This window comes from Stenotrophomonas sp. Sm10 (assembly GCF_030985515.1).
Taxonomy (GTDB): domain Bacteria; phylum Pseudomonadota; class Gammaproteobacteria; order Xanthomonadales; family Xanthomonadaceae; genus Stenotrophomonas; species Stenotrophomonas hibiscicola.
Genome location: NZ_JAPTFO010000019.1, coordinates 1 through 54,312, shown reverse-complemented (window position 1 = coordinate 54,312; position 54,312 = coordinate 1). Strand labels below are relative to the sequence as shown.

Genomic DNA, 54,312 nt, shown 5'->3' with positions numbered 1-54,312 from the left:
CGCCGCAGACGCACTGGTCCGCCATCGATCAACGTTTCTTGATCAGATCCGCAATCCCCATCCGACATTGAAGATTGCGTTCAAGGCCATCGACACGCTGGACTACACGCCAGGCTTCGACCACTGCGTCGCGATTGCCGGGGACTACCTGGAAGGACTTTGATCCTCCCAGGCGATCGCGCAGAACATCATTCGATGTTCTGCACCTGCTCGCGGATCTGGTCGATCAGCACCTTCAGCTCCACCGCGGCATTGGACGTGCGGCTGTCCACCGACTTCGAGCCCAGCGTGTTGGCTTCGCGGTTGAACTCCTGCAGCAGGAAGTCCAGGCGGCGGCCGACCGGCTCGCGCTGCTTGAGCACACGGCGGATCTCGACGATGTGGCTGCCGAGGCGGTCCAGCTCTTCATCCACGTCCAGCTTCTGCAGCCACAGCACCAGTTCCTGCTCGGCGCGGCCGGGGTCGACCGGGTGCGGCAGGTCGGCCAGGCGTGCGGCCAGCTTGGCGCGCTGGCCGTCGCGAATGGCCGGAATCAGCGTACGGACTTCAGTGGCGATGCGTTCGATGCCGTCCACGCGCTCACTGATGGCCGCCGACAACTTGCCGCCTTCGCGCTCACGGGCCTCGACGAAACCTTCCAGCACCTGGTCCAGCAGCGCCAGTGCCTCGGCCTGGAGAGCGGCGGCATCGGTGGCCTCGCCACGGGTCACGCCCGGCAGCTGCAGCAGGTCGGTGAAGCTGACCTGCAGGTTGGGGAAATCGGAGGTCAGGCGGTGCGCCAGGCGGCCCAGCTGGCCCAGCAGGGCCTCGTCCACCTGCAGGTTGGCCGCCGCTTCCGGCGCGCGCAGGCGCATCACCAGATCCAGCTTGCCACGGCTCAGGCGCGCGGCGATGCGCTCGCGCAGCTGCGGTTCGAGCGCCCGCAGTTCCTCGGGCAGGCGGGTGCCGACCTCCAGGAAACGGTGGTTGACCGAGCGCAGCTCGCAGCCCAACGTGCCCCACGGGGTGACCCGCTCGCCGCCGGCATAGGCGGTCATGCTTCGAATCATGGATTGTGTCCGGTGCGTGCAAAGGGGGAATGGTACCCTAGCGCCCTCACCAGAGCCCCCTTGCCCGCCCCGTGAAGGCCGCGGGCGTGGCGGCGTACTCCCTTGCCATTACGGAACCCGCACCATGTCCGATTCCCGCCCCAGCGGCCGCCAGCCCGACCAGCTCCGCCCGGTCGTCATCCAACGCGGCTTCACCCGCCACGCCGAAGGTTCGGTGCTGGTGTGCTTCGGCGAAACCCGCGTGCTGTGCACCGCCAGCGTCGAGAACCGCGTGCCGGGCTTCCTGCGCGGCAAGGGCGAAGGCTGGGTCACCGCCGAGTACGGCATGCTGCCGCGCGCCACCCATACCCGCAGCGACCGCGAAGCGGCCCGTGGCAAGCAGGGCGGCCGCACGCTGGAGATCCAGCGCCTGATCGGCCGCAGCCTGCGTGCCTGCGTGGACCGCAATGCGCTGGGCGAACGCACCATCACCCTCGACTGCGACGTGCTGCAGGCCGACGGTGGTACCCGCACCGCCGCCATCACCGGCGCCTATGTGGCGCTGGTCGATGCGGTGAACGTGCTGATGAAGCGTGGCGACATCAAGCGCAACCCGGTCCTGGGCGCAGTGGCTGCCGTGTCGGTAGGCGTGTACCGCGGCACCCCGGTGCTGGACCTGGACTACGCCGAAGACAGCGACTGCGACACCGACATGAACGTGGTGATGAACGACGGTGGCGGCTTCATCGAGCTGCAGGGCACCGCCGAAGGCCACGCCTTCCGTCGCGATGAACTGGACGCGCTGCTGGGCTTGGCCGAGAAGGGCGTGGCCGAGCTGCTGGCCGCGCAGCAGGCGGCGCTGTCGGCATGAACCGCCGCATCGCCCTGACCACCCTGGTGGTGGCCGACTATGACGAAGCCATTGCCTGGTACACCGGCAAGCTCGGCTTCGCACTGTTGGAGGACATCGACCAGGGCCACAAGCGCTGGGTGGTGGTCGGCCCGACAGACGGCAGCGCCGCCGCCCTGCTGCTGGCCCGCGCCAGCGACGAGGAACAGCGCAGCCGCATCGGCAACCAGACCGGCGGCCGCGTCGGCTTCTTCCTCAACACCGACGACTTCCGCCGCGACCACGCGGCGATGGTCGCCGCCGGCGTCGAGTTCCTGGAAGCGTCGCGCGAAGAACCCTATGCAACGGTTGCGGTATTCCGCGATCTGTATGGCAACACCTGGGACCTGCTGGAGCCCCGTCAATGAAGAAACTGGTACTGGCCAGCCACAACGCCGGCAAGCTGGTGGAGATGCAGGAGATCCTTGCCGATCTGCCGCTGCAGATCACCTCGGCCGCCGAACTGGGCCTGGGCGATGTGGAAGAGACCGGCCTGACCTTCGTCGAGAACGCGCTGCTGAAGGCACGCGCGGCCTGCGAAGCGACCGGCCTGCCGGCGCTGGCCGATGATTCGGGCCTGATCGTCGATGCCCTCGGCGGTGCGCCGGGCCTGTACAGCGCACGCTATGCCGGCCACCCGACCAATGCTGCGGCCAACAATGCCAAGCTGCTGGACGCGATGGCCGACATTCCCGATGGCCAGCGCAGCGCCCGCTTCTATGCGGTGATCGTGCTGCTGCGCCACGCCACCGACCCGCAGCCGCTGATCTGCGAAGGCCGCTGGGAAGGCCAGATCATCCGCGAACTGCGCGGCACCAATGGTTTCGGCTACAACCCGGTATTCCTGGACACAACCCACGGCCTGACCGCCGCGGAAATGGAGCCGGCACTGAAGAACGCCATCAGCCACCGCGCCATTGCCCTGCAGCAGCTCAAGCAGCAACTGGCGACGCTGTACTGACGCCACCCGATCGACCCTGGGAAGCCGGCCAGCGGCCGGCACTACCGAAGAAGCCCATGCCGCACGCCCACGACCACTGCAACCACCTGCCCGGCGAAGCCTGCTCCGCCGACAACGACAACCCGCCGCGGCTGGTGCCGCCACCGCTGTCGTTGTACGTGCACCTGCCGTGGTGCGTGCGCAAATGCCCGTACTGCGATTTCAATTCGCACCAGGCCAAGGGCGAGCTGCCGTTCGACGCTTATATCGATGCGCTGCTGCGCGACCTCGACCAGGACCTGCCGCTGGTCTGGGGCCGGGTGGTGCACAGCGTGTTCTTCGGTGGCGGCACGCCCAGCCTGTTCCCGCCGGAGGCGATCGACCGCTTCCTGCAGCAGGCCAGCGCGCGCCTGCGCTTTGCCCCCAACGCCGAAATCACCTTGGAAACCAACCCGGGCACCGCCGAGCATGGCCGCTTCGACCGCTACCGCGCGGCCGGCGTCAACCGCCTCAGCTTCGGCATCCAGAGTTTCGACGATGCGATGCTCAAGCGCCTGGGCCGCATCCACGACAGTGGCGAAGCCGAGCGCGCGGTAAAGATGGCGCAGGACGCGGGCTACGACAACTTCAACATCGACCTGATGTATGCGCTGCCGGAACAGACCCTGGCCGGTGCCGAGGCCGACCTGGAACGCGCGTTCGCGCTGCAGCCGGCACACATCTCCCACTACCAGCTGACCCTGGAACCGAACACGGTGTTCTTCGCGCGGCCGCCGCAGGGCATTCCCGACGAAGACAACGCCTGGGACATGCAGGAACACTGCCAGGCATTGCTGGCACAGGCCGGTTTCGGCCAGTACGAGGTCAGCGCCTATGCGCGCCCCGGCCGGCAGAGCGCGCACAACCTGAACTACTGGCGCTTCGGCGACTACCTGGGCATCGGTGCCGGCGCGCACGGCAAGATCAGTTCCGGCGCCGAGGAGCATGTGCTGCGGCGTTGGAAGCTGAAGCACCCGCAGGCCTACCTGGACAGCGCCGGCACGCCCGCCTCGTTCGGCGGCGACGACGTGATCGCGCCGGAGCGCCTGCCGTTCGAATACATGCTCAACCTGCTGCGCCTGCACGAAGGTTTTGGCCTGCGCGATTTCGAGTCGCGCACGGGGCTGCCGCGCAGCGTGCTGGACGCTCCCCTGGCCGAGGCCGTGCAGCGCGGCTGGCTGGACATGACCGATGGCCATGTGCAGCCGACCGAGCTGGGCCGCCGATTCACCAACGATGTGGTGAGCCTGTTCCTGGAGGAGTGATCTTCGCTTGGCAGAGGGTAGTGCCGGCCACTGGCACTCCGGTAAAGACAGCGCTGCCGGCCAGCGGCCGGCAGTACCGCACATCAGGGCCATACCGGGCGGATGCGATTCCCGTTCAGCCTAAAGTAGCGCCGACTGCGGCCGACACGGTAGATTCACAAGATCGATCCGCGGGAATCCGGATACCGCCTGCCGATGTCAGCTGTCTTTTCCCTCACCTCCGCCGACAAAGCCCGGCTCGCCGCCAGCAACCTGCCACCGCGGGTGCGCGAGTTGTTGGGTGCGTTGATCGGCCTCTGCCGACAGACGCTGGCCGCGCCGCTGATCCTGACCGTCGAAGCGTTGGAGCAGACCCTGCTGCACGATGCCGATCGCGCACGCAATCCGCAGCAGCAGGCCGAGCTGATGGCCCAGCGTGATCAGTTGCACGCCTTTTCCGGTCATTTCGCTGACCGCATGCTTGATGCCGTGGCCGATGCGCTGATACGGCTGCGCGAACCCACGGCCCACTTCAGCCCCGGTTCCACGCCACCGCCGCTGCCCGGCATGCTCGGGCTGTCGCTGGTCGATGAACATGAAGTGGACCGCGACCTGCTGCTGACCGAGATGGTGCGGCGGGAGACGCTGCGTTCGACCAACACGCTCAACTTGCTGGGCCAACGCCTGGGCGTACTGGCGGCAGCACCGGCCTTCGAGGCCGACACCCTGCCGCTGGCACCGCAGGCACTGTGCGCCATGCTGCGCCGGATTGCCGAACAGGATTCGCTCACCGTCGACGTTCAGCTGGCGCTGTACCGCAGCTTCGAACGCCAGGTGCTGGAACGCCTGGGCGACATCCTCGACCGTGCCAATGCCCTGTTGGCCCAGCACGGCGTGCTGCCCGGCCTGGTCTACACCCCCTATCTGGCGCGTTCATCAAGCACCCGGCGGATCATCACCCAGTCGGTGGGCGGTGGTCGCGCCACGCAGCCGGCAAAGCGTGCCGCCGCGCCACTGACCGGCTGGAACGGATCGGCACCGGCCGGCTCCTGGTCGAGCCTGGTGCAGGACGCTTTCCAGGATGACAGCACAGCCGGCGCGGCCTCGCCGGGCCTGACCACCTCCACGGGCCGCGCGCTGCATGCGCTGCTGCAGCAGGCACGCCATGCCAGCGCAGCACCTGCGGATCGCGATGCAGTGCCGAGCGCGGCCGTGGATGCGGTTCTCGCACGCCTGCAGGCGCAGTCCAGCGCCGCCACCGGCGTAGCCGACCTGCAGGCGGCCGTGGTGGCGCAACTGCGCAGCGAGCATGGCACGCAGGCCCAGCTGGGCAGCCACGAGCGCGACAGCCTCGACCTGCTGCGCATGCTGATGCAGCAGGTGCAACAGCAGCAGCGTCCCGATCCAGTGCCGGCCGCGCTGCTGGCGCGCCTGCAGGTACCCCTGGCACGCGCCGCCATGGCCGATCCGGGCTTCTTCGTGCGCGACGAACACCCCGCGCGCGAGCTGCTCAACCAGATTGCCGAAGTCGGCGCCCACTGGCTGGGCGACGATGATGTCGACCCGCAGTTGCTGCAGCGCATGGCGCAGAGCGTGCAGGGCCTGCTGGGCCAGGATGCGCGGGCGCCGGAGGCCTTCGCCAGCGCGAACGAGGAAGTGCAGCAGCATCAGCGCGCCGCAGCGCATCGCGCCGAGCTGGCCGAGCGCCGCCATGTGGAAGCCGCCCGCGGCAAGGAGCGGCTGGAACTTGCCCGCCGCCAGGCCACCGCGCAGATCGACCAGTGCTGCGACGCGCAGTCGCCGCCGCGCTTCGTGCAGACCCTGCTGCGCCAGGCCTGGGCCGATGCACTGACCCTCACCCGCCTGCGCCATGGCGACGATTCACCGCAGTGGCAGGAACGACTGCAACAGACCGAGCGCATCGCTGCCATTACCGCCCAGGCCATCGATGCCCCCGGCGGCACCGATACCGCGCTGGCAGCGGACGTGGAGGCGGCCCTGCTGCAGGTCGGCTACCACGCCGAGGAAGCCGCCGCCGTCGCGCGCAGGCTGGCCACGCCCGGTGGCGAGGATGAAAGCACCTCGCGTACCGAGCTCAGCGCACGCCTGAAGGCACGTGCGCGCCTGGGCGAGCACGCTGGTACACCCACCGGCACCTCGCCTGCAACGCCCCGCAGCAGTGCCGAAGAAGCCGCCTACCAGCAACTGTCCACGCTCCCGTTCGGCAGCTGGTTCGACATCGATACCGGTGATGGCACGCTGCGACGCCAGCGCCTGTCCTGGTACAGCCTGCTGACCGGCCACGCCCTGTTCGTCAATCCGCGCGGGCAGAAGATCGCCGATACCGACCTTGATACGCTGGCCCGGCAGATCAGTGCCGGCCGCGCGCAGCTGGTCACCGAAGACAAGGGCCGGCTGGTCGACCGTGCCTGGGAAGCCAGCCTCGGCACGCTGCGCGCACTGGCCACGGGCCGCGCACAGGAGACCCCCGCATGAAGGCCGTACCGCCGCAGGACACCCGCCGCGCGCCGCGCCGCCAGGTCTCGGACCTGGTGCCGGTCACCGACCAGATGCGCGAGTGCGTGGTCGGGCGCCTCGGCAATGTCTCCGAAACCGGCATGCTGATGCTGGCCAGCGTGCCGCTGCGCGAGGATGCGCTGTACCAGCTGCGCTTCCCGTTGCCACTGGGTGATGGCCGCCAGCAGGCCATCGACGTGGGCGTGCATCTGCTATGGAGCGAGCCCGCGCACGTACCAGGGCAGAGCTGGACCGGCTTCCGCTTCCTCACCCTGTCACGCGAGCATCGGCAGCTGCTGCGGCAGTGGGTGGGCGAGGACGGCGACGAGGGACCGGTTTCGACGGCCTGAGTGCCGGTTCCGGCACAGCGGTTTTTCGCGGTATGCGGCAGAATCTAGGACCGTTTTCCGTGTCGAGCCACCGCAATGATCCAGCAAGACCCCGGCGCCCTGTATTCCGACCACCTGGCCGTGCTGTGCCGACGTGCCGAACAGGCGCTGGCCCGCGGCGGCTTCGACCATCTGGTGGTGCCCAGCGGCACCCTGCACTACCAGGTGTTCGACGACCGCGATTACCCGTATGCGGTCAATCCTCAGTTCAAGGCCTGGTTGCCGCTGACCCGCGTGCCCAACAGCTGGATCGTGTTTACTCCGGGCAAGCGCCCGGCCGTGATCTTCCACCAGCCCTTCGACTACTGGCACGTGGTGCCGGACGCCCCCAGCGGCTGGTGGGTGGAGCACTTCGACATCCACATCATCCGCAAGCCGGACGAAGCACTGGCCCTGCTGCCGGCCGACCCGTCACGCTGCGCCATCCTCGGCGAGCCGCAGAGCGCGCTGGGCAACTACGTGCCGAACAACCCGGCGCCGGTGGTGAACTACCTGGAATGGCACCGCGGCAGCAAGACGCCGTATGAAATCGCACTGATGCGCCAGGCCCAGGTGCTGGGCGTGCGCGGCCACCGCGCCGCCGAGGCCGCGTTCCGCAACGGTGCCGACGAATTCAGCATCCACATGGCGTACTGCCAGGCGGTGGGCCAGGATGCCAACGAGCTGCCGTACGGCAACATCGTGGCGTTGAACGAACACGCCGCCGTGCTGCACTACACCGAGCTGGGTCGCAAGGCACCGCAACCGCTGCGCAGCTTCCTGATCGATGCCGGTGCCAGCGCGTACGGCTACGCCAGTGACATCACCCGCACCTACGCCGCCCAGGGCCACGACGAATTCGCCGCGATGATCGCCGCCGTCGACGCCGCCCAGCAGCAGATGTGCGCGGCGGTGCGCCCGGGCTTCGACTACAAGCAGCTGCACGTGGACGCGCATCTTTCGCTGATGGGCGTGCTGAAGGACTTCGGCGTGATCAAGGTCTCGCCGCAGACCGCGCTGGAGACCGGCGTCAGCGCCGCGTTCTTCCCGCACGGCATCGGCCACCTGATCGGCCTGCAGGTGCACGACGTGGCCGGCTTCGCGGCCAGCGACGAAGGCGGCCGCATCGAACGCCCGGCCGGCCACCCGTACCTGCGCCTGACCCGCGTGCTGGAACCGGGCATGGTGGTGACCATCGAACCGGGCCTGTACTTCATCGACATGCTGTTGAACCAAGTGAAGGACGCCGGCCATGGTGATGCGATCAACTGGGACCGTGTGGACTTCTTCCGTCCGTATGGCGGCATCCGCATCGAAGACGAAGTGCTGTGCACTGAGGGCGAGGCGGACAACCTGACGCGGCCGGCGTTTGCGGCGGCGAACGGCTGAGCCCCTCGTGGTTGGTCGCTTGGAGCAAAAGCCGCGCTTTGCCGGGCGGGGTGGGTTTGCAGGACACGCCGTAAACCCATCCATGGGGGCTCGATGGCGCCATCCATGGCGCCAACGGTCCCTGCAAACCCACGCCGCCCGGCCTTTGACAGTTTCCTGCGTGCGTCCAACCACGGAAAAGAAAAAGAAAAGCAGAAGCGGGTCACTCGCTGCGCTCGCTCTGTGTCGACCAAGGTCGACACCTACCAACAGCCGCAATTGCCAGTAGATCCACGCCATGCGTGGATGATTCATTCGATGTCTGACAGATGTGCCGACCAACGGTCGGCACCCACCAACAGCCGCGTGAACCTGTCGAAGGCGGGGTACTGCGGGTTTGCGGGGTGTGAGCCGCATGGATGCGGCGACCAAGCCTACAAGGACGTACTTGCGGCGGCCCCGCAAACCCACAGTACCCCGCCATCCCACGGAATGCCCGCTGTTGCTGTTGCTGTTGCTGTTGAGGTTGCCGGCCAGCGGCCGGCACTACCGCGGGTGCAGGGCTGCAAGCCCTGCAGGACACCCCTTACCCCGCCATCACCGCTTCGATCTCGTCGGCGCTGCGCGCCAGGCCTTCGGTCAGCACGCGATGGCCATCGTCGGTGATCAGCACGTCATCCTCGGTGCGGATACCGATACCGCGCCAGCGCGGCTCCACCGTCGTGTCATCCACGCCGATGTACAACCCAGGCTCGATGGTGAACGCCATGCCCGGCTCCAGCAGACGCGAGTCACCGGCCAAGCGGTAGTCGCCCACGTCGTGCACGTCCATGCCGATCCAGTGCCCGGTCTTGTGCCGGTAGAAGCGCTGGTACAGGCCCTCGGACAGGTTCTTTTCCAGCGTGCCCTTCAGCAGGCCCAGCCGCAGCAGGCCCTCGGTCAAGGTCTGCACTGCGGCCAGATGGCCGGCCTCGTAGGGCACGCCCGGCCTGGCCTGGGCCAGCGCCGCCGCCTGCGCCTCGCCGACCAGGTCGTGCAGCGCGCGCTGCTCGGCACTGAAGCGGCCGTTCACCGGGAAGGTGCGGGTGATGTCGCTGGCGTAGCCGCGGTACTCGGCACCGGCATCGATCAGCACCAACTCGCCATCGCGCGACCGCGCGTTGTTGTCGCGGTAATGCAGGATGCAAGCATTGCGGCCGGCGCCGACGATGCTGCAGTACGCGGGCACCGCATCGTTGGCGCGGAACACGCGTTCCAGCTCGGCCTGCAGTTCGTACTCGTGGATGCCGGCCCTGGCGGCCTTCATCGCCGCCAGATGCGCACGCACGCTGATCTGTGCGGCGTGGTGCATCAGTGCCACTTCGGCGCCGGACTTGAACAGACGCTGCTCGTGCAGCAGGTGGCCCAGCTCCAGGAACTCATGTGGCGGCTGCGCACCGTGGCGTACCTGCGAACGCACGCGGTTGACCCAGCCGATCAGCTTCAGGTCGAAGTCGGCGTCGCGGCCGAAGTGGTAATACACGCGCGAGCGCCCTTCCAGCAGGCCCGGCAGGATGTCGTCCAGATCGTCGATCGGGTAGGCATCGTCCATGCCGTACTGGGCCACCGCGCCTTCCTGGCCGGCGCGGCTGCCATCCCAGGCTTCGCGCTCGGCATCGCGCTCGCGGCAGAACAGGATGGCCTCGCCGTGGCGTCGGCCCGGAATCAGCACCAGCACCGCTTCCGGCTCCGGGAAGCCGCTCAGGTACTGGAAATCCGAATCCTGCCGGAACGGATAATGGGTATCGAGGCTGCGCACCTTCTCGGCCGCGGCCGGCAGCACCAGGATCGCGTCCTCGCCGGCCATGTCCATCAGCTGGCGGCGGCGACGCTTGTACTCGCCGGCGGCAATGCCGGTGCGCTGCTTGATGTCCATCAGTTCAGGCGCTGACGATGGCGCGAGGCCAGCACCACGTCGCCGTGCAGCAGGAGCACCGCCACGCGGATGAATTCCTCGATCTCCGACAGAGCTTCGTCGTCATCATCGCCACCGGCCTCGAAATCCTCGCTGGAGGCACGCGCCAGGCTGGCCATGTCGGTCAGCGCTTCCTCGCCCTCTTCGGACAGGGTCGGGCGGCGGCCGCCGCTGCCCAGGCCGAAGCCGCCCAGGAAGGAACGGGTCCAGCTGAACATGGCATCGGCCTGCGCGGATACGTCGTCGCCGTCGGTCAGCAGCAGCTCGAAGGCGAAGTCGCGGTCTTCCAGCTGCTTGATGGTGGCCTGCAGCAGCTGCCCCAGCACGCTGTCGGCGGCCACCGGCGGCAGATTGTCGTCGGCCAGCACGCGCGCCGGCCAGTCGTTGCCGGGGGCACCGCCGGCGGCCAGCCAGCCACACAGCGCACCATGCAGCTCGGCAGCGGTGGCGCCCAGGCCCAGCTCCTGGCTGGCGCGGGTAACGTCGTCGACGGAGGGAAGTTCGGTCATCGTGCGGCTCGTTCGGAAAGGAAACCCGGAGCGCGCACGCGCGCGCCCGTGAGACCCCGTAGTGTAGCAACCCGGCGGCATCCTCCCGGTAGCCCTCCGGCCTTGCTGCGACAGCGCTTGACCGCCCTTGCCCGGCTTGCCTATCGTGCCTGCATGGAACCCGCCGACCCCCTTGCCCAGCTGCAGGACTTCGCCGCCCGCGTGGAAGCGTTGCTTGAACGCAACCAGCGCCTGGCCGAGGAGAACCGCAGCCTGCGCCACCAGCAGGAACAGCTGGTGGCCGAGCGCTCGACGCTGCTGGCCAAGAACGAGCAGGCGCGCTCGCGGGTGGAAGCGATGATCAGCCGGCTCAAATCCCTGGAGCAGCACACATGAGCGCCGAACCGGTCAGCGTCCGCATCCTCGATCGTGAATACACCGTGGGCGTCGGCGCCGACGAACGCGACAGCCTGATGGCGGCTGCGCGCCTGCTCGATGCGCGCATGCGCGAGATCCGCGGGAGCAACCGCATGGCCGCCGTGGACCGTGTCGCCGTGCTGGCCGCACTGAACCTGGCCCACGAACTGCAGCTGCTGCGCGACGAGAACGCCCGCCAGGCCGTGGCCCTGCAGCAGACGCTGGCCGACCTGAACCGGCGGCTGGACCGCGCCATCGACGGCGGCACCTGAAGACCGTGCACAACGCGTCTTCTCATATCTGAATTGGCACGTACTGTTGCCGACGAACGGCCTATCCAGATCCGGCGCGCTGGCTATAATGGCCACGCGTTCTCTGCGGTACTCGACGGCATGTGCAAACATTCGCCTTGTCCCTTAAGAACGACACCGGGAGCGCGACAGCGCCGGGAGTGCAGGTCCGCCTTGTAGCGGGAAGCCCGATGGTTCTCCAGCGTTCCCACTTGAGCCCCCGGGTTCAAGGTCGTTTCGCATGCATCGACATTGCGGAGAATGCAATATTCCAGCAAGGGCGGCGTCTTCGGGCGTCGCCCTTGTTCTTTCCGGCACAATGAGGGCTGATCCTTGCCGCACGCTGCCATGACCGACCCGCGCCAGGCCCTGCGCCACGACCTGCGGCAACGCCGCCGTGAACTCTCCGCAGCTGCGCGCATCGCCGCCGCCGAATCGCTGGCCGATGCCCTGCTCGCCCTGCCGTTCGCCCCGCGCGAAGGCGCCGTGGCCGGCTACTGGGCGCTGGATGGCGAAATCGCCCTGCACCGCTGGCAGTTGCAGTTGCCCGAAGGACTGACCTATTGCCTGCCGGTGCTGGCCGGTGACGTGCTGCGCTTCGCGCCGTGGCGGCCGGGGCAGCCGCTGACCAGCAACCGTTACGGCATTCCCGAGCCGGACGTGGCGCTGGAAGACACCCTGGAACCAGCACAGATGGCGCTGGTGGTGGCCCCGCTGGTGGGTTTCGACACGCAGTGCCGGCGGCTGGGCATGGGGGGCGGCTGGTATGATCGCAGCTTCGCCGTCCGCCACGACCGGCCGGCGCCGCCCTGGCTGGTCGGTGCTGCGTTCGCGGTGCAGCAGGTCGAGTCCTTGCCGGTGGCGTCGTGGGACGTGCCCGTGGATGCGATCTGCACCGAAGACGGCACCCTGTTCCCCTCCGCTGCCCCCGTGAACGCATGACCGCCCGCAAGCGCTACTGGCTGATGAAGTCCGAACCGGACGCCTTCTCCATCGATGACCTGGCCAAGGTCAAGGTCGAACCCTGGAACGGGGTGCGCAATTACCAGGCGCGCAACTTCATGCGCGATGGCATGCAGGTGGGCGACGGCATCCTGTTCTACCACTCCAATACCAAGGTGCCGGGCATCGTCGGCCTGGCCACGGTGGCCAGCACGGCCTATCCGGACGACACCCAGTTCGATCCAAAATCCGACTACCACGACCCCAAGAGCACGCGCGAGAACCCGCGCTGGATGCTGGTGGACGTGGCCTTCGACCGCAAGCTCAAGCAGGTGATCGCGCTGGACGAGATCAAGCTGCACGCCGAAGAGCTCGGTGAAGGCTTCCCGCTGGTTGCCAAGGGCAACCGCCTGTCGGTGTTCCCGGTGACCGCCGCGCAGTGGAAGCTGCTGCTGTCGCTGGAAAAGAAATCCTGATTCCCTGCCTGAGAGTTCTCCCATGTCCGAAGCCAAGCGCCTGGCCGCCGAGAAAGCCATCGAGTACGTTGAAGACGGCATGATCGTCGGTGTCGGCACCGGTTCCACCGTGGCCTATTTCATCGATGCCCTGGCCCGCATCCAGCACCGGATCAAGGGCGCCGTGTCCAGCTCCGAGCAGAGCACCGCGCGCCTGAAGCAGCACGGCATCGAAGTGATCGAGCTGAACCACAGCGGCAACCTGTCGCTGTACGTGGACGGCGCCGATGAGTGCGATCCGAACAAGTGCCTGATCAAGGGCGGCGGCGCCGCACTGACCCGCGAGAAGATCATCGCCGAGGCCAGCGAGCGCTTCATCTGCATCGTCGACCCGAGCAAGCAGGTGCCGGTGCTCGGCAAATTCCCGCTGCCGGTGGAAGTGATCCCGATGGCGCGCAGCCTGGTCGCCCGCCAGATCCGCGACATGACCGGCGGCCAGCCGACCTGGCGCGAAGGCGTGGTGACCGACAATGGCAACCAGATCCTGGACATCCACAACCTGCAGATCACCGATCCGGAAAAGCTGGAGCGCGAGCTCAACCAACTGCCGGGCGTGGTCTGCGTGGGCCTGTTCGCGCGCCGCCGCGCCGATGTGGTGATCGTCGGCGGCGAGCCGCCGGTCGTGCTCTGACCCTTTCGAAGGATCCTGACGATGTCGCTGTTGCGTTCGCTGCTGATGCTCCCGCTGCTGGCCCTGGCTGGCTGCGCCACCGACGCGGCCCGCCACTGGGTCGAACTGGATGGCGCCCGCTACCAGGTCGAGCTGGCCACCAACGATGAAACCCGCGCGCGCGGGTTGATGTTCCGCGACCAGATGGCGGCCGACCACGGCATGCTGTTCATCCACGACCGCGAGGAAATGCAGGCGTACTGGATGAAGAACACCAGGATCGCGCTGGACATCCTGTACTTCGACAGCCAGCGCAGGCTGGTCAGCCAGCAGCGTGATGTGCCGCCGTGCTCGGCCGGCGACATGTGCCCGCCCTACCCCAGCGGTGGCCCGGCACGTTACGTGCTGGAGCTCAACGCCGGCCAGGCCGAGAAGCTGCAGTTGAAGGACGGTACGGAGCTGAAATTCGGCCCGGGCATCGAAAAGTAAGGTGCGGCCGGGCTGCGCCCGGCACGCGCAGTAGTGCCGGCCGCTGGCCAGCAACCCTGCAGGGGCCAGATCCCATTCGCTCGCGAAAGGGATCTGACCCCGGATTTTTCACGCGACACCGCTTGAAACCGCCTGCGAATGACGCCAGTCTGTGGCCATGCAGGACCGGATCACACTCCCCGACTGGGATGCACTGGCCGACCTCGAAGACGAGGCGCTGCCACTGTTGCCGACCGCGCTGCTGATCGCGCGCGATGAATACCCCGATCTGCAGCCGTCGACCTACGACGCGTTGATCCAGAGCCACGTCGACCACCTCCGCTCGGAAGTGGAGAGCATCGACAACAGTCCATTGAAGATGGCGGCGATCAACCGCCACCTGTTCGACGAGCTGGGCTACAGCGGCGACCACGACAAGTACTACGATCCGCGCAACAGCTATCTCAACCAGGTGTTCGAGCGGCGGCTGGGCAACCCGATCTCGCTGGCGCTGGTGCAGATGGAAGTGTCGCGACGGCTGGGGATCCCGCTCGACGGCGTGTCCTTCCCCGGCCACTTCCTGGTGCGCCTGCCGGTGGACGACGGCGTGCTGGTGATGGACCCGTTCAATGGTGGTCGCCCGCTGGACGTGGACGAACTGCGCGAACGCGCCAAGTCACACCTGGGCGGGCAGATGCCCGACGACCAGGTGCTGGCGCAGATTCTCGACCCGGCGCCGGCGCGCGCGATCCTGATGCGCATGCTGCGCAACCTGCACGGCGTGTATGCCGAGGCCGGCGAATGGGATCGCGCCGCGCGCAGTGCCGACCGCCTGCTGAAGCTCGCCCCGGAGCAGGACGATGCGCTGCGTGACCGCGGCCTGGCCTATCTGCAGCTGGAATATCTGGCCGGTGCCCGCCATGACCTGGGGCAGTACCTGAAGCGCAATCCCGAGGCCAGCGATGCGCAGTGGCTGCGCGAGAAGCTGATCGACCTCGGCGGGCCGATGCCGCGGCTGCATTGAGGGCGTCGGTGTGTGGACCAACGGTCCACACCCACCCCAACGGTCCGCACCCACAGAAGGGCCTGCAGGCCCTACCGGTCAATCGACTTCGACCATCTCGAAATCGGCCTTGGTCACCCCGCAATCGGGGCAGGTCCAGGTCTCGGGGATGTCCTCCCAGCGCGTCCCCGGCGCGATGCCCTCCTCCGGCAAGCCTTCCGCTTCGCTGTAAAGGAAGCCGCAGACCACGCACATCCAGGTGCGCAAGGTGGTGGGGGTGGCATCGCTCATCGGATAATCAGGGCTGGATTCACGGGCCGCCATTGTCCCATCGCGGTCCACTCACCGGTAGCCATCGATGACTTCTGCTTCCCCGGCGCCCCGCGGCGTCTACCTGATCACCCCGGACGAGCCCGATACCGCGCGCCTGCTGGCCCGTACCGCGCCGCTGCTGGCCGCTGGCGCCACCTGGCTGCAGTACCGCAACAAGACCGCCAACGACGCGCTGCGGCAGGAACAGGCCACCGCCCTGCAGGCGCTGTGCGCACACTACGGCGTACCGCTGATCATCAACGACGACCCGGCGCTGGCGAAGGCGGTGGGCGCGGCTGGCGTGCACCTGGGCGGCACCGACGGTGACATCCCAAGCGCGCGTGCGCTGCTCGGCGCCGAGGCCATCATCGGCGCTTCCTGCTACGACCAGCTGGCCAATGCCGAGAAGGCCGTGGCCGCCGGTGCCAGCTACGTGGCCTTCGGCGCGTTCTTCCCTACCACTACCAAGGTCACCACCAGCCGCGCGGATACCGACCTGCTGCGGCAGAGCGCCGCACTGGGCGTGCCACGGGTGGCGATCGGCGGGCTGAAGCCGGACAATGTCGGTCCCATCATCGACGCCGGCGCCGACCTGGTGGCCGTGGTCAGCGGCATTTACGCCGCGCAGGACCCGGTCGCGACCCAGCGCGCCTTCCTCGCCCAGTTCGCGTAACGCCCAGGAAAGCCCCATGAACCACGACCAGTCCCACGCCCTGTTCTCCCGCGCCCAGCAGCTGCTGCCGGGCGGCGTCAATTCGCCGGTGCGCGCGTTCAAGTCGGTCGGCGGCGAGCCGTTCTTCGTCGAACGCGCCGATGGCGCCTACCTGTACGACGTCGACGGCAACCGCTACATCGACTACGTCGGTTCCTGGGGCCCGATGATCGTCGGCCACAACCACCCGGCCGTGCGCCAGGCGGTGAAGAAGGCGATCGACAACGGCCTGTCCTTCGGTGCGCCGTGCGCGGCCGAAGTGACCATGGCCGAAACCATCACCCGCCTGGTGCCATCGTGCGAGATGGTGCGCATGGTCAACTCCGGCACCGAGGCCACGCTGTCGGCGATCCGCCTGGCGCGTGGTGCCACCGGCCGCAACCGCATCGTCAAGTTCGAAGGCTGCTACCACGGCCACGGCGACTCGTTCCTGGTCAAGGCCGGCAGCGGCATGCTGACCTTGGGCGTGCCGACCTCGCCGGGCGTCCCGGCCGGGCTGAGCGAACTGACCCTGACCCTGCCCTACAACGACTTCGAAGCGGCCACCGCCCTGTTCGAACAGCAGGGTGGCGACATCGCCGGCCTGATCATCGAACCGGTGGTCGGCAACGCCAACTGCATCCCGCCGCGCGAGGGCTACCTGCAACACCTGCGTGCGCTGTGCACGAAGCATGGCGCGCTGCTGATCTTCGACGAAGTGATGACGGGCTTCCGCGTCGCCCTCGGCGGTGCGCAGGCGCACTACGGCATCACCCCGGACCTGACCACCTTCGGCAAGATCATCGGCGGCGGCATGCCGGTGGGCGCCTACGCCGGTCGTCGCGAGCTGATGCAGCAGATCGCCCCGGCCGGCCCGATCTACCAGGCCGGTACGCTGAGCGGCAATCCGGTGGCAATGGCCGCTGGCCTGGCGATGCTGGAGCTGATCCAGCAGCCGGGTTTCCACGCCGACCTGGCCGAGCGCACCGCACGCCTGTGTGCGGGTCTGGAAGCGGCCGCCGCCGACGCCGGTGTGGCCGTGACCACCACCTGCGTGGGTGCGATGTTCGGGCTGTTCTTCACCAGCGAGAAGGTGGAGACCTATGCGCAGGCCACCGCCTGTGACATCCCGGCGTTCAACCGCTTCTTCCACGCGATGCTGGAGCAGGGCGTGTTCCTGGCCCCGTCGGCGTACGAGGCCGGCTTCCTGTCCAGCGCCCACGACGATGCCGTGATCGAGGCGACGCTGGCCGCAGCACGCGTGGCGTTCAAGGCCGCCAAGGGCTGATCGCAAAAAAGGGGACGGAGGGGATTAAGTCGTTTGTGCACAAACGACTTAATCCCCTCCGTCCCCTTTTTTCAACCGAAGACGAATTTGCCCTTCATCATCGCGAAGTGGCCGGGGAACGAGCAGAAGAAGGTGTAGTCACCGCCCTTCTGCAGGCCCTGGGTAGAGAAACGCACACGCGTGGTCTCACCACCGCCGATCACCTTGGTGTGCGCCAGCACGCGCTTGTCGGCCTTCGGCAGGTAGCTGTCAGCCAGCGTCATGCGCATGCCCGCCATCGCCACCGGCTGGTAATCGGCAGTGCGGGTCAGCACCCAGTTGTGGCCCATCGCGGTAGCGGCCAGCTTGCCGGTGTGGCGCAGGGTCAGGTCTACGGCGGTGCAGTCGGCGGCGACCTTGATCTCGCGGCTGCTGAAGCTCATCTGGTCGGTGCTGTCGATGCTCACCGCACACACCCGCGCCATCGCCGACGGCGCCAGCATCAGCGCGCCCAGTCCCACTGCCACCACCCAAGCCTTCATCGTTGCATCTCCTGCGGATTCGAGCGCCATTCTAGGCAGGCCTATGCCCGCCCGGCTGCGACCGTCTGTCGCATGGCAGCTCCAGGGTTTCCCGCGCACTCATCGCAATGGCATGCTCGGCCGATGCGGATCGATCTGTTGCTGCTGGATGTGGATGGCGTGCTGGTGCAGTACCAGCGCGCGCAGCGCGTGCTGCACCTGGCCCAAGCACTGCAGGTTCCGACGCAGGCCGTGCAGGCCGCGTTGTATGACAGCGGCCTGGAAGCGGCACATGACAATGGCACGCTGGATGGCCCGGCCTATCTGGCACAGCTGGGAGAGCTTCTGGGCACGACTGTCGATGTGGCTGCATGGACCGCGGCGCGACGGGCCGCCAGCCATCCTCAGGCGGCCGTGTTGCAACGATTGCAGGCCCTGCAACCGCCAATCGCGGTGCTGACCAACAACGGCGCCCTGATGCAGCAGGCATTGCCCACCCTGCTACCGGAACTGTTCCCTGCGCTGCAGGGCCGCGTGTTCTGCAGCGCGGAGTTCGGTCTGCGCAAACCGGCGCCCGCGGTGTTCCTGCGCACGCTGGAAGCGCTGGGCGTGGCGCCTTCGCGCGCGCTGTTCGTCGATGACCTGTTCGCCAATGTGCGTGGCGCGCGCGCTGCCGGCCTGCACGCGGAAACCGTGCGCGATGGCCGGGGATTGGGCAAGGTGTTGAAGCGCTATCGGATCGCATGACGCGCTGTAGAGCCGAGCCCATGCTCGGCTCCTGTTGCCTGACATCGCGATGAGCCGAGCGTAGGCTCGGCTCTACAGATGCCTCTGCAGGCTTCAGCGCGCGGCGATGAACGCAGCAATCGCCGCGCGCAGGCGCTTCAGGCCTTCGGCCACTTCTTCGTCGGTGATGTTCAACGACGGCACGAAGCGCAGCACGTCCGGGCCGGCCTGCAGGGTCAGCAGGCCCTGCTCGGCGGCATGGTCGAGGATCGCCCCGGCCTGGCCGGCGAAGTCCTTGCCCAGCACCGCGCCCAGCATCAGGCCGCGGCCACGCACGTCGCTGAACACGCCGAATTCTTCGTTGATGCGCGCAAAGCCGTCGCGCAGCGCCTTCGACTGGCGGCTGACATTGGCGGCGATCTCCGCCGAGGCCAGCTTGCGCAGCGCAACGCGTGCGACCGCAGCGGCCAGAGGGTTGCCACCGAAGGTGGTGCCGTGCGCACCGAACTGCATGGTTTCGGCCACCTTCGGGCCGGCCAGCATCGCGCCGATCGGGAAGCCGCCACCGAGTGCCTTGGCCAGGGTGACCATGTCCGGCACCACCTCGTCCTGCCAGTGCGCGAACAGCGTGCCGGTGCGGCCCATGCCGGCCTGGATCTCGTCCAGCACCAGCAGTGCGTTGTGCTGGTCGCACAGTTCGCGCACGCGCTTGAGGAAGCCGGACTTGGCCGGCATCACACCGCCCTCGCCCTGGATCGGCTCCAGCATCACCGCCGCCACGTCACCGGCGGCCATCGCGGTTTCCAGCTGCACCTCATCGTTGAAATCGATATAGCGGAAGCCACCGGGCAGCGGCTCGTAGCCTTCCTGGTACTTCGGCTGGGCAGTAGCGGTCACTGCGCCAAGGGTGCGACCGTGGAAGCTGCCGCGGAAGGTGATGATCACCCGCTTGTCGGCCGGGCGCCCCTGGCTGGAGGCCCACTTGCGGACCATCTTGATCGCCACTTCGTTGGCTTCGGCGCCGGAATTGCACAGGAACACGCGCTCGGCGAAGCGGCTGGCCTTGACCAGCTCCTCGGCCAGGTGCAGCGGCGGCGCGCTGTAGAACACGTTGCTGGTGTGCCAGAGCTTGCCGGCCTGCTCGACCAGCGCGGCCACCAGGTCCGGATCGTTGTGGCCGAGGCCACACACGGCGATGCCGGCGGCCAGATCGATGAACTCACGGCCCTGGCTGTCCCACACGCGGGCGCCCTGGCCGCGCTCCAGTACCACCTGGCGGGGCTTGTAGACCGGCAGGTAGTAGTGTGAAAGGGAAATCAGCGGATCGGTCGCGGCGGTCATGGCAGTCGGCAGGGTTCAGGAATGCCCATTCTCGCGCCGGAACCCCTGCGGCACAATGCGCCCATGCGACCGTTTTCCGCCCCCCAGCTCAACCCCGCCACCGAGACCGGCTGGCGCCGTCGGTGGTTCGACATCATCTACCGCCATGACACCCGCCCTTCGCGCAATTTCGACCTGATCCTGGTGGTGGCGATCGTCGCCAGCATCCTGGTGGTGATGATCGACAGCGTGCAGCACCTGCATGCCGAATGGTCCACCGGCCTGTACATCCTGGAATGGGGCTTCACGATCATCTTCACCGCCGAGTACCTGCTGCGCCTGGCGGTTGTCAGGCGCCCGCTGCGTTACGCGGTGAGCATCTGGGGCATCATCGACCTGCTGTCGATCCTGCCCGCCTACCTGTCGATGTTCATCCCGGGTGCGCAGAGCCTGCTGGTGGTGCGCGCGCTGCGCATCCTGCGGGTGTTCCGCATCCTCAAGCTGACCCGCTACATCGAGGAAAGCGGCGTCCTGATGACGTCACTGTGGCGCAGCCGGCGCAAGGTGCTGGTGTTCCTGTTCACGGTGATCACCATCACCATCATCGCCGGTGCGCTGATGTACGTGATCGAGGGCCCCGAACACGGCTTCACCAACATCCCGGCCAGCATGTACTGGGCGGTGGTGACCATGGCCACGGTCGGCTTCGGCGATATCGTGCCCCAGACCGTGCTCGGCCGCTTCGTCACCTCGGTGCTGATCCTGATCGGCTACAGCATCATCGCCGTGCCCACCGGCATCTACACCGCCGAACTGGCCAGCACCATGCGCGAGGCCGAACTGGCCGCGCGCCGTGATGCCCGCGGCTGCCCGCATTGCGGGCTGGAGGGGCATGAACCGGATGCGCGGCACTGCCGCAAGTGCGGTGGGATCCTTCCCGAAACGTTCAACAGCTGAGGCCAGCATGCCAGGTGCGTGGACCATGGTCCCGGGAATGGGATCAGGGAAGGCGACCGCTTGCCGCAGCCAGGTCACCATAGGCATCGTTCAGTCGCGACAGGGCGCCAGGGGACGCATACACCCTGGGCCGCATACCAGGCAACAGCACCGCCGGATCCTGCTCGACAATCGGCTGGCCCTTTTCCAATCGCTCGACACGATGCCAGGCTTCACTGACCAAGGTATCGGCGGAAAGCTCGAACAGGCGCCACGCCGCCACATCATTGCCGATGCCACTGCTCTGCGCTTGCTGGAGCATGGTCTGATACTGCTGCAGTTGGTTGCGTGCAGCTACCAGGTCTGGCGTCGGCCCCCGCAGCGAGCGCACCAGATCACGGCCTTCACCCACGAAACGTAGTGCGTAATAGTCCGTGGACCTTCCCTGATATCCCTCCATCCTCGCCAGCAACTCAGCGCGGTAGGCAAGGTCGTGCTGATGCAGGGCAGCATCCAGCACTTCGTTCGCTGCAAAGTACCTCGCGTAAGCCTGCATCAGGGCAGCATGCTGGCGGCGCATGCCCGCGCCGCCGTCACGACGGAATTCTTCACGACGATAATAACGATCAACAGGCTCAGCGACGGCCTGCAAGGCCAGCAGCGCCTGATGGTACTGCCGGGCTGCCGCGTCGAAGGGGACGGGGGGCTGCCGCTCCAATGCCTCCGTCACCGCGTTGCCACAGTCGTACTCGACGTCATTGGCACTCCAGCCCGGTCCACGCGGGGCTGTCTCCGTTCCCGTCGGACCCGCGTCAGCGTCCTTCATCCAGCTTGTATATCGTTCAAATCCCCCCCGAACGCTCAGTTCCATCGCATCTCGGCACTTTGCATAGGCGCTGGCTTTGCGTTCGCGCAAGCCAGAGCCAGAGCCAGACCCGACTCCCGCATCGCTGCAGGCCGACAGCAGCAGACAAAGGACGGGAAACACCAGCAGACGGCGACAAGCGGCGGAATGACTCATACGGGACATCCATGTTGTACAGGGGAGGGACAGTACGGCACCAGCGTTATCCTGACGAGGGCTTCCCCGTTTCAGGAACCAGCTCAATCCAGGAACAGATCCGGCAACAGCGCGCGCGACGGGTCCACCGCATAGCCGGACAGATCGGTGATACCCGCCTGTGCCAGCACGTCATCGTCGATCAGGAACTGGCCATGGAAGCCGGCCGCTTCGCGCACCAGCACCGCGTGTGCGGCATCGGCCATGATCTGTGGCGTGCGGCAGCCAGCCGCATCCACGCCCGGAATCATGTTGATCGCATCGGTGGCGATGACGGTGCGCGGCCACAGCGCATTCACCGCCACGCCCTGCGGGCCGAATTCCGCGGCCAGGCCCAGGGTGACGAAGCTCATGCCCATCTTCGCCAGCGTGTAGCCGGTATGTGCGCCCCACCACTTCGGCTCCAGGCTCGGCGGCGGCGCCAGGGTCAGGATGTGCGGGTTCGGCGCCTGCAGCAGGTACGGCAGGCAGGCCTGCGCGCACAGGAAGCTGCCGCGCGAATTGACCTGCTGCATCAGGTCGAAACGCTTCATCGGCGTATCCAGCGTGCCGCGCAACCAGATCGCGCTGGCGTTGTTGATCAGGATGTCGATGCCACCGAAGGTGTCGACCGTGGCCGCCACCGCCGCCTGCACCTGCTCTTCCTCCCGGATGTCGCACTTCAGCGCCAGGCCCTGCCCGCCTGCAGCCGTCACCGCTTCGGCGGCGGTGTGGATGGTGCCCGGCAGCTTCGGATTCGGCACCGACGACTTGGCCGCGATCGCCACGTTGGCCCCGTCGCGCGCGGCGCGCAGTGCGATGGCCAGGCCGATGCCACGCGAGGCACCGGTGATGAAAAGCGTTTTGCCCTGCAGACTGCCCACGTTCCGCACTCCAGCGTATGCAATGAGCCGCTAGTATGCCGCGCCGACGCGGAGTTCACCCGCCCTTGACGATACTCGGGCCTCCAGACAACGCACGAGGTACACGCCATGCGCCGTTCCCGCCTGTTGCTGCCTGCCTTGGGGCTTGCCCTGCTGACTGCCTGCCAGGGCCGTTCGCCGGAACCCGGCAAGGAGCCACCCGCCGGTGACACGCCCAGCGCGGAGAAGGCCGCCGCCGACGGCAAGATGCGCTGGAGCGAGGCGGTGGTCTGGGATGGCGACCTCAACGCCTGCCGCCAGGGCGAGAACGCGGCCACCCGGGATTGCCTTCGCGACGCGATGCGCGCCGGTGGCGCCAGTGCCGAGGCCATCACCGCCGCCGAGCAGTTGTCCACCGGCGGTGAGTTGGCCTATGTGACCGCGTGGCACGAGAACGAAGGACTGGGCATTGCCACGGTCGAGTATCCGTTCCGCGCCAACACCAATGAAGGTACCCGCCTGGTCGATGCCAGCGGCAAGCGCATCGATGTGGATGCCGTGCAGTTGGACGACACCTTGCGTGCCGACCCCACTGTGCAGGAACTGCTGAAGGCCAACCCGCAAGCCACGCCGTTCGCACCGGCGCAGTCGGCCGGCGCCTCGCCGTTGGAGAATGGTGGCATCCGCCTGCTGTACCGCACACCGCTGCGCGACTGCCACGCCTGCCCGGATGTCGGTCAGTTGCAGATCGCCTACGACTTCGACGCCAAGCGCAACTTCATCGGCCAGCAGGTCGTGCCGGCAACGCCGTAACCCGGAAACGCCGCGTCTCGCCGGGCATGGCCCGGCGAGCGCAGTGTCGAATCACCGGTATGCCTGCACCTGCTTCTTCAGCAGATGCGGCACGATCAACCGGTGCACCGGCGCAACCGGCAGCATGTACGTGCGCCCGAAGGCGTTATGCGTATGCACCACGGTCGCCACTTCCAGCACGTCGCCCTGCCACTGCAGCGCCAGCTGCACGCGAAGATGGCGGTCGTCGTCTTCCAGCACGATGGCATCGTCATCCATCGACTGCAGGGTGAAGATGCCCAGCCGCTGGCCGGGTTGAGGATCTTCAACAACCTGCACTGCACGCAACGAACCCAGATGCTTCATGCCCAGCAGGCGCATGCCGTGGTTGCGCAGCGCCATCAGCCCATCGAACCAGCCGGGAATGGTCGCGGCCATGTCGCGGTAGGCCTGCAGGGCCGAGCGCCCATCGCGACGGGTCGTCGCCTGGCAGGCGTGCACGAAGTCGGCGCCAGCCAGCTGTGGGTGCAAGACGCTGCCCACACTCGGCGGGCTGGTCAACACCTGCACACGGCTCACGGCTTTGGCCCCTGCCCTTCGTTGTCTTCCCAATGCAGGATGCGGCGGGTGACGAAGCGGTAGACCGGCTTGCCGGTAGCAAACCACAGTTCGCGCACCCACGAGGTGCGCTTGAGCACGCGCTTCTCCACCGGGGTGAGCGATTCACGGCAGTACATGCGCTTGTGCTTGAGCAGGTGGCGCAGGTCCTCGCGCGCAAGCAGCCGCATCCAGCGCGAGCGCGGGTTGCCGATCACCGCCAGCTGGAAGTCGATCAGCGCCGGCCGTCCATCTTCAGTGACCAGCCAGTTGGCCTCCTTGGCCAGATCGTTGTGGGCCACGCCGTTGCGATGCAGCTGCTGCAGCAGCCGGCGCGCGGAACGGAACCAGGCCAGGTCGCCGCGCGGTGGGCGCTGGTACATGGCGTCGCCGGCCATGAAGCTGCGATCCAGGTGATGGCCATTCCAGGCCAGCAGCTGCGGCACATCGGCCATGCCGTGAATGTGCTGCAGCGCGCGGGCCTCGCGGCGGGCCAGCCACCATGCAGGCAGCCGCAACCACAGCGGCGTGGCACCAAGATCACGGCGCACAAAGGGACCATCGGGCCCTTTCACAAGGAGGATCCGGCCGAAGCTGTCGGCCTTCAAAGCATGCGGTTGAGCGTCGGGCGTATGCGGCATGGGCCCATTCTAGGCGATGGCACTGGTTGCAAACGGTCACCAAGCGGCTGGGAACCAGTCACCTTCACGCCCCTATAATCGGGCAATGGACTCTTCATGGATCGACGCCACGCTCGCGTGGATTGCCGCTCACCCCGTGCTGGCGGGCGCCGTTATCTTCCTCATCGCCTTCTGCGATGCGGTCATCATTCTTGGCGCCATCGTGCCGGCGCTGCCACTGCTGTTCGCGGTGGGCGTGTTCATCGGCCTGGGCCAGATCTCCGGGCCGTACGCGGTGGCGGCTGCGGCATTGGGTGCGTTTGCCGGCGATGGCATCAGTTACTGGATCGGCCGCCGCTGGGGCGACCGCCTGCGCGGCGTGTGGCCGTTCAGCCGTTACCCGCAGCTGCTCGACCGCGGCGAAAACCTGTTCCGCCGCAATGCCTTCAAGAGCATCCTGGTGGCACGCTACGTCGGCGCGATCCGGCCATTCGTGCCCGCCATCGCGGGCATGATGAAGATGCCAGCCAGCCGCTATGTACAGGCCAGTGGTATCGCCAGCATTTCATGGGCGGTCCTGTTCCTGGCCCCCGGCTGGATTCTTGGCGAGGCCTATGACGCGGTGGCGGCGGTGGCCGGTCGGCTGGTGGTGGTGGTCGGCCTGCTGGCGGTGATCCTCGGCCTGGTCTGGGCCATCGTGCTGTACGGCTACCGCTGGTCGGCCGCGCGCATGGACAACTGGTTGGCACGCCTGCTGGACTGGTCCAACCGCCACCCCACGCTGGGCCGCTATACCGTCGGCGTGCTTGATCCCAAGCGCCGTGAATCGGTGCCGCTGGCGATGCTGGCGTTGATGCTGCTGGTACTGGGCTGGGGCTGGTTCGCATTGTTGACCGTGGTGGTCGCGCACGGCGAGCCGCTGGCGATCGACCTGCTGGTGCACCAGGCCATGCTGGCGCTGCGTAACCCGCTGGCCGATTACCCGATGGCCGCGCTGGCGTCGCTGGGCGCCTGGCAGGTACTACTGCCGGCCACCGCTGCAGCGATGGGCTACCTGATCTGGCGCCGGCGCTGGATGGCGGCCGCCCACTGGCTGGCCGCCCTCGCCTTCGGCCTGGCGCTGACCATGCTGCTGGGTGCCACCGTGGATGTGGTGCGCCCGGTCGACGCCAGCAGCGGCTTCGGCTTCCCTTCGGTGTCGGTGACCATGGCCACCATCACCTTCGGCTTCTTCGCAGTGTTGATCGCGCGTGAGATGCCCGGCCGCACCCGCGTCTGGCCGTACCTGGTGTCGGGCATCGTGGTCAGCCTGATCGGCTTCTCGCGCCTGTACCTGGGTGCGCATTGGCTGAGCGACGTGATCGGCGGCATGCTGTTCGGCACGTTCTGGCTGCTGGTGCTGGGCATCGCCTACCGCCGCCGCTTCAACCGCTCGTTCTGGGTGAAGCCGGTGGCGTGGCTGTTCTACGGCGTGTTCGCCGTCGCCGCGATGTGGTACGCACCGCGCAACATCCCGGTGAAGCTGGAACGCTTCGAGCCGACCCTGCCGGCCCCGCAGGCAATGGACACGCAGGCCTGGTGGCAGCACGACTGGGCCACGCTGCCGGCGCGCCGCAACGAGTTCGACGACGACCAGCGCTGGCCGCTGGACGTGCAGGTGGCCGGTCCGTTGGCACCGCTGCAGGCGCAACTGGAAGCGCGCGGCTGGAAGCGACAGGAGCAGGCCGGCTGGCAGCAGGCGCTGCTGATGCTGGACAAGAACACCGGCGCCGATGACCTGCCGGTGCTGCCGGCGACGCTGGACACCCGCGTGGAAGCGCTGTTGATGGTGCGCCAGGGTGCACATCGCGATGAGCGCTACGTACTGCGCCTGTGGCCAGCCCCTGCACAGTTGCAGCCGGGCAATACGCCACTGTGGCTGGGCAGTGCGCAGACCCTGCGCTACCAGCGCCATTTCGAATGGATCGGCATGTGGCATCCACTGCGCGGCGTCGACCCGGCATTGAACGCGGTGAAGGACGCCGTGCAGGACCTGCCGCAGCGCGAGGATGTGCACAGCGAAACCGGGTTGCCGGTGCTGCGGTTGAAGACCACCACGCCCTGACCGGCACCGGCACGCAGCCACCCACTGTAGAGCCGAGCCCATGCTCGGCTGCTCTTCGCGGGAACCATCAAGCCGAGCATAGGCTCGGCTCTACTGTAGATCCACGCCATGCGTGGATGGCATTCCCCGCATACCCCAGCGTGTGCACCAGGGCGCACACCACCCGGGGCAGGCTGTTACGGCATCCAGCCCAGCAACTGCTGCAAACGCTGGTGCGGGTCGTCCAACTGCAGCAGCTGCAACCGCTGCTGCTCGCTCAGCGGCAGCAGCTCGGCCAGCCGCCAGCCGACCCAGCTGGCCTGGTCCAGCAACGCCGGGTTGGCCGGTGCATAGGCCTCGCCGGCCTGTTCGATGATGTGCCCCAGCACCGTGGCCAGCAGGGCATGCTGCGGCCGCAGTTCGTCGTCTGGGTCTTCATCGCACCAGCGCACGTCGGCTACCACCAGCCCGTTGTCACGCACGCGCGTGCGCTCGACATGGAAACGGCGGGTGCCGCGCAGGCGCAACTGCAGCACGCCGTCGGCGCCAACATCGAAGTCTTCGATGCGCACCTGCACGCCGTAGGCGGCCGGCGTTGCCGGGGCTCCCACTTCCTGGCCATCCAGGATCAGGCAGACACCGAAGCCCTCACCACTGCGGCCGCTGTCGCGGACCAGGTCCAGGTAACGGCGTTCGAACACGCGCAGGCCCACCGCTGCACCTGGTACCAGCGTGGTGTGCAGCGGAAACAGCGGCAGTGAACCGTCGACGCTCATCGGGCCTGCAGCGCGGCAAGGAAGCGGCGCGGTGCGCCGTCGAAGCCACCGTTGGACATGAACACCACGTGGTCACCCCTGCGCGCGCTGGCCTGCAATTGCGCCAGCAGCGCGTCGGTATCGGGCACCGCGTGCGCTTGGCCGCGCACTGCGGCGATCACCGCAGCGGCATCCCAGGCCAGTTCCGGGCGATGCAGGAACACCACTTCATCGGCCAGCGCCAGCGAGGGTGCCAGCGCCTGCGCGTGTGCGCCCAGCCGCATCGAATTGCTGCGCGGCTCCATCGCGACCACGATGCGCGCATCGCCCACCTTGGCGCGCAGCCCTTCCAGCGTGGTGGCGATTGCGGTCGGGTGGTGGGCGAAATCGTCGTAGACGGTGATGCCCTCATGGCTGCCGATCACTTCCATGCGGCGCTTGACGCTGCGGAAGCGCGCCAGCGCCGGGATCACCTCGGCCGGCGCAACACCCACCGCATGTGCGGCTGCCAGCGCCGCCAGGCCGTTGAGCACGTTGTGGCGGCCCAGCAACGACCACTGCACATCACCCAGTGCCTGCCCGCGGTGATGCACGCGGAACGCGCTGCCATCGGCAGCCAGCAGCTCGGCATGCCATTCCAGCGACGGATCGAATCCGAAACGCTCAACCGGGGTCCAGCAGCCCATCGCCAGCACTTCGGCCAGATGCTGATCCTCGCCATTGACGATCAGTCGGCCACGCGCCGGCACCGTGCGCACCAGGTGATGGAACTGGCGCTGGATCGCGGCCACGTCCGGGAAGATGTCGGCGTGGTCGTATTCGAGGTTGTTGAGGATGGCCACCAGCGGCCGGTAGTGCACGAACTTGCTGCGCTTGTCGAAGAACGCGGTGTCGTACTCGTCGGCCTCGACCACGAACTCACGGCCCTGGCCCAGGCGGGCGGAGACGCCGAAATCCTCGGCCACGCCGCCGATCAGGAAACCGGGAGAACGACCGGCACTTTCCAGCAGCCAGGTGAGGATGGTGGTGGTGGTGGTCTTGCCGTGGGTGCCGGCCACGGCCAGCGTGTCGCGGCCCGGCAGCACCTGCTCGGACAGCCACTGCGCACCGGAGATATAGCGCTGGCCGGCGTCGAGCACGGCCTCAACGGCGGCATTGCCGCGCGAGAGTGCGTTACCGATCACCACCTCGTCGGTGCCCGGTGGCACGCTGTCGGCGCGGTAGCCCTGGTCCAGGGTGATACCCAGCTGCTCGAGCTGGGTGGACATCGGCGGATAGATGGCCTGGTCACTGCCGCTGACCGTATGGCCCAGTTCCCGCGCCAGGGCGGCCACGCCGCCCATGAAGGTGCCGGCAATTGCAAGGATATGTACGCTGCTCATGACCGAGGATTGTGACCGATGACGGCTGTATAGGGCCAATGTCCGATCCGGGGTAAGACAAGTCCTACACAGGATGTGAGGAAACTCCAATCATCTGTCAGGGAAATCCCGATAGCGATGTTCTGTGAACCCGGACACAATTCGAACTGCCAGCCGCAGTACCCGAACCGGTCCTACTCCCCAAGAGGCCATCCCCAAGGGAGCTCATGCTGCGGGGCCCTGAGCAAGCCCTCTGCTGGCGCCTATCAAACGACACAGGCCTGATCCTCACGGACCAGGCCTGTGTTTTTTTCTGCACCCGTGCGCCCGGCAGCACGCCGGCCCCGCCGGGTCAGGCGTTGATCGCCGCCAGGATGCGGGCTTCGATCTCGTCCAGCTCACCGACGCCGTCAACCCGGGCCAGGGTGCCGCGGCCAGCGTAAAAGTCCACCACCGGGGCGGTCTGCTCGTTGTAGACCTGCAGGCGCTGGCGCACCGCTTCCGGGTTGTCATCGGCGCGGCCCTGCTCCTTGGCGCGGCCGGCGATGCGGTCCACCAGCAGTTCGGTGGGCACGTCCAGCTGCACCACCGCGTCCAGCGGCTGGCCGATCTTGGCCAGCAGGCCGTCCATCGCATTGGCCTGGGCCACATTGCGCGGGTAGCCATCGAGGATGAAGCCCTTGGCGACATCAGCCTGGGTCAGGCGCGACTCCAGCATGCCCAGCAGGATGTCGTCCGACACCAGGTTGCCGGCATCCATCACCGTCTTGGCCTGCTTGCCCAGTTCCGTGCCCGCGGCGATTTCCGCGCGCAGCATGTCACCGGTCGAAATGTGGGCGATCCCCAGCTTTTCCTTCAGGCGCGTCGCCTGTGTCCCCTTGCCCGAACCGGGCGGTCCCAACAGAACCAATCGCATTGACCTGACTCCAACGTGTTGAAAACAAAGAAGGTTCGCGTCCCGGACGGGCCGGTATCGCTGCACCGCAATAGCGCCACTTTACCGCATCCGGGTAATGTCCCTGCAATGTCCTTTCCCCCGAGCAGGTAGACGCATGCGCAACGGTACCCTCCTCTACGCCCAGTCCGGCGGTGTTACTGCGGTCATCAACGCCACGGCGGCGGCGGTGATCGAGCAGGCGCGGGCCAAGGGCATCAAGGTCCTGGCCGCCCGCAACGGCATCCTCGGTGCCCTGCGCGAGGAACTGATCGACACCAGCAGGGAGAGCGCGGCCGCGATCCGCTCGCTGGCCCATACCCCGGGCGGCGCCTTCGGCTCGTGCCGGGTCAAGCTGAAATCGCTGGACGCCGACCGCGCCCGCTACGACCGGCTGCTGGAGGTGCTGCGCGCGCATGACGTGCGCTGGTTCCTCTACAACGGTGGCAACGACTCGGCCGACACCGCGCTGAAGGTTTCGCAGCTGGCCAAGGCCTCCGGCTACGACCTGACCTGCATCGGCGTGCCCAAGACCATCGACAACGACCTGGCAGTGACCGACACCTGCCCCGGTTTCGGCTCGGCGGCCAAGTACACCGCCGTCTCGGTGCGCGAAGCGGCGCTGGACGTGGCGGCGATGGCCGAGACCTCCACCCGCGTTTTCATCTACGAGGCCATGGGCCGCCACGCCGGCTGGCTGGCCGCGGCCGCCGGCTTGGCCGGCAACGGCGATGACGAGGCGCCGCACATCATCCTGCTGCCCGAACGCGCCTATGACGAGGCGGCGTTCCTGGCCAAGGTCAAGGCCGTGGTCGAGCGCGTCGGCTACTGCGTGGTGGTGGCGTCGGAAGGCATCGCCACCGCCGATGGCCGCTTCGTTGCCGACGCCGGCGGCGGCAAGGATTCATTCGGGCACGCGCAGCTGGGCGGCGTGGCCGCGCACCTGGCCGGCCGGGTCAAGGACCAGCTGGGCCTGAAGGTGCATTGGGCCCAGCCCGATTACCTGCAGCGCTCGGCCCGCCACCTGGCCAGCAGGACCGACTGGGAGCAGGCGCAGGCGGTCGGCAAGGCTGCGGTGCAGCTGGCGCTCAAGGGCCAGAACGGCGTGATGCCGGTGATCGTGCGCAGCGGCGACGCGCCCTACCGCTGGAAGATCGAAGCGGCGCCGCTGTCGAAGATTGCCAACCATGAAAAGAAGATGCCCGCCGGCTTCATCCGCCGCGACGGCTTCGGCATCACCGCCAAGGCGCGCGCCTACCTGTCGCCGCTGATCAAGGGCGAAGCGCCGCTTCCGTATGGCACCGATGGCCTGCCGAAGTACGTCACACTGAAGAACGTGGCGGTGAAGCAGAAGCTGCCGGCCTTCGAAGGCTGAGGTGCACCTGCGCCCTGTGCGGAGCACAGGGCGCATTGCGGAGACCACCGAAGCGCCCCACAATCGGGCTCCGGCCCGGGGCAAAGGGGCCGCCGCAAGCCAGATTCGACGCTGCCCGGCCACGTGGCCCGGGCCTGTGCTGCCATTTCACAAGGACTGTAACCATGAAGCACCCGATCCTGATCGCCGCGCTGCTGTGCGGTGCCGCCGCACCCGCCTTCGCTGCGACCTGCGAAAGCAACTTCCAGAAGAAGGGCAACCCCTTCGTCGGCACGACCTTCACTTCATCGGTCACCCATCCGGACCTGACCGTGGCCAGTGCCATCGGCCAGATGCGGGTGATCGCCAAGAACGCCAACATGGACGTCCTCAGCGAGGACGTGGAAGGCGGCTCGATGCTGATCGAAGAGCCGGAATCGTTGGCCCACAAGCCGATCCCGATGATCATCAGTGCCACCTCCGAAGGCGGCCAGGGTACCGTCGGCATGGTGGTGAAGGTCAACAAGGGCGCCATTGCCTCGGCCGATGGCGTGCGCGAAGAAATGTGCAAGCTGCTCAACCAGGTCAAGCCGGGCAAGGCTGGCGAACAGGCGGCCAAGGCCACTCCGCAGGCGTCGGTGGTAACGATCGCCGCCGACCGCTTTGGCTTCCAGCTGCGCAACCAGAACAAGGACAACCCGGCCGCGATCGAGCCGCGCTACAAGGGCAAGACCTACGCCATCACCGGTCGCATCACCACCGTGCTGCGCAGTGGCGGCACCTACAACACCAGCTTCGACCTGCCCAGCGATGGCAGCATCGACTTTGAGCGCGTGGCCATTTCCTGCTCGTTCGCAGCCAACCAGGCCGCGTATGCGCTGGCCCTGCGCCCGCGCGAGAAAGTGACGCTGACCGGCGTGGTCGACAGCTATGACCAGGTGGGACGCGTGTTGTGGCTGAAGGACTGCCGCGGCAACTGATTGCTGCAGGCATGGGGAAAATGCCCGGGTGCGCAGGCGCCCGGGCATTTTCCTTTCCACAGCGGTTCACGCCTGGCGCACGAGCATCGCAGGATGATGGACGCCCCGCCTGGAGATCATCATGGCCTTGCGCGTTGTTCGACTGGGAACGCCACGCCAACCCGGCGAGGGGCTGCGTATCGGTACCGTGCGGCGCCCGCCGCGCGGCGTGCCGCACAGCGAGTTCGCCCGGCAGGACTGGTACGACGTCTGGTTCCCGACCCTGTCACCCAGCGCGGCACTGGTGAAGCAGGCGCACGAGGCGAAAACGGCCGCCGACTGGAACGCGTTCTTCCGCCACTACAAGGCTGAGATGAAGTCCCCGGATGCGGCCCACGCGCTGGACCTGCTGGCTGCGATGTCGCAGCACAGCGACCTCAGCGTGGGGTGCTACTGCGAGGATGAGGCGCACTGCCACCGCAAGGCGCTTCGCGAGCTGCTGGTGGCGCGCGGGGCGACGCTGGCCGGAGAATGATGGCGCGCCGCAGTAGATCCACGCCATGCGTGGATGCGGCATCGGTGCCGACCAACGGTCGGCACCCACCTGTATCAATTACAGGCCTTGCCTTCCATCTGCAGCTGCGCGGCAAACATCGTCACCTGCGGAATCTGGCCGGCCGCGGCCTGCTTCTTCGCCTCTTCCAGATAGATGCGCGACTGGCCCTGGCCGTCCAGCTCGACCTTGTTGCTCGACGGCAGGCGCCACACCCGCACCACTGCCTGTTGGGCCGGGCACGCCGCGCTCGGCACGCGGATCACATCGTTGAGTTTCCAGCCCTTGTCCGCACTTGGCTGCGCCTTGGTGTAATCGACGAAGCGCGCGCGTGGCTGGCACTGTTCGCTGGTACGCACGGCGGAGAAGCGGTAGGGCGCGGCGGCGTCGCCGGTGAACACACCTTCCAGCCGCGCGCAGGCCTCGGGGATCTGGCGCAATGTATGCACCGCACCCACCGCCTGGGGCACGCCCACGGCACGCTGCAGTTCCGGGGTTTCCGCGGCGAATGCCGGCACGGACGGGACCAGGGCGGCAAGCATCAACAGGGACAGGCGCATGTGGGATCTCCTACGGGACTGTGCGCAGGCTTGCAGAGACTGGCTTAACGGGGCGCAAAGGCCTGATGGCTCTCGAATCGTGCCCATGGCCCGGCGGCAGGGCCCGCGCGCATGGCGATGCGTTCCGTCTTGAGGGCGCCCACAGGATCACGAGGTGCGGCTCGTAGAGGCCAGTCGAGCATGGCTCGACTCTACAAGTGGCGGCACGCATACTGCGGGCACCAGGGAATGCTGAACACCGCCATACGTCGGACGACCGCCAAGGTCGGTACGGGTTGGTTCCAGGCTGCAGCCCGTCGTCCCCCTCGTGGTGCCGTTCATCGCCACTGGATGCCTACATCCATTCTGCGGAGGGGTCTAATGCTGGAACGTCACGGGCTTTCATTGGCGCTGGGCTGCGCCATTCTCGCGATCCTGTTCGGAATCGTCTCGGCGCGCTGGATCCTGCGCCAACCCACCGGCAATGAGCGCATGGTCGCGATCGCCACCGCGATCCAGGAAGGTGCGCGTGCCTACCTCAACCGCCAGTACCTGACCATCGGCATCGCCGGCGTGGTGCTGTTCGTGCTGGTCGGGGTGTTCCTCAGCTGGTATACCGCGATTGGATTCGCGGTCGGCGCGGTGCTGTCCGGCGCCGCCGGCTACATCGGCATGAACGTGTCGGTGCGCGCCAACGTGCGCACCGCGGAGGCTGCGCGCCATGGCATCAGTGCGGCGATGGACGTCGCCTTCCGCGGCGGTGCGATCACCGGCATGCTGGTGGTCGGCCTGGGCCTGCTGGGTGTGGCCGGCTATTACGCACTGCTGCTGCGGATGGGCCTGCCGATGGAACAGGCGCTGCACGCGCTGGTCGGTCTGGCGTTCGGTTCGTCGCTGATCTCGATCTTCGCGCGTCTGGGCGGCGGCATCTTCACCAAGGGCGCCGACGTCGGCGCCGATCTGGTCGGCAAGGTGGAAGCCGGCATTCCCGAGGATGACCCGCGCAACCCGGCGGTGATCGCCGACAACGTCGGTGACAACGTCGGCGACTGCGCCGGCATGGCCGCCGACCTGTTCGAGACCTATGCGGTCACCGTCATCGCAACGATGCTGCTGGGCAGCCTGATGCTGGCCGAGGCGGGCGCCAATGCCGTGCTGTATCCGCTGGTGCTGGGCGGTGTGTCGATCATCGCCTCGATCATCGGTGCGCTGTTCGTCAAGGTGAAGCCTGGCGGCTCGATCATGGGCGCGCTGTACAAGGGCGTGATCGTCTCCGGCGTGCTGGCCGCGATCGCGTTCTACCCGATCACCACCGGGCTGATGAGTGACAACGTACATGGACCGATGCCACTGTACGGCTGCGCGTTGATCGGCCTGGTCCTGACCGGGCTGATCGTGTGGATCACCGAGTACTACACCGGCACTCAGTACACGCCGGTGCAACACGTGGCGCAGGCCTCGACCACCGGGCACGGCACCAACATCATCGCCGGCCTCGGCATCTCGATGAAGTCCACTGCACTGCCGGTGGTGGCGGTGTGTGCTGCGATCTGGGGTGCGTTCGCGCTGGGTGGCCTGTATGGCATCGCCATCGCCGCCACCGCGATGCTGTCGATGGCTGGCATGATCGTCGCGCTCGATGCCTACGGACCGATCACCGACAACGCCGGCGGCATCGCCGAAATGGCCGAGCTGCCCTCGGAGATCCGCGACATCACCGATCCGCTGGATGCGGTGGGCAATACCACCAAGGCAGTGACCAAGGGCTATGCGATCGGCTCGGCTGCACTGGCCGCACTGGTGCTGTTCGCCGACTACACCCACAACCTGCAGGCCGCCAACCCCGGCCAGGAATTCCGCTTCGACCTCAGCGACCACACGGTGATCATCGGCCTGCTGATCGGGGGCCTGATTCCCTACCTGTTCGGTGCGATGGCGATGGAAGCGGTCGGTCGTGCGGCGGGGGCAGTGGTGGAAGAGGTGCGGCGCCAGTTCCGCGAGATCCCCGGCATCATGCAGGGCACCGGCAAGCCGCAGTACGACAAGGCGGTGGACATGCTGACCCGCTCGGCGATCCGCGAAATGATCGTGCCCTCGCTGCTGCCGGTGGTGGTGCCGGTGGTGGTCGGCCTGCTGCTGGGGCCGCGCGCACTCGGCGGTCTACTCATCGGCACGATCGTAACCGGCCTGTTCGTGGCCATCTCGATGACCACCGGCGGCGGCGCCTGGGACAACGCCAAGAAGTACATCGAGGACGGCCACTTCGGCGGCAAGGGCAGCGAGGCACACAAGGCGGCCGTGACCGGCGACACCGTCGGTGACCCGTACAAGGACACCGCTGGCCCGGCGATCAATCCGCTGATCAAGATCATCAACATCGTGGCGCTGCTGCTGGTACCTCTGTTGTAGATCCACGCCATGCATGAACCCGTAGCGTCGAGCAGGCTCGACGCTACGGCCGCGACCGCCTCATCCATCGGATGACAAGCAGCACCACGACGATCATCCAGCAGGCATGGATCGGCCGGTCCCAGCCATCGAAGAGGCTGAGCGGGCTGCCGATGAAAGCGAGCGAAGCCAGCCACGCACACAGTGCGCCGGGCAGCCACGCGCCACGCCAGATGCAGAAGGCGGCGAACACCAGCAAGGGCCAGGCGAAGATGATCGCCGGCGTGAACGGTGCCAGCGAAAGCACGGCCACGCATGCAGCCAGCAACACGCTGCACCAGGCCAGCACCCGTAACGTCCGTGTCGTCATGCCAATCTCCGCGCGTCCATTGACGGTCGTGCGCGAGCATAACGCCTGCGCGCTGCCTTGAATTCCGGCTCGGGTCAGAGCCCTGTCCTGCGGAAAGGGATCCGACCCCGATGGCGGTCAGCGCCCGCGCAGGAAGAATGACACCGGCACCATCACCTGCACCGGGCCGCCAGGCACCTCGGCCGGCGGCGCGGGGACCGGGCTGGCCCGCTGCACGGTGTCCAGCGTCTCCTGGTCGAGCAACGCGAAGCCGCTGCTGCGGCCCAGCACCACCGCCGAAACCACACCGTCGCGGGCCACGGCAAAGCGCACGTAGACCACGCCCTGCTGGCGCAGCCGCTCGGCCTGGCGTGGATAGCGCCGGTGCTTCTGCAGATGCCCGAGCAGGCGCCCCTCCCAGGTGGCCTCGGCGCGACTGCGCTCGCCGGCGGTGGTCTGCGGTGCGGTGTAGCGTGCGGCCGCGTCGGCCGCCACCTGCGGCGGTGCGCTGGTCTGCGCGACATTGGCCTCGGCGGTGTCCGGCGAGGGCGTCGGCTCCGGCGTACGCGGCGGTGGCAGGTCACCCTGCGGCTGCACCGGTGCCTTGGGTTGCTCACGCAGGGCCGGTTTCGGCGCCTGTCGCTGCTGTTGCTGTTGCAGCGGCCCAGTGGCAACCTCGCGCGGCGGCACCGGAGGCGCCTGTGCCATCGGCGCCAGCTCCAGCATCAATGCAGCGGGCGGCGCTGCGGCGGCCACCGCCGGTGCGCGCGCCGCCCACCAGCAGGCCACGCTGACCAGCAACGCATGCACCAGCAGCACGATCGCCAGGCTGGTCGCCCAGCGCCGCAGTCCACTCATCGCGCACCCTGCTCAACGCCGACCAACACCACCTTCAGGTAGCCGTCCGCACGCAGCGCATCCAGCGTGGCCATGAGTTCGCCGTAGGGCACGCGGGTATCGGCACGCAGGAAGATGCGCTGCGCGGTGTCGCCGTGGGTGGCCGCCTGCAATGCAGCGGCCAGCCCGTCACGCGCCACCGCCTGCTCGCCCACGCGCAGCGACAGATCGGCCTGCACGGTCACATACACCGGCGCCTGTTCGGGCGGCGTGGCACTGGCGCTGCTGGCCGGCAGCTGCACCGGCACTGATACGGTGGCCAGCGGTGCGGCTACCATGAAGATGATCAGCAGCACCAGCATCACATCGATGAAGGGCGTGACGTTGATCTCGTGTGCTTCTTCCGGTGCGTCGTCGCGGTCGGACCCGGTCCTGATCGCCATCGTCGCGCCTCAGTGCACCGCGCGCAGCGGTGCCGCTGCGGCACGCGGCGCGGCACGATCAAGATCGCGCGAAACCAGCTGCTGCACGGCCGCCGACAGATCGCCGAGCAGGCCCCGCAGGCCGGCCAACACGCGGCTGAAATGGTTGTAGACCAGTACCGCGGGAATCGCCGCGACCAGGCCGAGTGCGGTCGCCAGCAAGGCCTCGGCGATGCCGGGCGCAACCACCGCCAGGTGGGTGGTGTTGCTGTGCGCGATGCCGATGAAACTGTTCATGATGCCCCACACCGTGCCGAACAGGCCGACGAAGGGCGCCACCGCGCCGATGCTGGCGAGCACACCGATGCCGCGCCGCTGCACGCGCGCGGTCTCCAGTTCGATGCGGTCCAGGCGCGAGGCGATGCGTTCCTTGATGCCGTCGCGACTATCCAGATCCTGCGACAGGCGCAGTTCGGTGCGGGCGGCGTCCAGCATGGCGAGTGCGGTGCCCTGCTGCAGACTTGCCTCTCCGCTCTGCGGCGGCAGCTGTGCGGACTGCAGCAACAGCGCGCGCGCCGCGCGCAGCTGCCGGGCCTGGCGGGCCAGCTCCCAGCCCTTGGCCAACAGCACGGTCCAGGTGGACAGCGACGCCAGTGCCAGCGCGATCATCACGGCCTTCACCACCACGTCGGCGGCCAGGTACATGCCCCACGGGGTCAATGCGGGGGCGGCCACGGGGGCCAGGTCAGCAGGCAGCATCATCTCGGCTTCCATCAGCATCAGGGGTCGCTGCGCGACTACGGGCCGCGCGCGGATCATTGGCGTCGTCCACTTCCACGACCGGATGGGGCTCCAGCCGGGGGGCCGGTCGGCTCAGCACGTAGCCGGCGCTGACCGCGAAGAACAGGCCCACGCCCAACAGCAGGCGCCAGGACGGATGCGCGCCCCAGCAGAACAGGGCAAAGCCCAGCGCCATGCCGGCACTGGCAAACGCCTTGCCCTTGCGCGATACCGCGCCCTGCTCGCGCCACAACCGCAGCGATGGGCCGTAGCGCGGATGCGCCAACAGGCGCTGCTCGAACTTCGGCGAGCTGCGCGCGAAGCAGCCCACGGCCAGGATCAGGAAGATGGTGGTCGGCATCACCGGCAGCAACGCGCCGATCACCCCGAGCCCGACCATCAGCCAGCCCAGCGCGAACCAGAGCCAGCGCATCAGCGCTGCACCTGTGGGCGCGCGCCGCGCATCAGGCGAATTCCACTTCGACGTGGCCGTGCACGCTGCGGAACGCGGCGTCGGCGGCATCGATCACCTGCTGCTCCTGCTCGACACTCAGCGGTACCGCGTCCAGCGCAGCGGTGAACTCACGCCAGTGGCGCGCCGCGCCATCCGGATGCGCGGCCAGGTGGCGGGCGCCAAAATCACGGTCCAGGCCGAGCCTGGCGGCCATCTTGTACAGAATGGTGCCGCCCAGGTTGGAGCCTTCAGCCACGTACAGCCACCCCAACGCGGCGGGCAGTTCCAGATCGGACGGCAACGCCGCGATGTCAGCCCCCGGCAGGGTCTGCTCCAGGTCCTGCAGGTCGCGCGCGACCTGGGTCAGGCGGCGGCGCTCGCCCAGGTCCGGCAGCAGTGCGTCCAGCGCAGGGTTGGCATACAGCGCATCGATGCTGCGGTGGAAGCGATACTGCACGCGCAGGAAACGGGCGAAATTGCTGCGGTCGGCGAAGATGTCGCCGGCCATGATGCGCTTGTCCAGGGCACCGTGGCTGTCGCGGGTGGCGGCCTTGAGCCGCAGGCTGCGGCTGTCTTCAGGGGCGATGTGTGCGTTCATGGGGATGCCAAGGGGGTCGTCCTGCTGTAGACGTTTGCCACGGGGCTTTCCCCAAGGCCATGTGCGCCGATAATGGCGCATCCCTTCTTACCGCAGGAACCGACGATGATCACCACCGAACCGCGCATGACCAACCTGTTCCTGCAGCTGGGCCTGGACGCCAGCGCCGAGGGCATCGCCCGCTTCATCCGCGAGCACCAGCTGGCCACCGATGTGGAAGTGGTCGAGGCGCCGTACTGGAACGATGCGCAGCGCCAGTTCCTGTCCGAGTCGCTGCAGGCCGATGCGGTATGGACCACCGTGGTGGACGAGCTGAACGAGTCGCTGCACGAAGATGCGGTGAAGGCCGCGACCGGGCTGTAAGTAGACGCCGGGCGCGGCGGGGCGCTGGCGATTGCACGGCGGAAGCGGTGCGGACCAAGGTCCGCACCCACCGAGGGCGGTCCGACCCCACCGCTCATACGCTGGCGATCAGTACTTCCAGGTCAGCGCCAGCCGCGCAGTGCGGCCCGGGGCCGGCATCACGCCCAACGCCAGCGGATCCAGGTAGTAGCGGTCGGTCAGGTTGTCCACGCCCGCTTCCACCGACAGCTGGTCGTTGAAGCTCCAGCTGGCGAACAGGTCCACCAGCGTGGTTGGCCGGTACAGCTGCTGGATCGCCGACAGCCCTACGTTCCAGTCCTTGTCCAGCGTGCTGATCGGGCCGGCGTTGTGGACCACGCGGGTGCCGAAGGTCAGGCGCTCCTCGAACAGGCGCGAGCCCAGGGTCAGGTTGACCATGTAGCGCGGCGGGTTCTGGGTATTGGTGTACGAGCCCTCGAAGCCGCCGTCCACGCAGTCGGGCGTGTTGGCCAGCTCGCCGTTCCTGCGTTGCGCCCCGTAGGCACGGCGCTCGGCGGCGATGTCCGGCGCGCAGGTCTTGGCCTTGAAGTAGTAGTGCGCGGACAGATCGGCAAATACCTTGCCGCTGTCATAGCTGGACTGGAACTCCATGCCCGAGACCTTGAACTGGTCGACGTTTCGGATCAGGCCCGCCGACAGCGTGCGGTAGTCACGGGTGATCAGGTCGTCGATGCGGGTATCGAAGTACGCCAGCTTCAGCGCCAGGCGGTCGCCGGCGGCGAACAGGTCGTAGCGGAGGGTGCTGGCGCCGATTTCCCAGCTGCGCGCGCGCTCCGGCTTCAACTCGCCCAATGGCTTGGCGGCGGTGAACAGGCCCAGCGTGGTCTCGAACAGGCTCGGCAGCTTGGTGCCTTCGGCGTACTTCACGTAGACCATGGTGTCTTCGCTGAAGCGGTAGGCCACGCTGGCGGTCGGCGAGAACGCGGTGTCACGGCGGCGGATCGGCTGCGACCAGGTCCAGCTGACCGGCACTTCCAGGTCCTGCGCCTTGCCGGCGTCGTAGAAGTTCCAGCCACCGATGTCGGCCACCGTGCCCTTCTTGTACGGTGAGGCCAGCAGCGATTCCTGGGTGAAGTTGCCGTTGGCATCCGGATACCAGTTCAGCAGCGCGATGCGCTTGGCCCGCCACGACGGCAGCGCCGGGTTGCCATTGAGCAGTTCGGTGTAGCGGTACTGGCCCTGCACCTCATAGGCATCGGGCGTGGCCAGGCGGTTGCGGTCGTGCACGTCCACGCGGTTCCAGCGGCCGCCGGCCAGCAGTTCCCAGTGCTCATCGGGCTGCCACTTCAGCGAGGCCACGGCACTGTATTCCTTGCGCTCGGCATTGCGCAGGAAACGGTTGTTGACCAGGTCATCGTGCATGACCGGGCCCGAGCTGCCCGGTGCGATGTCTTCGTCACTGTAGGACAGGCCGTAGTCGAGGGTGAACGCACCGGCGCGGGTATCGAACATCGAGGTGTTGCTGGCATCCAGTCCGAAGCGCTTCTGCCGCAGCGGATTGCGGTAGGCATCCTTGTAGCCGGGGTCGCCGCTGAAGCTGGGCGCGTCGTACCACTCGGTGCGGCGATCGAAGTACCAGGGGGTGATGCCGGTCAGGCTGTTGTACATCACGCTGTCGGTGTCGGTGTATGCGGCATTGACGCGTAGATCGATCAGCTCGCTGTCCGGATTGAAGCGGTAGCGCAGGCTGTAGCTGTCCATGTCGACATGGCCCGGATCCCACTGCGGAATGCGGTCACGATCCACACGGATGATCTGCGACGCCATGATCTCGCCGGCGGTGCCTTCGTAGCGGCGGTAGCCCGCTTCCAGCGTCTGCGCATCGTCGATGCGCCAGGTGCCCTTGAGCAGCGCCGACTTCGAGCGCGCCGAGGTGTTGAACACTTCGGTACGCGCCGGATTCAGCGGCGCCAGCGTGCGACGGGTCTGCGGGAAATCATCGTAGCCGTGCTTGCCCGAGAAATAGTTGCCGTTGTCGCGGTACGCATAGGCGGCCACCAGATCGAAGCGGTCCCAGTGACCGGCTGCAGCGACGTTGAAGAACTGGCTGCCGGTGGCGCTGCGGTCGGAACGCGGCGCGGCGCTGTAGGACGGCAGGTTGTTGGTGCTGGCGTTGGCCAGGCCGCCACGCACGCGTACGCCGAAGTCACGGCCTTCGCGCAGCACGTCACCGATCTTCAGCGTCTCCATCTCGACCACGCCACCGATGCCACCGGAGGCGTTGGCCTGCAGGCTCGGGCCCTTGGTGATGGTCAGGCTGGAGATCAGGTCCGGGTCGAGGTAGGTGCGCTGTGACTGGCCGGCATAGCCGCGGTAGGTATCCATGCTGGACTGGCCACCGTCGATGATCACCGGCACGCGGCCCTGGCCCTGGATACCACGGATGTTGACGTCGAACCCATTGCCCACGCGCGGGTCACCGGCGGTGACACCGGCCACGCCCTTGACGATGTCGCCGTTGGAAGTGCCGCGGAAGCGTTCCAGGTGCGTGCGGCTGAGCGTGGTGGTGGAGCCCACACTGCGATAGCTGTCGAGCAGGCGCGCCTCGTCGCTGGTCGCGCCACTGTCGACGCGGTCGCCGGCCACGCTGAGCGTGTCGGTGACGATCACACCGCTGCCGGCCTGCACCGGCGTCGCCGCTTCCAGAGTGACTGCATCTGCGCTGACGCGGCGCACCGCCAGGCCACTGCCCTGCAACAGCTGCTGCAGCGCCTCGCTGGCCGGCAGGCTGCCATTGACCGCACGCGAGGTTACGCCCTGGGCCAGGGTGGCCGGATACACGACCTGCACGCCGGACTGGCGCATATAGCTGCGCAGCGCTTCATCCAGCGGCTGCGCTGGAATGTCGAAGCGCTGCACGGCAGCGTGGTTGCCGGTGGCGCTCTGTGCCAGCACGGACGGTGCGGCGCTGGCCAGGCCGGCGGCCAGCAGGGCGATGCACAGGCGGGACGGGCGCAGCGCGTGGCCCGGGCGGTGGGAGTAGAACATGGGGAACCTGTCAGGTAATCGGTGCCGCGAACGCGGCGTCATCCGCAACACGGGCGGACACGGCGACGTACGTGGCGGCGGCGGGTACGTTCGCGGGGTAAGACGGTTGGGCGCGCGGCAACCCCAAGGGGATTTGCAGTCGAAGCAGGTGCCGACGGTTGCGCGGCAGGTTGCAGTGGTAGGTGCCGACGGTTGCGTGGCTGGTTGTAGTGGTGGGGGGGCGCCCCGGGGGGGGGGCGCGGGGGGTGGGGGGGGGGGCACCGGGGCATTGGCGTGGATCTACCGATGGACGATGGCGACGCCGAGCGGCAGCCGGGTCACCTGCAATCCAGCCGTCGCGGCCAGCGCATCCAGCGCCTGTTCCGGGCGGTCGATGCGCAACGCCGCGCTTACCGCCGGCAGCTGCGATAGATCGCCGCGCACGAAGGTCGGGCCGGCGCGATAACGCCCCACCCATTGCACGGCGTCGGCGACGCTGGCCTGCTCCAGCAGCAGCTCGCCCTGCCGCCACGCGCCGACGCTGTCGGCAGCCACATCCCGCAGGCGCGTCACGCCGCTGTGCTCGCCATAGACCGCACGCTGGCCCACCTGCAGATAGGTCCAGCCACCGTCGGCCGGGCTGGCCACGCGCACCCTGCCCTGCCCGACCCGGGTTTCAACCTGGTCATCGCCGCGCGCGACGGTGAACGCGGTCGAGATGTCCTCGATCACGCCGTTGCCCGCACGCACGCTGAAACGTCGCTGCGCATCCGGGCTGACCTCGAACCAGGCACGCCCACGCAGCAGCTCGATCTCGCGTGCATGTGCATTGAAGCGCACGGCAATCGCACTGTCCGCATCCAGCACTGCGCGGCTGCCATCGGGCAATTGCACGTTCTGCACTACGTGCGTGCTGCGATGGTCGGCCTGCAGCCGCAACCAGGCCTCCGGCCATGCCACCAGCATCGCCAGCGCGGCTGCAGCGGCCATTGCCCAGCGCATTCGATGCGGCCGCGGGCGTTCGGCGGGCCGGACCTGCGGGCGTGGCCCGACACTGCGCCACAGCGCGCGCTCGTGTTCGAAGGCGCGTCGGTGCCCCGGTTGTGCCAGCCAGCGCTCGAACTCGTGCATGCGCCCTTCGCCGATGTCACCCGAGGCCAGCCACGCGATCCAGCCCCGGGCCTGTTCGGCCAGGGCATCGTCATTGGCGGCGGGCAGCGTGTTCGGCGGGCTCATCGGCTGGCGGACAGGCGCATTCAAGCGCGGGCGGAGGAACTAGACCGCATCCACGGTCCAGTGATCAAGACGTTTCAGCGAGGGCCAGCCCCAAGCCGGGGCCATCATCGGCCGCTGCGTGCCCAGGCCAGGCGCTGCAGGGCGGTGCGCACATGGTTTTCGACGGTCGTCACCGACACCCCGAGACGGCGGGCGATCCCGGCCTGGGTCAGGCCCTGCAGGCGGTTGAGCCGGAAGATGGTGCGGGTCGGCTCCGGCAGGTGCCCCGCCGCATCGAGCACCCGCTGCAGTTCGTCCTGTGCCATGGCCTGTTCCTCGGTCGAGATGACCTCGTCCGGCCCCCACAGGTAGTGGTCGGCCAGCAGGCGGTTGCGCCGGGTCGATTCGCGGCCGTGGTCGGTGGCCAGGTTGGCGGCCAGCCGGTACAGATAGGCCCGCGGGTTGTCGATGGCCTGGCTGTCGTCGACCCCACGGGCCTTGAACCATACGGCCTGGATCACGTCCTCGGCACCATTGTCTCCGCCGAGGATGCGCTGCACCCGGCGCAGCAGTGCCGGCCGCTCACGGATCAGCAGTTCGGTAAGGGAGGCGGCATTGGAGGACATGCGCAGAACGGGACGACAGACGGAAGGCGCCGCGCATGCTACTCCGTTAATGAGAATCCGTCACGTTCGCATCAGTGGATGCAGCCGGTCAGCCCGTCATAGGTGCTCTCCGACGTGCCGGGCAACGGATCATGCAGCGGATTACGGGCCGCCAGCGCTGCATGGAAGGCCTCCACCGGGGTGCCAGGCACCAGCGGCAACGGGCACAACCAGGTCGGTTGCCGGGCTACGATCGCACCGTCGTTCCGCGAGACGGCCAGGTCACTGGCGGCAAATGCCCACAGGCACTCATGCACCGTGCCGCGCACCGCGTCCACCGAACAGCGCAGGCGCAGCGCCCGGATGTCGCTGTACTCACCCTCGCAGAAGGTGTCGCCGCAGATCGCGTCGAACCCGTGCTGCAGACGCCCTTCCAGGGCAAAGAAGCGGTCCCAGTTGGCTTCCTGGTGCGGATAGTCGATCAGGTCCACGTAGGGAAAGGCCTGGGCGGCGGGCGCGATCAGCAGCGCGCAGAACAGGCCGAGTGACAGGGCGGATGGTTTCATGCGGGAACTCCTCGGGTAGGTACATCCAGCCTGCGCGCCCACGCCACCCGGACCCATCGGTCAACCCCGGCCCGCCGGGTCGGCGCCTTCCTCGCCCTGCCGTCAGCCCCCTCCCCCTGCACAGCGCCCGGCAAAGGCATAAAATGGGGGGCTATCCGTCTATATCCCCCACCTGGAGCACGACCATGGGTCTGGAACTCGTCTCGCCCGGCAAGAACCCGCCGGAAGAAATCAACGTCATCATCGAGATCCCGAAGGACTCGGAGCCGGTGAAGTACGAAGTGGACAAGGAAACCGGCGCGATCTTCGTCGACCGCATCCTGTCCACCCCGATGCGCTACCCCTGCAACTACGGCTACGTGCCGAGCACCCTGTGCGGCGACGGCGATCCGGCCGACGTGCTGGTGGTGCTGCCGCTGCCGCTGGTGCCGGGTTCGGTCGTGCGCTGCCGTCCGGTCGGCGTGCTGAAGATGAGCGATGAGGCGGGCAGCGACGAGAAGATCCTGGCCGTGCCGGTGTCGAAGATCTTCAGTGGCTACGCCCACGTGGAAGACATCGCCCAGGTGTCCAGCCACTGGCTGGAGCGCATCGGCCACTTCTTCGAGCACTACAAGGACCTGGAGAAGGGCAAGTGGGTCAAGCTCGACGGTTGGGGCGGCGCCGCTGAGGCCAAGCAGATCCTGATCGAGGCGCACCAGCGCCATCTCGACAGCAAGGCCTGAGCCTGAACCGCATCGCTCCGGCGGCACCCCGCCGGAGCGATGCGGGTCACGTTTCATGACGACGGCACATCACTCCTGCCGCCGTATTAGGTAAATTGCGTCACTTCACACGTCGTCGACATCCATCGTCGAGACAGCCAGGGGAATGTGTCGTGCGTATTCTGCTTGTTGGGGATGCAGCCAGCCTGCCGGCTGAGCTGACCGAATTCATTGCCGATCTTGGGGAAGACTGGCAGCCGCTGACCGCCACCGATGGCCACACCGCGATGACCGCGGTGGCCACGCAGGGCGTGGATGCGGTGATCGTCTGCCCGCAGCTGCCGGATCTCAATGCCACCACGCTGCTGGGCCAGATCCGGACCTTGCGCCCGGAAACCATCCGCATTGCGCTGGTGGACGCCCAGCACGGCAACCGGCCGCCGCCGGCACGCCTGATCGGCGTGGCCCACCGCTTCCTGCCGTTGCCGCTGGCACCGGAAGTGTTGCTGGAAGCGCTGACCAGCCTGGAAGAGCTGCGTGAAGTGCTGGACAGCCCGCGCCTGCGCGACGCCATCGGCCGTATCGAGAAGCTGCCCTCGCCGCCGCACCTGTACCTGAGCCTGACCCAGGCACTGGAACATGACGACGACGCCGACAGCGCCGACGTCGCCAAGCTGGTGGCCGCTGATCCGGCGATCGCGGCCAAGGTGCTGCAGCTGTCGAACTCGGCGTTCTTCAGCCAGGGCCGCACCATCGCCGACCTGCGCACCGCCGTGACCCGCCTCGGCCTGTCGACGCTGCGCGATCTGGTACTGGCCAGCGAGGTGTTCTCGGCACCGACACTGTCCACGGCCGAGCGCAATTCACTACAGCAGCGCGCCCTGCTCGCCTCGCGGCTGGCGGCACGCCTGCTGCCCGAATCCAGCGCCGAACTGGGCGCGACCGCCGCGCTGCTGGCCGACATCGGCCTGCTGCTGCCCGGCGTGCGCAACGAGCGCAGCGAACCATCGCTGACCGGTGACACCCGCCCGGGCCACGCCGAAGCCGGTGCCTATCTGCTCGGCCTGTGGGGCCTGCCGATGCCGATCATCGAAGCGGTCGCGTTCCATCTGCAGCCGCAGCGTGCCAATACACGCAGCTTCTGGGTGACCGGCGCAGTGCACGTGGCACTGGCACTGGTCAATGGTGATCCGGTGGACGAGGACTACCTGCAGCGCGCAGGTGTTCTCAACAGGCTGCCGCAGTGGCGGGAGCATGCCAATGCGTTGATGGGACTGGTACCCAGCGAGGCTTGAGGCACCGCCCAGGGCGAGTTCGCAGGGAATGAAAGGCAGGCCGGGTGGCCTGCCTTTTCCGTTGTGCCTGAAGAACCATCCACGCATGGCGTGGATCTCCTCAGTCGGTGCAGCACACAAACAAGAAGGGCGGACCTTGCGGCCCGCCCTCCTCTTTCTGCTGTGACGCTTCGATGGATCAGAAGCGCTGGGTGTACTTCATGTAGTAGAAACGACCGATGTCGAAGCCACCGTAGTACGAGAAGCTCGAGTTCGGCTGGCTGTACATGACCGGGCCCTCGTGGTTGAACACGTTGTTGGCGCCCAGCGAGACCGTGGCTTCCCACGGCAGGTTGTAACGCACCTGCACGTCGTGGAAGGTGTTCGAACCCACCTTGCGGGTCGGCTGCGCCAGGGTGTAGGCCGAGCTGAAGTCAGGCAGGTTGCACTCGGTATCGTAGGAGCACGGCTCCTTCATGCTCGAGTAGTAACGCACGCCCCAGTTCACGCCCAGGTTGCCGTAGGTCCAGTCGACGTTGAGGTTCGAGCGGACGCGGAAGTTCGCGCCCCAGTCTCCGGTCGCCCAGCTGGTGTGCTGCTCGACCGGGGTCTCGGCTTCGTTGTCGCGCTTGTACTCCAGGTAATCGACGTAGGTGGTCTTCCAGTCGATGACGAACTTGCCGAAGGAGAACTCCGGCAGGCGGTACTTGATGCCCAGATCGTAACCCGCGGTTTCCTGGTAACCACCGTTGATCAGGGTACGGGTAACGTCGACCACCTGGTTGGCGGTACGGCCTTCGGTGCCGCGGTCGAAACGCTCACACGCCGACGCCACGCCCAGCACATAGCACTGGTTGAGGATCGAGGTTACCGACTCGGCGGCGATCACGTTGTCGATGCGGATCTTCCACCAGTCGAGGCTGACGTCCAGGCCCTGCACGAAGTTCGGGCTGTACACCAGGCCGGCGGTCCAGGTCTTGGAGGTTTCCGGCTTCAGTTCCGGGTTGGAACCCGACTCGAAGGCGCTGTAGGACTGGGTGCCCGGGCCGGTCGACTGTGCACCGCCGGAAGTGATCTGGCGGAAGTTGGCCGGAACGCCACGCGCCTGGCAGGCTGCCGCCACCGAGGGGTTGCGTGCGGCCGAGCCGAAGCTGCTGTCACACGGATCGGTGTAGGCGTCAAAGGTCTGCGAGGTACCGCCGTACATGTCGGCGATGCTCGGGGCGCGGAAGCCGGTCGAGTAGGTTGCACGCACCAACAGGTCGTCGATCGGCTTCCACTTCAGACCGAACTTGCTGTTGATGGTATCGCCGAAGGTGTTGTAGTCCGAGTAGCGGCCGGCCATGTCGAGCGACAGCTCCTTGGCGAACGGCATGTCGGCCAGCACCGGCACATTCAGTTCAACGTAGAACTCGTCGAGCTTGTAGCTGCCCTTGGTCGGCTTGCCGGCCAGGTCGGTACTCAGGCCAGACTGCAGCAGCGCATCCGGGTTGTACTCGCCGCTTTCTTCGCGGTGCTCGTAGCCCGCCGCGATGGCCAGCTCACCGGCCGGCAGCGAGAACAGCGAACCTCCGATGTTGGCGCTGTACGCCTTGGTGGTGTTGGTATAGGTATCGTGGCTCGGCAGGTACAGGTAAGCCTGCAGGGCCGGATCGGCCAGCGAGCCGTTGCCGGTCGAGCCGTACGGTGCCAGCGGGTTCCACGGGGTGCAGCCAGCGATGACATGGCCCGGGGTGCCGCAACGGGCAACGTCGCCGTCCATGAAGGACGGACCGACCGCATTCTGCACGTTCGGGATGAACAGGTTGCCGGTGCCGGTCTTCACACCCTTGTTCTGGTTGTAGACGTAGCCCACGTCCCAATCCCAGAACTTGTCGCCGAACTCGAACGAACCTTCCAGGCCGGCCGAGAAGCGGAAGGTCTCCTGCTCGGACTCGGTCTGGCGCGGCACTTCGGATGTGCGACGGATGAAATTCGCATCCGTGCCCAGCGGGTTGTAGATGCTGTTGGCCGACAGCGGGGTTTCATAGACCTCGGACTGGTACGGGTAGCCGGCAATCTGCTGGGTGGCCGTACGCTTGGTGTACAGCACGTTCGCGGTGCCGCGGATGTTGTCGGTGAAGTCGTAGTTGCCGTTGGCGAACACCGAACGACGGGTCAGCTTGTTCTGCAGCCACATTTCCTGGCTGGCATTGGTGTAGTCCGCCGTGCCGAACTCGCGGAAATCGGCCATGGTGTTGCCCGAGCCATTGTTGGCGCGGGTGTACCAGTTGTCATTGCTGTCGATCAGCACGCCGTGGTTGGATGCCGGCGACCAGCCGTTGGCGTCTGCGTCGGTCGGGTTCGGGTGGAACTGGCCGTTCGGGTAGCGGCTGAAGGCACGATCCTTCGCCCAGACCGGATCTTCCTTGCTGTACTCGGCGCCGAAGGTGATCGAACCACGCTCACCGGTCTGGCCGTAGACGAAGTTGTAGACCTGCTTTTCGCCGTCGCCCTTGCTGTACTGGCCGCCGTAGACGCTGGCTTCCAGACCGTCGAAGTTCTTGCGGGTGATGATGTTGATCACGCCGGCGATGGCGTCGGAGCCGTAGATGGCCGATGCGCCGTCGGTGAGCACTTCAATGCGCTCGACCACCGAGGTCGGGATCGAGGCCAGGTCGGTGTAGCCACCGGTGCTGACGCCCATGCGCTTGCCGTCCAGCAGCACCAGGGTGCGCTCCGGGCCCAGGCCGCGCAGATCAACGTACTGGCCGCCGACTTCTTCGCCCGAGCTCAGGGCATCGGCGCGGCTGATCGCCGGCGAACCGGTTGCCGACAGGTTCTGCACGATGTCGCCGACGCTGGTGAAGCCCTGCTTTTCAATGTCGGCGCGCTGCAGCGCGATCACCGGCTGCGCGGTTTCCATGCTCGCCTGGCGGATGCGCGAACCGGTAACCGAAATGCGGTCCAGGTCGGTCGTGCCGCCGGCAGCTGCGTCCTGCGCCGAAGCGAAGGACGGTGCCAAGGCAAGCGCAATGCCGGCCGGCAACAAGCCGAGCCGCACTGCAGGAATACGAACGTTCATCAATCTCTCCAAGGTACGTGTTAGTAGCGTGTTAAAACGCCCCAGCACGTTACGATTGCGTTGCGACGCTGCATTTGCGCGACCCAACCGGAGAGTTTGCAGAATGTGGCGGCAGCAGCCCGCCGTTCTCACGGAAGCGCGAAGCCGACTGCCCGTAACGGGCGCGGAAGGCCCTGGCGAAGCTGCAGCAGTTGTCGAAACCGCTGGCGGCAGCAACTTCGCCCACCATCATGTCGGTATCGCGCAACAGATCGGCCGCCCGTTCCAGGCGCAACCGTGCCGAAAGCGACTGCGGACTTTCCTCGTAGAGGCTCTGGAAGGTCTTGGAGAGATACCAGCTGGAGAAGTTGGTCAGTTCAGCCAGTTCACCGATGCGCACCACGCGGTGGCTGTTGCCTTCCAGGTACAGGCGGGCGCGCTGCATGCGGCCAAACACCTGGCGCTTGCGGCTGCGCGAGCGACCCGGGCAACGCTGCACGTTGTCGGCCAGCCCGCGCTGCAGGCCCGCCAGATGCAGCAGCAGCGGGCGCAATGCCTCCGCCGGCTGGCCACTGGCCAGCGCATCGCGCCACAGGCGCAGCGCAACACGTGCATCGCCGCGGTTCATGCGACCACGCCCGGCATACAGGCCACAGTCGGCCATCTCGGCCAGCACGCGCAGCGCTTCGACGGTGAGGTTCAGGCCCAGGCACAAACCGTTGCGACCGGCCTGCACCAGCGGCCGCGATTCCTTCTCGAAGGCGATCCACTCGCCCTGGCGCAAACGGAAGCGTCCTTCCTTGGCTTCCACCCAGGAACTGCCGCGCACCTGCATCCACACAGTGAAGCTGCTGCCTGCGGTCTGCAGACTGCCCAGCCGGGCAACGCCCAGGCAGGTCGGCGCGACGTCGTCCAGGGCCTTGTCGAGGGAGATGGTTTGGCCGCGATCGGCCAGCGAGAGTTGACGCATGGGGGCACCACGGATTTGCCTAGTACAGGCCCCCGTTTTGCCCAATCTGGTGGGACCTCGTCAGGAAAGACTGCCGAGATCGCCACGAATTCGTGGCGAGAACCACACGAAAAAATTACGAAGAGAAATTCTTCTTCAAAATCAACATTCTGGAGAAGGCAGGGAACAGCGCCGGGGCTTGCTCGGGCAGCCGCATGATGCCGATGTCAGCGCCGTCACTGACCGCCAGCGCCACGTAGAGATCGCGCCCGTTGGCGCTGGCACTGAGTCCATTGCCCGCGCTGAGCCGCTGCGGATCAAGGCAGCGTTCCGGCACTTCGGTACCGTCCTGGATCAGGACCAGGGTCGTGCCGCACTGCGTGGACGTGCCGAGGTAACCGATGCCACCGTTCCCCACGACGGTCCAGGTGCGATAGCGCCACCGACTCGGCAGGTCTTCAGTGATCTGCCGCACACTGGCCGGTGACAGTGCCGGATCGACCGACCACAGCCCACCAGCGGCGAGGCGCGTGAACAGCACCCGTCCGCTGGCGCGATCAAAACGTGCCTGCGACACCCCATCAATGCTGGCCAGCCGGCGCCAGGGGTGAGAGCTGCGGTCGAACAGGCTCAAGCGCGTGCGCTGGTCGGCATCCCGCTCCACCACCAGCAGCTGGTCATCGCCGGCCCCGTAAAGCGCCTGCAGCGGTTGTTCGGCGGGCACCGGCAGTGGCTGCAGCCGCTCATCACGCGGCGAGATTTCGTAGACCACGGTACGTCCATGGTCATCGCGGCCAACCACCAGCAGGTGCCGGCTGTCGGCGGCCCAGTCCGGTGCCTGCCGGGCCTCCGGCCGCAGGCCTTCGATCAGCCGCAGCGAGTCCGGCCGCTGCATGTCAGCCCACCACAAGGCGAAACTGCCGGAGCGATCGGAGGTGAAGGCCAGCTGGCGGCCATCGGGCGCGGCCATCGGCTGACCATCACGGCCACTGGACGCGAACAGTCGTTCCGCACGTCCTCCCTCGATCGGAACCTTGAACACGCCGAACTGCGCCCGCCGGTGGACAAACGCCAGCACGTTGCCATGCCGGGATACCGCAGGCCACTGCGCATCATCCAGGCCAGCGTCGCGCAGCGTGCGGCGCTCGACGTCGAGGTAGTACAGGCGAACTTCACTGTCCACGCGACGGCCGAACACGATGGTGCGCCCATCCCCCAGCCAGGCCCAGCCTCGCTGCTCGGCCGCTTCATTGGTCAGCTGCTCGGGGGTACCGCCGCCGGCGGGCATCCGCCACAGATCACCCATCTGCGGATTGCGCACGAACACCAGCCACTTACCGTCTGGCGAGTAGCGCGGCGCATAGTCGAAATCATCGGCATCGACGCGGTAATCCAGCTCACGCCATTGGCCACTGGCCAGATCCAGCACGCGGATGCCGCGATGCGCATAGCGTCCGACCATGCTGCCGAACACCAGCCCCCGGCCATCCGGGGTCCAGTCAAAACTGAGCAGCTCGGTGCCGTCGCAGCGGGTTGCCTGGCGCACGGCACCACCTGTGGCACTGGCGATCAGCACCTGGCAGCCGCCTCCGGCGCTGAATCGTGCAAACGCGATCTCGCGCCCATCCGGCGACCAGCTCGGGAAACGGTCGTTGGCACCGGCCGGAGGCGTCAGCAACTGGCGCGCGGGCGCATTGCCCGAGGTCTGCACCTTGATCGCACCGCCGTCCCCCCCGTCGTCGTTGGCCCCTTCGTAGGCCACCTGGGAACCGTCGGGCGAAAGTGTTGGATACGTCTCAAAACCACTGGTCGCGGTGATCAGCCGGTAAGGCCGCTGCGGGCTGCCGATCACGCGAACGCCGTTCTCCACGGCCGCATCAACCGGTGAACTGGCTTCCGGCGGCTGCCGCAACAGCAGCATCGTCAGCACGATCACCGTGCCAAGCATCAATATGCCGATTGCCAACAGTACCTGGCGCCGGACCCGTCGCCACGCCCGGCGAAGCCCCGGCACCGGCACCGTACCGACCGCGGCCCTGCCACCGGCGTCCGCGGGCGGCAACGGAAGATCGGCCAGCTCGCCGCTGTCCACGGCAGCCTCAGGCGCCTCCAGCACCTGCACCGGCACCAGCAACCGATAACCGCTTTTGGCGATGGTCTCGATATAGGTCTGGCCATTGTCGTCGTCGTTGGCGAATGCCTTGCGCAGCTGCGTGACGGCCTGGGTCAGCACGTCATTGGTGGGCAGCGTGTCGGGCCACACTTCGGCAAACAGCTCCTCGCGGGTGACCACGCGGCCGGGCTGCCGCAGCAGAACGCGCAGCACACCCAGCGCTTTCGGCGTCAGCCGGCGCGGACGACGCGCACCTTCAACTTCGACCTCTCGCGAGGACAAAGTGACGACGCATTCGCCAACCTGGATACGGTCAGCCTCGGGCGGCAGGATTTCGCTGCTGTTCATTTTCCGGGATACAGTAGGGACGGGCCTGGGCAGGTTTCACCAGCAATACCGCCCCCAACCGGGGACAACAAAAAGCCAGATTCCGCACACAGCATCGGCGCATACCGCAAAAACAATGAAGCGGGCGAATACTAGCCTATGCGGGTTACCTCGCCTATCGCGTGGTCGACATCCAGGCTCTCTCTCGCCGACGCATTCACATAATTTGCTGCACCATTCGCGCCCTGCGGGGCGCGGAATTTTTATCTGGCGTTCATTTTCACACGCGCCGCAGCATGGTCAATCCGACCAGTCGCGAAACCACCAAAGCCACGTACATCACGCCTGAAAACTGCTCCAGCATGACCAGGGCACGCGCCTGCGGATGCAGGGGTACTACGTCGCTCAAGCCAACACCCGAGAGCAAACTGAAGCTCAGATAAAGCAGTTCCATCCAGGTGCGCTGTGCACCGCCGCCGGAGCCCTGGAAACTGCCCGGATACCATTGTTGGCACACGGCAAAAGCAAATGCGAAGGCCCAGGCCAGCAGCGTGAATGTGGCGCCTGCGGCGAACAGTTCATCACGGGTGACTTTATGGTCCTGGAGCATGTAGGCAATGAGCGCACCGGCCGTATAGAAGTACAGCAGGCTCTCCAGCAGTTGCGCGGTGGTCAGCAGCGCAGTGCGGTCCAGCAGTGCACCGGCCAGCGAGAACACCACCGAGGGAATGGCCAGCAGCAGTGCCAGCCAGGTGCCCAGCGGGCTGCGTTGCACCACCCACAATGCCAGGCCCAGCACCGCCATGCCGAACATGCCCAGCGCCGCGCGGCCCGCAGCGGTGTCATCCAGCGCGGGGTACAGCAGCACCGCGATCAGCTGGGCGCCCAACAGCCAGGCCGAAGGATGACGGCGGGCAATGGCCAGCCAACGGGTGGTGATGGCAACAGGCATGGCGTCCTTTCCCCAGGAAGATGGGCGGAGGATAGCCGGGAGCGGCGTGATGAGCGGTAGTGCCGGCC

56 protein-coding genes and 1 other RNA gene (1 of these 57 only partly in view) are annotated in these 54,312 nt (G+C 67.2%); 29 read left to right on the top strand and 28 right to left on the bottom strand.

Going from position 1 to position 54,312, the window contains the following annotated elements; translation table 11 throughout:
• On the top strand, positions 1–163 hold the 3' end of the coding sequence (locus O0J15_RS07855; RefSeq protein ID WP_308305440.1) for a nucleotidyl transferase AbiEii/AbiGii toxin family protein. It extends 491 nt beyond the left edge of the window; the window shows 163 of its 654 coding nt (coding positions 492–654); the start codon falls outside the window, past its left edge; its stop codon occupies positions 161–163.
• Between the two features lie 25 nt (positions 164–188).
• Here the strand turns inward: O0J15_RS07855 and O0J15_RS07850 are convergent, their stop codons facing one another.
• Positions 189–1,049: a YicC/YloC family endoribonuclease gene (locus O0J15_RS07850; protein ID WP_308305439.1), complete on the bottom strand. Its 861-nt coding sequence runs from the start codon at positions 1,047–1,049 to the stop codon at positions 189–191.
• Between the two features lie 124 nt (positions 1,050–1,173).
• Between O0J15_RS07850 and rph the strand changes: the two genes are divergently transcribed.
• From rph to pepQ, 7 genes are all read left to right on the top strand, one after another.
• A complete protein-coding gene (gene rph / locus O0J15_RS07845) occupies positions 1,174–1,899 on the top strand; it encodes a ribonuclease PH (protein ID WP_014648280.1) in 726 nt (241 codons plus the stop codon).
• Complete coding sequence (locus O0J15_RS07840; protein WP_308305438.1) at positions 1,896–2,285, top strand: VOC family protein; 390 nt, start codon at positions 1,896–1,898, stop codon at positions 2,283–2,285. The genes rph and O0J15_RS07840 overlap by 4 nt, the downstream gene beginning before the upstream one ends.
• Positions 2,282–2,878, top strand: a complete 597-nt coding sequence (gene rdgB / locus O0J15_RS07835) for an RdgB/HAM1 family non-canonical purine NTP pyrophosphatase (RefSeq protein ID WP_005410891.1) — start codon at positions 2,282–2,284, stop codon at positions 2,876–2,878. The genes O0J15_RS07840 and rdgB overlap by 4 nt, the downstream gene beginning before the upstream one ends.
• 56 nt (positions 2,879–2,934) lie before the next feature.
• The gene (hemW, locus tag O0J15_RS07830; RefSeq protein ID WP_308305437.1) at positions 2,935–4,161 is read left to right on the top strand and encodes a radical SAM family heme chaperone HemW; all 1,227 of its coding nucleotides are present in this window, start codon (positions 2,935–2,937) and stop codon (positions 4,159–4,161) included.
• A gap of 195 nt (positions 4,162–4,356) precedes the next feature.
• Complete coding sequence (locus O0J15_RS07825; RefSeq protein ID WP_308305436.1) at positions 4,357–6,636, top strand: DUF1631 family protein; 2,280 nt, start codon at positions 4,357–4,359, stop codon at positions 6,634–6,636.
• Positions 6,633–7,007 carry a PilZ domain-containing protein gene (locus tag O0J15_RS07820; protein WP_021203954.1) on the top strand — a complete coding sequence of 125 codons (375 nt, stop codon included), beginning with the start codon at positions 6,633–6,635 and terminating at the stop codon, positions 7,005–7,007. Before O0J15_RS07825 ends, O0J15_RS07820 begins: the two co-directional genes overlap by 4 nt.
• A gap of 75 nt (positions 7,008–7,082) precedes the next feature.
• On the top strand, positions 7,083–8,414 hold the full coding sequence (pepQ, locus tag O0J15_RS07815; protein WP_308305435.1) for a Xaa-Pro dipeptidase: 1,332 nt from the start codon (positions 7,083–7,085) through the stop codon (positions 8,412–8,414).
• A gap of 565 nt (positions 8,415–8,979) precedes the next feature.
• Here pepQ and O0J15_RS07810 read toward each other — a convergent pair.
• Together O0J15_RS07810 and O0J15_RS07805 are read right to left on the bottom strand one after the other, a co-directional pair.
• Complete coding sequence (locus O0J15_RS07810; protein ID WP_111098876.1) at positions 8,980–10,302, bottom strand: aminopeptidase P N-terminal domain-containing protein; 1,323 nt, start codon at positions 10,300–10,302, stop codon at positions 8,980–8,982.
• Positions 10,303–10,307: 5 nt separating this feature from the next.
• Entirely contained in the window at positions 10,308–10,856 is a 549-nt protein-coding gene (locus tag O0J15_RS07805; protein WP_014648288.1) for a YecA family protein, read from the bottom strand.
• Between the two features lie 153 nt (positions 10,857–11,009).
• On the opposite strand from O0J15_RS07805, the gene O0J15_RS07800 reads away from it, so the two are divergent.
• The 8 genes from O0J15_RS07800 to O0J15_RS07765 all read left to right on the top strand — a co-directional run bounded on the left by O0J15_RS07800 (position 11,010) and on the right by O0J15_RS07765 (position 15,101).
• Positions 11,010–11,231: a TIGR02449 family protein gene (locus tag O0J15_RS07800; RefSeq protein ID WP_005410898.1), complete on the top strand. Its 222-nt coding sequence runs from the start codon at positions 11,010–11,012 to the stop codon at positions 11,229–11,231.
• On the top strand, positions 11,228–11,524 hold the full coding sequence (locus tag O0J15_RS07795) for a cell division protein ZapA (protein ID WP_019661999.1): 297 nt from the start codon (positions 11,228–11,230) through the stop codon (positions 11,522–11,524). Before O0J15_RS07800 ends, O0J15_RS07795 begins: the two co-directional genes overlap by 4 nt.
• 97 nt (positions 11,525–11,621) lie before the next feature.
• Positions 11,622–11,807, top strand: a non-coding RNA gene (gene ssrS / locus O0J15_RS07790) — 6S RNA.
• 83 nt (positions 11,808–11,890) lie between these two features.
• On the top strand, positions 11,891–12,484 hold the full coding sequence (locus tag O0J15_RS07785) for a 5-formyltetrahydrofolate cyclo-ligase (protein ID WP_308305433.1): 594 nt from the start codon (positions 11,891–11,893) through the stop codon (positions 12,482–12,484).
• Positions 12,481–12,960, top strand: a complete 480-nt coding sequence (locus O0J15_RS07780) for an EVE domain-containing protein (RefSeq protein WP_005410901.1) — start codon at positions 12,481–12,483, stop codon at positions 12,958–12,960. The genes O0J15_RS07785 and O0J15_RS07780 overlap by 4 nt, the downstream gene beginning before the upstream one ends.
• Before the next feature lie 22 nt (positions 12,961–12,982).
• Entirely contained in the window at positions 12,983–13,630 is a 648-nt protein-coding gene (gene rpiA / locus O0J15_RS07775) for a ribose-5-phosphate isomerase RpiA (RefSeq protein WP_005419003.1), read from the top strand.
• A 21-nt stretch (positions 13,631–13,651) separates the two neighbouring features.
• The gene (locus tag O0J15_RS07770) at positions 13,652–14,098 is read left to right on the top strand and encodes a DUF192 domain-containing protein (protein WP_014648292.1); all 447 of its coding nucleotides are present in this window, start codon (positions 13,652–13,654) and stop codon (positions 14,096–14,098) included.
• A gap of 157 nt (positions 14,099–14,255) precedes the next feature.
• Entirely contained in the window at positions 14,256–15,101 is an 846-nt protein-coding gene (locus O0J15_RS07765; RefSeq protein ID WP_019662001.1) for a SirB1 family protein, read from the top strand.
• A gap of 78 nt (positions 15,102–15,179) precedes the next feature.
• On the opposite strand, the gene O0J15_RS07760 is transcribed toward O0J15_RS07765, so the two are convergent.
• The gene (locus tag O0J15_RS07760) at positions 15,180–15,404 is read right to left on the bottom strand and encodes a rubredoxin (RefSeq protein ID WP_014038358.1); all 225 of its coding nucleotides are present in this window, start codon (positions 15,402–15,404) and stop codon (positions 15,180–15,182) included.
• A gap of 34 nt (positions 15,405–15,438) precedes the next feature.
• On the opposite strand from O0J15_RS07760, the gene thiE reads away from it, so the two are divergent.
• The gene (gene thiE, locus O0J15_RS07755; protein WP_308305432.1) at positions 15,439–16,065 is read left to right on the top strand and encodes a thiamine phosphate synthase; all 627 of its coding nucleotides are present in this window, start codon (positions 15,439–15,441) and stop codon (positions 16,063–16,065) included.
• 16 nt (positions 16,066–16,081) lie between these two features.
• Positions 16,082–17,371, top strand: coding sequence for a glutamate-1-semialdehyde 2,1-aminomutase (gene hemL, locus O0J15_RS07750; RefSeq protein ID WP_308305431.1), 1,290 nt, complete (start codon positions 16,082–16,084; stop codon positions 17,369–17,371).
• Positions 17,372–17,442: 71 nt separating this feature from the next.
• Here hemL and azu read toward each other — a convergent pair whose 3' ends face one another.
• Positions 17,443–17,892, bottom strand: coding sequence for an azurin (azu, locus tag O0J15_RS07745; RefSeq protein ID WP_021203640.1), 450 nt, complete (start codon positions 17,890–17,892; stop codon positions 17,443–17,445).
• A gap of 123 nt (positions 17,893–18,015) precedes the next feature.
• Between azu and O0J15_RS07740 the strand changes: the two genes are divergently transcribed.
• Complete coding sequence (locus tag O0J15_RS07740) at positions 18,016–18,618, top strand: HAD-IA family hydrolase (RefSeq protein ID WP_308305430.1); 603 nt, start codon at positions 18,016–18,018, stop codon at positions 18,616–18,618.
• A 93-nt stretch (positions 18,619–18,711) separates the two neighbouring features.
• Here the strand turns inward: O0J15_RS07740 and O0J15_RS07735 are convergent, their stop codons facing one another.
• Positions 18,712–19,938, bottom strand: a complete 1,227-nt coding sequence (locus tag O0J15_RS07735) for an acetylornithine transaminase (protein ID WP_134731315.1) — start codon at positions 19,936–19,938, stop codon at positions 18,712–18,714.
• Between the two features lie 63 nt (positions 19,939–20,001).
• Between O0J15_RS07735 and O0J15_RS07730 the strand changes: the two genes are divergently transcribed.
• On the top strand, positions 20,002–20,874 hold the full coding sequence (locus O0J15_RS07730) for an ion transporter (RefSeq protein WP_134731317.1): 873 nt from the start codon (positions 20,002–20,004) through the stop codon (positions 20,872–20,874).
• 43 nt (positions 20,875–20,917) lie between these two features.
• On the opposite strand, the gene O0J15_RS07725 is transcribed toward O0J15_RS07730, so the two are convergent.
• Positions 20,918–21,874, bottom strand: a complete 957-nt coding sequence (locus O0J15_RS07725) for a DUF3829 domain-containing protein (protein ID WP_167692776.1) — start codon at positions 21,872–21,874, stop codon at positions 20,918–20,920.
• An 83-nt stretch (positions 21,875–21,957) separates the two neighbouring features.
• Positions 21,958–22,776 carry an NAD(P)-dependent oxidoreductase gene (locus O0J15_RS07720; RefSeq protein WP_058983483.1) on the bottom strand — a complete coding sequence of 273 codons (819 nt, stop codon included), beginning with the start codon at positions 22,774–22,776 and terminating at the stop codon, positions 21,958–21,960.
• 108 nt (positions 22,777–22,884) lie between these two features.
• On the opposite strand from O0J15_RS07720, the gene O0J15_RS07715 reads away from it, so the two are divergent.
• Entirely contained in the window at positions 22,885–23,568 is a 684-nt protein-coding gene (locus O0J15_RS07715) for a hypothetical protein (protein ID WP_021203633.1), read from the top strand.
• Positions 23,569–23,619: 51 nt separating this feature from the next.
• On the opposite strand, the gene O0J15_RS07710 is transcribed toward O0J15_RS07715, so the two are convergent.
• Together O0J15_RS07710 and O0J15_RS07705 are read right to left on the bottom strand one after the other, a co-directional pair.
• Positions 23,620–24,126: a DUF2867 domain-containing protein gene (locus tag O0J15_RS07710; RefSeq protein ID WP_308305428.1), complete on the bottom strand. Its 507-nt coding sequence runs from the start codon at positions 24,124–24,126 to the stop codon at positions 23,620–23,622.
• Positions 24,123–24,785: a serine/threonine-protein kinase gene (locus O0J15_RS07705; protein WP_308305427.1), complete on the bottom strand. Its 663-nt coding sequence runs from the start codon at positions 24,783–24,785 to the stop codon at positions 24,123–24,125. Before O0J15_RS07705 ends, O0J15_RS07710 begins: the two co-directional genes overlap by 4 nt.
• 85 nt (positions 24,786–24,870) lie before the next feature.
• Between O0J15_RS07705 and O0J15_RS07700 the strand changes: the two genes are divergently transcribed.
• Positions 24,871–26,868: a bifunctional DedA family/phosphatase PAP2 family protein gene (locus tag O0J15_RS07700; protein ID WP_111098765.1), complete on the top strand. Its 1,998-nt coding sequence runs from the start codon at positions 24,871–24,873 to the stop codon at positions 26,866–26,868.
• 176 nt (positions 26,869–27,044) lie between these two features.
• On the opposite strand, the gene O0J15_RS07695 is transcribed toward O0J15_RS07700, so the two are convergent.
• From O0J15_RS07695 to O0J15_RS07685, 3 genes are all read right to left on the bottom strand, one after another.
• Positions 27,045–27,623 (bottom strand): LON peptidase substrate-binding domain-containing protein, encoded by a 579-nt coding sequence (locus O0J15_RS07695; protein WP_021203629.1) that lies wholly within the window; start codon positions 27,621–27,623, stop codon positions 27,045–27,047.
• Positions 27,620–28,984 (bottom strand): UDP-N-acetylmuramate:L-alanyl-gamma-D-glutamyl-meso-diaminopimelate ligase, encoded by a 1,365-nt coding sequence (gene mpl / locus O0J15_RS07690; RefSeq protein WP_308305425.1) that lies wholly within the window; start codon positions 28,982–28,984, stop codon positions 27,620–27,622. Before mpl ends, O0J15_RS07695 begins: the two co-directional genes overlap by 4 nt.
• A 331-nt stretch (positions 28,985–29,315) precedes the next feature.
• Positions 29,316–29,879 (bottom strand): adenylate kinase, encoded by a 564-nt coding sequence (locus O0J15_RS07685; RefSeq protein ID WP_019662016.1) that lies wholly within the window; start codon positions 29,877–29,879, stop codon positions 29,316–29,318.
• A 136-nt stretch (positions 29,880–30,015) separates the two neighbouring features.
• Here O0J15_RS07685 and O0J15_RS07680 point away from each other — a divergent pair, with 136 nt between their 5' ends.
• From O0J15_RS07680 to O0J15_RS07670, 3 genes are all read left to right on the top strand, one after another.
• Positions 30,016–31,272 (top strand): 6-phosphofructokinase, encoded by a 1,257-nt coding sequence (locus tag O0J15_RS07680; protein ID WP_308305424.1) that lies wholly within the window; start codon positions 30,016–30,018, stop codon positions 31,270–31,272.
• A gap of 164 nt (positions 31,273–31,436) precedes the next feature.
• A complete protein-coding gene (locus tag O0J15_RS07675) occupies positions 31,437–32,231 on the top strand; it encodes a hypothetical protein (RefSeq protein WP_019662018.1) in 795 nt (264 codons plus the stop codon).
• 121 nt (positions 32,232–32,352) lie between these two features.
• Positions 32,353–32,745 carry a DUF488 family protein gene (locus O0J15_RS07670; protein ID WP_308305423.1) on the top strand — a complete coding sequence of 131 codons (393 nt, stop codon included), beginning with the start codon at positions 32,353–32,355 and terminating at the stop codon, positions 32,743–32,745.
• A 74-nt stretch (positions 32,746–32,819) separates the two neighbouring features.
• Here the strand turns inward: O0J15_RS07670 and O0J15_RS07665 are convergent, their stop codons facing one another.
• The gene (locus O0J15_RS07665) at positions 32,820–33,323 is read right to left on the bottom strand and encodes a hypothetical protein (RefSeq protein WP_111098770.1); all 504 of its coding nucleotides are present in this window, start codon (positions 33,321–33,323) and stop codon (positions 32,820–32,822) included.
• A gap of 360 nt (positions 33,324–33,683) precedes the next feature.
• Between O0J15_RS07665 and O0J15_RS07660 the strand changes: the two genes are divergently transcribed.
• Positions 33,684–35,711 (top strand): sodium-translocating pyrophosphatase, encoded by a 2,028-nt coding sequence (locus tag O0J15_RS07660; RefSeq protein ID WP_308305422.1) that lies wholly within the window; start codon positions 33,684–33,686, stop codon positions 35,709–35,711.
• Between the two features lie 43 nt (positions 35,712–35,754).
• Here the strand turns inward: O0J15_RS07660 and O0J15_RS07655 are convergent, their stop codons facing one another.
• From O0J15_RS07655 to O0J15_RS07630, 6 genes are all read right to left on the bottom strand, one after another.
• The gene (locus tag O0J15_RS07655) at positions 35,755–36,060 is read right to left on the bottom strand and encodes a hypothetical protein (protein ID WP_111101879.1); all 306 of its coding nucleotides are present in this window, start codon (positions 36,058–36,060) and stop codon (positions 35,755–35,757) included.
• A 117-nt stretch (positions 36,061–36,177) separates the two neighbouring features.
• Positions 36,178–36,897 carry an energy transducer TonB gene (locus tag O0J15_RS07650; RefSeq protein WP_019662023.1) on the bottom strand — a complete coding sequence of 240 codons (720 nt, stop codon included), beginning with the start codon at positions 36,895–36,897 and terminating at the stop codon, positions 36,178–36,180.
• The gene (exbD, locus tag O0J15_RS07645) at positions 36,894–37,319 is read right to left on the bottom strand and encodes a TonB system transport protein ExbD (RefSeq protein ID WP_308305421.1); all 426 of its coding nucleotides are present in this window, start codon (positions 37,317–37,319) and stop codon (positions 36,894–36,896) included. The genes O0J15_RS07650 and exbD overlap by 4 nt, the downstream gene beginning before the upstream one ends.
• A gap of 9 nt (positions 37,320–37,328) precedes the next feature.
• On the bottom strand, positions 37,329–38,057 hold the full coding sequence (exbB, locus tag O0J15_RS07640; protein ID WP_308305446.1) for a tonB-system energizer ExbB: 729 nt from the start codon (positions 38,055–38,057) through the stop codon (positions 37,329–37,331).
• Positions 38,044–38,511, bottom strand: a complete 468-nt coding sequence (locus O0J15_RS07635) for a YbaN family protein (RefSeq protein ID WP_021203620.1) — start codon at positions 38,509–38,511, stop codon at positions 38,044–38,046. The genes exbB and O0J15_RS07635 overlap by 14 nt, the downstream gene beginning before the upstream one ends.
• Positions 38,512–38,542: 31 nt before the next feature.
• Complete coding sequence (locus O0J15_RS07630) at positions 38,543–39,130, bottom strand: biliverdin-producing heme oxygenase (protein WP_134731335.1); 588 nt, start codon at positions 39,128–39,130, stop codon at positions 38,543–38,545.
• A 105-nt stretch (positions 39,131–39,235) separates the two neighbouring features.
• Here O0J15_RS07630 and O0J15_RS07625 point away from each other — a divergent pair, with 105 nt between their 5' ends.
• Complete coding sequence (locus tag O0J15_RS07625) at positions 39,236–39,493, top strand: DUF2789 domain-containing protein (protein ID WP_308305420.1); 258 nt, start codon at positions 39,236–39,238, stop codon at positions 39,491–39,493.
• Between the two features lie 108 nt (positions 39,494–39,601).
• On the opposite strand, the gene O0J15_RS07620 is transcribed toward O0J15_RS07625, so the two are convergent.
• The 4 genes from O0J15_RS07620 to O0J15_RS07605 all read right to left on the bottom strand — a co-directional run bounded on the left by O0J15_RS07620 (position 39,602) and on the right by O0J15_RS07605 (position 44,885).
• On the bottom strand, positions 39,602–42,520 hold the full coding sequence (locus tag O0J15_RS07620) for a TonB-dependent receptor (protein ID WP_308305419.1): 2,919 nt from the start codon (positions 42,518–42,520) through the stop codon (positions 39,602–39,604).
• Positions 42,521–42,799: 279 nt separating this feature from the next.
• Positions 42,800–43,735: a FecR domain-containing protein gene (locus O0J15_RS07615; protein WP_308305418.1), complete on the bottom strand. Its 936-nt coding sequence runs from the start codon at positions 43,733–43,735 to the stop codon at positions 42,800–42,802.
• Positions 43,736–43,839: 104 nt separating this feature from the next.
• Positions 43,840–44,340 carry an RNA polymerase sigma factor gene (locus O0J15_RS07610; RefSeq protein ID WP_019662030.1) on the bottom strand — a complete coding sequence of 167 codons (501 nt, stop codon included), beginning with the start codon at positions 44,338–44,340 and terminating at the stop codon, positions 43,840–43,842.
• Positions 44,341–44,411: 71 nt separating this feature from the next.
• Positions 44,412–44,885 carry a hypothetical protein gene (locus O0J15_RS07605; protein WP_308305417.1) on the bottom strand — a complete coding sequence of 158 codons (474 nt, stop codon included), beginning with the start codon at positions 44,883–44,885 and terminating at the stop codon, positions 44,412–44,414.
• A gap of 185 nt (positions 44,886–45,070) precedes the next feature.
• Between O0J15_RS07605 and ppa the strand changes: the two genes are divergently transcribed.
• On the top strand, positions 45,071–45,607 hold the full coding sequence (gene ppa, locus O0J15_RS07600; protein WP_005410935.1) for an inorganic diphosphatase: 537 nt from the start codon (positions 45,071–45,073) through the stop codon (positions 45,605–45,607).
• Between the two features lie 152 nt (positions 45,608–45,759).
• Entirely contained in the window at positions 45,760–46,881 is a 1,122-nt protein-coding gene (locus O0J15_RS07595; protein WP_308305416.1) for an HDOD domain-containing protein, read from the top strand.
• 178 nt (positions 46,882–47,059) lie between these two features.
• Here O0J15_RS07595 and O0J15_RS07590 read toward each other — a convergent pair whose 3' ends face one another.
• The 4 genes from O0J15_RS07590 to O0J15_RS07575 form a co-directional block, all read right to left on the bottom strand.
• On the bottom strand, positions 47,060–49,924 hold the full coding sequence (locus tag O0J15_RS07590; protein WP_026347270.1) for a TonB-dependent receptor: 2,865 nt from the start codon (positions 49,922–49,924) through the stop codon (positions 47,060–47,062).
• Between the two features lie 49 nt (positions 49,925–49,973).
• Positions 49,974–50,873, bottom strand: coding sequence for a helix-turn-helix transcriptional regulator (locus tag O0J15_RS07585; protein WP_019662034.1), 900 nt, complete (start codon positions 50,871–50,873; stop codon positions 49,974–49,976).
• A gap of 115 nt (positions 50,874–50,988) precedes the next feature.
• Positions 50,989–53,313, bottom strand: coding sequence for a winged helix-turn-helix domain-containing protein (locus O0J15_RS07580; RefSeq protein WP_134735219.1), 2,325 nt, complete (start codon positions 53,311–53,313; stop codon positions 50,989–50,991).
• Positions 53,314–53,572: 259 nt separating this feature from the next.
• Positions 53,573–54,244, bottom strand: coding sequence for an ion channel (locus tag O0J15_RS07575; protein ID WP_019662036.1), 672 nt, complete (start codon positions 54,242–54,244; stop codon positions 53,573–53,575).
• Positions 54,245–54,312 lie beyond the last annotated feature (68 nt).

What these genes read in the sequence shown, in the direction of transcription:
- O0J15_RS07715 (WP_021203633.1), top strand. Translation starts at nt 22,885, where the DNA reads ATGCGCCGTTCCCGCCTGTTGCTGCCTGCCTTGGGGCTTGCCCTGCTG.
- exbD (WP_308305421.1), bottom strand. Translation starts at nt 37,319, where the DNA reads ATGGCGATCAGGACCGGGTCCGACCGCGACGACGCACCGGAAGAAGCA.
- O0J15_RS07615 (WP_308305418.1), bottom strand. Translation starts at nt 43,735, where the DNA reads ATGAGCCCGCCGAACACGCTGCCCGCCGCCAATGACGATGCCCTGGCC.
- O0J15_RS07585 (WP_019662034.1), bottom strand. Translation starts at nt 50,873, where the DNA reads ATGCGTCAACTCTCGCTGGCCGATCGCGGCCAAACCATCTCCCTCGAC.
- O0J15_RS07580 (WP_134735219.1), bottom strand. Translation starts at nt 53,313, where the DNA reads ATGAACAGCAGCGAAATCCTGCCGCCCGAGGCTGACCGTATCCAGGTT.
- hemW (WP_308305437.1), top strand. Translation starts at nt 2,935, where the DNA reads ATGCCGCACGCCCACGACCACTGCAACCACCTGCCCGGCGAAGCCTGC.
- O0J15_RS07800 (WP_005410898.1), top strand. Translation starts at nt 11,010, where the DNA reads ATGGAACCCGCCGACCCCCTTGCCCAGCTGCAGGACTTCGCCGCCCGC.
- O0J15_RS07805 (WP_014648288.1), bottom strand. Translation starts at nt 10,856, where the DNA reads ATGACCGAACTTCCCTCCGTCGACGACGTTACCCGCGCCAGCCAGGAG.
- azu (WP_021203640.1), bottom strand. Translation starts at nt 17,892, where the DNA reads ATGAAGGCTTGGGTGGTGGCAGTGGGACTGGGCGCGCTGATGCTGGCG.
- O0J15_RS07680 (WP_308305424.1), top strand. Translation starts at nt 30,016, where the DNA reads ATGCGCAACGGTACCCTCCTCTACGCCCAGTCCGGCGGTGTTACTGCG.
- O0J15_RS07780 (WP_005410901.1), top strand. Translation starts at nt 12,481, where the DNA reads ATGACCGCCCGCAAGCGCTACTGGCTGATGAAGTCCGAACCGGACGCC.
- O0J15_RS07700 (WP_111098765.1), top strand. Translation starts at nt 24,871, where the DNA reads ATGGACTCTTCATGGATCGACGCCACGCTCGCGTGGATTGCCGCTCAC.
- O0J15_RS07850 (WP_308305439.1), bottom strand. Translation starts at nt 1,049, where the DNA reads ATGATTCGAAGCATGACCGCCTATGCCGGCGGCGAGCGGGTCACCCCG.
- O0J15_RS07685 (WP_019662016.1), bottom strand. Translation starts at nt 29,879, where the DNA reads ATGCGATTGGTTCTGTTGGGACCGCCCGGTTCGGGCAAGGGGACACAG.
- O0J15_RS07635 (WP_021203620.1), bottom strand. Translation starts at nt 38,511, where the DNA reads ATGCGCTGGCTCTGGTTCGCGCTGGGCTGGCTGATGGTCGGGCTCGGG.
- O0J15_RS07735 (WP_134731315.1), bottom strand. Translation starts at nt 19,938, where the DNA reads ATGACCGCCGCGACCGATCCGCTGATTTCCCTTTCACACTACTACCTG.
- O0J15_RS07820 (WP_021203954.1), top strand. Translation starts at nt 6,633, where the DNA reads ATGAAGGCCGTACCGCCGCAGGACACCCGCCGCGCGCCGCGCCGCCAG.
- thiE (WP_308305432.1), top strand. Translation starts at nt 15,439, where the DNA reads ATGACTTCTGCTTCCCCGGCGCCCCGCGGCGTCTACCTGATCACCCCG.
- O0J15_RS07795 (WP_019661999.1), top strand. Translation starts at nt 11,228, where the DNA reads ATGAGCGCCGAACCGGTCAGCGTCCGCATCCTCGATCGTGAATACACC.
- O0J15_RS07785 (WP_308305433.1), top strand. Translation starts at nt 11,891, where the DNA reads ATGACCGACCCGCGCCAGGCCCTGCGCCACGACCTGCGGCAACGCCGC.
- pepQ (WP_308305435.1), top strand. Translation starts at nt 7,083, where the DNA reads ATGATCCAGCAAGACCCCGGCGCCCTGTATTCCGACCACCTGGCCGTG.
- rdgB (WP_005410891.1), top strand. Translation starts at nt 2,282, where the DNA reads ATGAAGAAACTGGTACTGGCCAGCCACAACGCCGGCAAGCTGGTGGAG.
- hemL (WP_308305431.1), top strand. Translation starts at nt 16,082, where the DNA reads ATGAACCACGACCAGTCCCACGCCCTGTTCTCCCGCGCCCAGCAGCTG.
- O0J15_RS07625 (WP_308305420.1), top strand. Translation starts at nt 39,236, where the DNA reads ATGATCACCACCGAACCGCGCATGACCAACCTGTTCCTGCAGCTGGGC.
- O0J15_RS07840 (WP_308305438.1), top strand. Translation starts at nt 1,896, where the DNA reads ATGAACCGCCGCATCGCCCTGACCACCCTGGTGGTGGCCGACTATGAC.
- O0J15_RS07770 (WP_014648292.1), top strand. Translation starts at nt 13,652, where the DNA reads ATGTCGCTGTTGCGTTCGCTGCTGATGCTCCCGCTGCTGGCCCTGGCT.
- O0J15_RS07620 (WP_308305419.1), bottom strand. Translation starts at nt 42,520, where the DNA reads ATGTTCTACTCCCACCGCCCGGGCCACGCGCTGCGCCCGTCCCGCCTG.
- O0J15_RS07730 (WP_134731317.1), top strand. Translation starts at nt 20,002, where the DNA reads ATGCGACCGTTTTCCGCCCCCCAGCTCAACCCCGCCACCGAGACCGGC.
- mpl (WP_308305425.1), bottom strand. Translation starts at nt 28,984, where the DNA reads ATGAGCAGCGTACATATCCTTGCAATTGCCGGCACCTTCATGGGCGGC.
- O0J15_RS07665 (WP_111098770.1), bottom strand. Translation starts at nt 33,323, where the DNA reads ATGCGCCTGTCCCTGTTGATGCTTGCCGCCCTGGTCCCGTCCGTGCCG.
- O0J15_RS07765 (WP_019662001.1), top strand. Translation starts at nt 14,256, where the DNA reads ATGCAGGACCGGATCACACTCCCCGACTGGGATGCACTGGCCGACCTC.
- O0J15_RS07610 (WP_019662030.1), bottom strand. Translation starts at nt 44,340, where the DNA reads ATGTCCTCCAATGCCGCCTCCCTTACCGAACTGCTGATCCGTGAGCGG.
- O0J15_RS07630 (WP_134731335.1), bottom strand. Translation starts at nt 39,130, where the DNA reads ATGAACGCACACATCGCCCCTGAAGACAGCCGCAGCCTGCGGCTCAAG.
- O0J15_RS07675 (WP_019662018.1), top strand. Translation starts at nt 31,437, where the DNA reads ATGAAGCACCCGATCCTGATCGCCGCGCTGCTGTGCGGTGCCGCCGCA.
- rph (WP_014648280.1), top strand. Translation starts at nt 1,174, where the DNA reads ATGTCCGATTCCCGCCCCAGCGGCCGCCAGCCCGACCAGCTCCGCCCG.
- O0J15_RS07575 (WP_019662036.1), bottom strand. Translation starts at nt 54,244, where the DNA reads ATGCCTGTTGCCATCACCACCCGTTGGCTGGCCATTGCCCGCCGTCAT.
- O0J15_RS07605 (WP_308305417.1), bottom strand. Translation starts at nt 44,885, where the DNA reads ATGAAACCATCCGCCCTGTCACTCGGCCTGTTCTGCGCGCTGCTGATC.
- O0J15_RS07695 (WP_021203629.1), bottom strand. Translation starts at nt 27,623, where the DNA reads ATGAGCGTCGACGGTTCACTGCCGCTGTTTCCGCTGCACACCACGCTG.
- exbB (WP_308305446.1), bottom strand. Translation starts at nt 38,057, where the DNA reads ATGCTGCCTGCTGACCTGGCCCCCGTGGCCGCCCCCGCATTGACCCCG.
- O0J15_RS07705 (WP_308305427.1), bottom strand. Translation starts at nt 24,785, where the DNA reads ATGCCGCATACGCCCGACGCTCAACCGCATGCTTTGAAGGCCGACAGC.
- O0J15_RS07660 (WP_308305422.1), top strand. Translation starts at nt 33,684, where the DNA reads ATGCTGGAACGTCACGGGCTTTCATTGGCGCTGGGCTGCGCCATTCTC.
- O0J15_RS07655 (WP_111101879.1), bottom strand. Translation starts at nt 36,060, where the DNA reads ATGACGACACGGACGTTACGGGTGCTGGCCTGGTGCAGCGTGTTGCTG.
- O0J15_RS07725 (WP_167692776.1), bottom strand. Translation starts at nt 21,874, where the DNA reads ATGAGTCATTCCGCCGCTTGTCGCCGTCTGCTGGTGTTTCCCGTCCTT.
- rpiA (WP_005419003.1), top strand. Translation starts at nt 12,983, where the DNA reads ATGTCCGAAGCCAAGCGCCTGGCCGCCGAGAAAGCCATCGAGTACGTT.
- O0J15_RS07825 (WP_308305436.1), top strand. Translation starts at nt 4,357, where the DNA reads ATGTCAGCTGTCTTTTCCCTCACCTCCGCCGACAAAGCCCGGCTCGCC.
- O0J15_RS07670 (WP_308305423.1), top strand. Translation starts at nt 32,353, where the DNA reads ATGGCCTTGCGCGTTGTTCGACTGGGAACGCCACGCCAACCCGGCGAG.
- O0J15_RS07590 (WP_026347270.1), bottom strand. Translation starts at nt 49,924, where the DNA reads ATGAACGTTCGTATTCCTGCAGTGCGGCTCGGCTTGTTGCCGGCCGGC.
- O0J15_RS07760 (WP_014038358.1), bottom strand. Translation starts at nt 15,404, where the DNA reads ATGGCGGCCCGTGAATCCAGCCCTGATTATCCGATGAGCGATGCCACC.
- O0J15_RS07740 (WP_308305430.1), top strand. Translation starts at nt 18,016, where the DNA reads ATGCGGATCGATCTGTTGCTGCTGGATGTGGATGGCGTGCTGGTGCAG.
- ppa (WP_005410935.1), top strand. Translation starts at nt 45,071, where the DNA reads ATGGGTCTGGAACTCGTCTCGCCCGGCAAGAACCCGCCGGAAGAAATC.
- O0J15_RS07650 (WP_019662023.1), bottom strand. Translation starts at nt 36,897, where the DNA reads ATGAGTGGACTGCGGCGCTGGGCGACCAGCCTGGCGATCGTGCTGCTG.